The 57,671-nt window shown below is 52.0% G+C and carries 53 protein-coding genes, 2 tRNA genes and 1 other annotated feature (2 of these 56 cut by a window edge); of the genes, 38 read left to right on the forward strand and 17 right to left on the reverse strand.

Annotated features, from left to right (window positions below; all coding sequences use genetic code 11):
• Positions 1-48: the 3' portion of a hypothetical protein gene (locus tag D5398_RS25780; protein WP_279635007.1), read on the forward strand. The gene continues 87 nt to the left of window position 1, outside the view; 48 of the gene's 135 nt are visible here — the last part of the coding sequence; the start codon falls outside the window, past its left edge; the stop codon is at positions 46-48.
• Here D5398_RS25780 and D5398_RS12770 read toward each other — a convergent pair.
• From D5398_RS12770 to D5398_RS12780, 3 genes are all read right to left on the reverse strand, one after another.
• Positions 11-97, reverse strand: a tRNA-Leu gene (locus D5398_RS12770). The genes D5398_RS25780 and D5398_RS12770 overlap by 38 nt on opposite strands.
• A 45-nt stretch (positions 98-142) precedes the next feature.
• Positions 143-228: transfer RNA gene (locus D5398_RS12775), tRNA-Leu, on the reverse strand.
• Between the two features lie 193 nt (positions 229-421).
• Positions 422-1,360, reverse strand: coding sequence for a LysR family transcriptional regulator (locus D5398_RS12780; RefSeq protein ID WP_120507980.1), 939 nt, complete (start codon positions 1,358-1,360; stop codon positions 422-424).
• A gap of 126 nt (positions 1,361-1,486) precedes the next feature.
• Between D5398_RS12780 and D5398_RS12785 the strand changes: the two genes are divergently transcribed.
• A complete protein-coding gene (locus D5398_RS12785; RefSeq protein WP_120507981.1) occupies positions 1,487-2,479 on the forward strand; it encodes an aldo/keto reductase in 993 nt (330 codons plus the stop codon).
• A gap of 4 nt (positions 2,480-2,483) precedes the next feature.
• Here D5398_RS12785 and rsmC read toward each other — a convergent pair whose 3' ends face one another.
• Positions 2,484-3,530, reverse strand: coding sequence for a 16S rRNA (guanine(1207)-N(2))-methyltransferase RsmC (gene rsmC, locus D5398_RS12790; protein ID WP_120507982.1), 1,047 nt, complete (start codon positions 3,528-3,530; stop codon positions 2,484-2,486).
• Positions 3,531-3,644: 114 nt separating this feature from the next.
• On the opposite strand from rsmC, the gene D5398_RS12795 reads away from it, so the two are divergent.
• The 12 genes from D5398_RS12795 (at position 3,645) to D5398_RS12850 (ending at position 15,249) form a co-directional block, all read left to right on the forward strand.
• On the forward strand, positions 3,645-4,058 hold the full coding sequence (locus tag D5398_RS12795; RefSeq protein ID WP_120132559.1) for a DNA polymerase III subunit psi: 414 nt from the start codon (positions 3,645-3,647) through the stop codon (positions 4,056-4,058).
• On the forward strand, positions 4,027-4,470 hold the full coding sequence (gene rimI, locus D5398_RS12800; RefSeq protein ID WP_120507983.1) for a ribosomal protein S18-alanine N-acetyltransferase: 444 nt from the start codon (positions 4,027-4,029) through the stop codon (positions 4,468-4,470). The genes D5398_RS12795 and rimI overlap by 32 nt, the downstream gene beginning before the upstream one ends.
• Before the next feature lie 146 nt (positions 4,471-4,616).
• On the forward strand, positions 4,617-6,206 hold the full coding sequence (prfC, locus tag D5398_RS12805; RefSeq protein WP_120507984.1) for a peptide chain release factor 3: 1,590 nt from the start codon (positions 4,617-4,619) through the stop codon (positions 6,204-6,206).
• A 433-nt stretch (positions 6,207-6,639) separates the two neighbouring features.
• Entirely contained in the window at positions 6,640-7,233 is a 594-nt protein-coding gene (osmY, locus tag D5398_RS12810) for a molecular chaperone OsmY (RefSeq protein ID WP_120507985.1), read from the forward strand.
• 319 nt (positions 7,234-7,552) lie between these two features.
• The gene (locus tag D5398_RS12815; protein ID WP_013577105.1) at positions 7,553-7,714 is read left to right on the forward strand and encodes a DUF1328 domain-containing protein; all 162 of its coding nucleotides are present in this window, start codon (positions 7,553-7,555) and stop codon (positions 7,712-7,714) included.
• Positions 7,715-7,938: 224 nt separating this feature from the next.
• Entirely contained in the window at positions 7,939-9,168 is a 1,230-nt protein-coding gene (locus D5398_RS12820) for a patatin-like phospholipase family protein (protein WP_120507986.1), read from the forward strand.
• A complete protein-coding gene (locus D5398_RS12825; protein WP_120507987.1) occupies positions 9,165-9,950 on the forward strand; it encodes a TatD family hydrolase in 786 nt (261 codons plus the stop codon). The genes D5398_RS12820 and D5398_RS12825 overlap by 4 nt, the downstream gene beginning before the upstream one ends.
• A gap of 549 nt (positions 9,951-10,499) precedes the next feature.
• Complete coding sequence (gene deoC / locus D5398_RS12830) at positions 10,500-11,279, forward strand: deoxyribose-phosphate aldolase (RefSeq protein ID WP_120507988.1); 780 nt, start codon at positions 10,500-10,502, stop codon at positions 11,277-11,279.
• 88 nt (positions 11,280-11,367) lie between these two features.
• Positions 11,368-12,696, forward strand: a complete 1,329-nt coding sequence (gene deoA, locus D5398_RS12835; protein WP_120507989.1) for a thymidine phosphorylase — start codon at positions 11,368-11,370, stop codon at positions 12,694-12,696.
• 88 nt (positions 12,697-12,784) lie between these two features.
• Positions 12,785-14,008 carry a phosphopentomutase gene (deoB, locus tag D5398_RS12840; RefSeq protein WP_120507990.1) on the forward strand — a complete coding sequence of 408 codons (1,224 nt, stop codon included), beginning with the start codon at positions 12,785-12,787 and terminating at the stop codon, positions 14,006-14,008.
• Between the two features lie 83 nt (positions 14,009-14,091).
• On the forward strand, positions 14,092-14,811 hold the full coding sequence (gene deoD / locus D5398_RS12845; protein ID WP_013577098.1) for a purine-nucleoside phosphorylase: 720 nt from the start codon (positions 14,092-14,094) through the stop codon (positions 14,809-14,811).
• A gap of 39 nt (positions 14,812-14,850) precedes the next feature.
• Entirely contained in the window at positions 14,851-15,249 is a 399-nt protein-coding gene (locus D5398_RS12850) for a HipA domain-containing protein (protein WP_244216760.1), read from the forward strand.
• Position 15,250: 1 nt separating this feature from the next.
• On the opposite strand, the gene D5398_RS12855 is transcribed toward D5398_RS12850, so the two are convergent.
• Together D5398_RS12855 and D5398_RS25460 are read right to left on the reverse strand one after the other, a co-directional pair.
• Positions 15,251-16,039, reverse strand: coding sequence for a YtjB family periplasmic protein (locus tag D5398_RS12855; protein ID WP_120507991.1), 789 nt, complete (start codon positions 16,037-16,039; stop codon positions 15,251-15,253).
• Positions 16,021-16,188, reverse strand: a complete 168-nt coding sequence (locus D5398_RS25460; RefSeq protein ID WP_162940759.1) for a hypothetical protein — start codon at positions 16,186-16,188, stop codon at positions 16,021-16,023. The genes D5398_RS12855 and D5398_RS25460 overlap by 19 nt, the downstream gene beginning before the upstream one ends.
• Here D5398_RS25460 and serB point away from each other — a divergent pair.
• The 5 genes from serB (at position 16,187) to D5398_RS12880 (ending at position 22,809) form a co-directional block, all read left to right on the forward strand.
• Positions 16,187-17,152 (forward strand): phosphoserine phosphatase, encoded by a 966-nt coding sequence (serB, locus tag D5398_RS12860; RefSeq protein ID WP_120507992.1) that lies wholly within the window; start codon positions 16,187-16,189, stop codon positions 17,150-17,152. The two genes, D5398_RS25460 and serB, sit on opposite strands and share 2 nt — an antisense overlap.
• A gap of 20 nt (positions 17,153-17,172) precedes the next feature.
• On the forward strand, positions 17,173-18,555 hold the full coding sequence (gene radA, locus D5398_RS12865; protein ID WP_120132546.1) for a DNA repair protein RadA: 1,383 nt from the start codon (positions 17,173-17,175) through the stop codon (positions 18,553-18,555).
• Positions 18,556-18,672: 117 nt separating this feature from the next.
• Complete coding sequence (gene nadR / locus D5398_RS12870) at positions 18,673-19,932, forward strand: multifunctional transcriptional regulator/nicotinamide-nucleotide adenylyltransferase/ribosylnicotinamide kinase NadR (RefSeq protein ID WP_120507993.1); 1,260 nt, start codon at positions 18,673-18,675, stop codon at positions 19,930-19,932.
• 346 nt (positions 19,933-20,278) lie between these two features.
• On the forward strand, positions 20,279-21,934 hold the full coding sequence (locus tag D5398_RS12875; RefSeq protein WP_120507994.1) for a DUF3300 domain-containing protein: 1,656 nt from the start codon (positions 20,279-20,281) through the stop codon (positions 21,932-21,934).
• 17 nt (positions 21,935-21,951) lie between these two features.
• Positions 21,952-22,809 carry a DUF2950 domain-containing protein gene (locus D5398_RS12880; protein ID WP_120507995.1) on the forward strand — a complete coding sequence of 286 codons (858 nt, stop codon included), beginning with the start codon at positions 21,952-21,954 and terminating at the stop codon, positions 22,807-22,809.
• A 103-nt stretch (positions 22,810-22,912) separates the two neighbouring features.
• Here D5398_RS12880 and D5398_RS12885 read toward each other — a convergent pair whose 3' ends face one another.
• Positions 22,913-23,914: a zinc-binding alcohol dehydrogenase family protein gene (locus D5398_RS12885; protein ID WP_120507996.1), complete on the reverse strand. Its 1,002-nt coding sequence runs from the start codon at positions 23,912-23,914 to the stop codon at positions 22,913-22,915.
• A 108-nt stretch (positions 23,915-24,022) separates the two neighbouring features.
• On the opposite strand from D5398_RS12885, the gene D5398_RS12890 reads away from it, so the two are divergent.
• Complete coding sequence (locus D5398_RS12890) at positions 24,023-24,931, forward strand: LysR family transcriptional regulator (RefSeq protein ID WP_120507997.1); 909 nt, start codon at positions 24,023-24,025, stop codon at positions 24,929-24,931.
• Positions 24,932-24,995: 64 nt separating this feature from the next.
• Here D5398_RS12890 and ettA read toward each other — a convergent pair whose 3' ends face one another.
• From ettA to D5398_RS12905, 3 genes are all read right to left on the reverse strand, one after another.
• Positions 24,996-26,663 (reverse strand): energy-dependent translational throttle protein EttA, encoded by a 1,668-nt coding sequence (ettA, locus tag D5398_RS12895; RefSeq protein ID WP_120508084.1) that lies wholly within the window; start codon positions 26,661-26,663, stop codon positions 24,996-24,998.
• A gap of 201 nt (positions 26,664-26,864) precedes the next feature.
• Positions 26,865-27,545 carry a transcriptional regulator RcsA gene (gene rcsA, locus D5398_RS12900; protein ID WP_120507998.1) on the reverse strand — a complete coding sequence of 227 codons (681 nt, stop codon included), beginning with the start codon at positions 27,543-27,545 and terminating at the stop codon, positions 26,865-26,867.
• Positions 27,546-27,863: 318 nt separating this feature from the next.
• On the reverse strand, positions 27,864-30,602 hold the full coding sequence (locus tag D5398_RS12905) for a cation-transporting P-type ATPase (protein WP_120507999.1): 2,739 nt from the start codon (positions 30,600-30,602) through the stop codon (positions 27,864-27,866).
• Between the two features lie 586 nt (positions 30,603-31,188).
• Here D5398_RS12905 and sltY point away from each other — a divergent pair.
• Both sltY and trpR read left to right on the forward strand, forming a co-directional pair.
• Positions 31,189-33,117, forward strand: coding sequence for a murein transglycosylase (sltY, locus tag D5398_RS12910; protein ID WP_120508000.1), 1,929 nt, complete (start codon positions 31,189-31,191; stop codon positions 33,115-33,117).
• 54 nt (positions 33,118-33,171) lie between these two features.
• Positions 33,172-33,507, forward strand: a complete 336-nt coding sequence (gene trpR, locus D5398_RS12915) for a trp operon repressor (RefSeq protein ID WP_120508001.1) — start codon at positions 33,172-33,174, stop codon at positions 33,505-33,507.
• 23 nt (positions 33,508-33,530) lie between these two features.
• Here trpR and yjjX read toward each other — a convergent pair whose 3' ends face one another.
• A complete protein-coding gene (yjjX, locus tag D5398_RS12920) occupies positions 33,531-34,064 on the reverse strand; it encodes an inosine/xanthosine triphosphatase (RefSeq protein ID WP_120508002.1) in 534 nt (177 codons plus the stop codon).
• A 51-nt stretch (positions 34,065-34,115) separates the two neighbouring features.
• Between yjjX and gpmB the strand changes: the two genes are divergently transcribed.
• Positions 34,116-34,763, forward strand: a complete 648-nt coding sequence (gene gpmB / locus D5398_RS12925; RefSeq protein WP_120508003.1) for a 2,3-diphosphoglycerate-dependent phosphoglycerate mutase GpmB — start codon at positions 34,116-34,118, stop codon at positions 34,761-34,763.
• Between the two features lie 12 nt (positions 34,764-34,775).
• Here gpmB and robA read toward each other — a convergent pair whose 3' ends face one another.
• Positions 34,776-35,639 (reverse strand): MDR efflux pump AcrAB transcriptional activator RobA, encoded by an 864-nt coding sequence (gene robA / locus D5398_RS12930; RefSeq protein ID WP_120508004.1) that lies wholly within the window; start codon positions 35,637-35,639, stop codon positions 34,776-34,778.
• A gap of 208 nt (positions 35,640-35,847) precedes the next feature.
• Between robA and creA the strand changes: the two genes are divergently transcribed.
• On the forward strand, positions 35,848-36,330 hold the full coding sequence (gene creA, locus D5398_RS12935; protein WP_120508005.1) for a protein CreA: 483 nt from the start codon (positions 35,848-35,850) through the stop codon (positions 36,328-36,330).
• Between the two features lie 109 nt (positions 36,331-36,439).
• Here the strand turns inward: creA and arcA are convergent, their stop codons facing one another.
• Positions 36,440-37,156 carry a two-component system response regulator ArcA gene (gene arcA / locus D5398_RS12940; protein WP_112168192.1) on the reverse strand — a complete coding sequence of 239 codons (717 nt, stop codon included), beginning with the start codon at positions 37,154-37,156 and terminating at the stop codon, positions 36,440-36,442.
• Positions 37,157-37,822: 666 nt separating this feature from the next.
• Between arcA and D5398_RS12945 the strand changes: the two genes are divergently transcribed.
• The 5 genes from D5398_RS12945 (at position 37,823) to thrC (ending at position 43,587) form a co-directional block, all read left to right on the forward strand.
• Entirely contained in the window at positions 37,823-38,509 is a 687-nt protein-coding gene (locus D5398_RS12945; protein WP_120508006.1) for a tRNA/rRNA methyltransferase, read from the forward strand.
• Positions 38,510-38,724: 215 nt separating this feature from the next.
• Positions 38,725-38,793: a thr operon leader peptide gene (gene thrL, locus D5398_RS12950; protein WP_071823645.1), complete on the forward strand. Its 69-nt coding sequence runs from the start codon at positions 38,725-38,727 to the stop codon at positions 38,791-38,793.
• Positions 38,732-38,848 (forward strand) — a sequence feature (Thr leader region). (Overlaps the previous gene by 62 nt.)
• A 34-nt stretch (positions 38,849-38,882) precedes the next feature.
• Positions 38,883-41,342: a bifunctional aspartate kinase/homoserine dehydrogenase I gene (thrA, locus tag D5398_RS12955; protein ID WP_120508007.1), complete on the forward strand. Its 2,460-nt coding sequence runs from the start codon at positions 38,883-38,885 to the stop codon at positions 41,340-41,342.
• A gap of 1 nt (position 41,343) precedes the next feature.
• A complete protein-coding gene (gene thrB, locus D5398_RS12960) occupies positions 41,344-42,273 on the forward strand; it encodes a homoserine kinase (RefSeq protein ID WP_120508008.1) in 930 nt (309 codons plus the stop codon).
• 24 nt (positions 42,274-42,297) lie between these two features.
• A complete protein-coding gene (gene thrC / locus D5398_RS12965) occupies positions 42,298-43,587 on the forward strand; it encodes a threonine synthase (RefSeq protein ID WP_120508009.1) in 1,290 nt (429 codons plus the stop codon).
• Between the two features lie 66 nt (positions 43,588-43,653).
• Here the strand turns inward: thrC and yaaA are convergent, their stop codons facing one another.
• Both yaaA and D5398_RS12975 read right to left on the reverse strand, forming a co-directional pair.
• Positions 43,654-44,427 carry a peroxide stress protein YaaA gene (gene yaaA, locus D5398_RS12970; RefSeq protein WP_120508010.1) on the reverse strand — a complete coding sequence of 258 codons (774 nt, stop codon included), beginning with the start codon at positions 44,425-44,427 and terminating at the stop codon, positions 43,654-43,656.
• 112 nt (positions 44,428-44,539) lie between these two features.
• Entirely contained in the window at positions 44,540-45,967 is a 1,428-nt protein-coding gene (locus tag D5398_RS12975) for an alanine/glycine:cation symporter family protein (RefSeq protein WP_120508011.1), read from the reverse strand.
• Between the two features lie 275 nt (positions 45,968-46,242).
• On the opposite strand from D5398_RS12975, the gene tal reads away from it, so the two are divergent.
• From tal to D5398_RS12990, 3 genes are all read left to right on the forward strand, one after another.
• Positions 46,243-47,196, forward strand: a complete 954-nt coding sequence (tal, locus tag D5398_RS12980; protein ID WP_056777212.1) for a transaldolase — start codon at positions 46,243-46,245, stop codon at positions 47,194-47,196.
• Positions 47,197-47,319: 123 nt separating this feature from the next.
• Complete coding sequence (mog, locus tag D5398_RS12985; RefSeq protein ID WP_120508012.1) at positions 47,320-47,907, forward strand: molybdopterin adenylyltransferase; 588 nt, start codon at positions 47,320-47,322, stop codon at positions 47,905-47,907.
• Between the two features lie 142 nt (positions 47,908-48,049).
• On the forward strand, positions 48,050-49,372 hold the full coding sequence (locus D5398_RS12990; protein WP_120508013.1) for an MFS transporter: 1,323 nt from the start codon (positions 48,050-48,052) through the stop codon (positions 49,370-49,372).
• A 60-nt stretch (positions 49,373-49,432) separates the two neighbouring features.
• Here D5398_RS12990 and satP read toward each other — a convergent pair whose 3' ends face one another.
• Positions 49,433-50,032: an acetate uptake transporter gene (gene satP, locus D5398_RS12995; RefSeq protein WP_120508014.1), complete on the reverse strand. Its 600-nt coding sequence runs from the start codon at positions 50,030-50,032 to the stop codon at positions 49,433-49,435.
• Positions 50,033-50,352: 320 nt separating this feature from the next.
• Here satP and dnaK point away from each other — a divergent pair, with 320 nt between their 5' ends.
• From dnaK to nhaR, 4 genes are all read left to right on the forward strand, one after another.
• The gene (gene dnaK / locus D5398_RS13000) at positions 50,353-52,254 is read left to right on the forward strand and encodes a molecular chaperone DnaK (protein ID WP_120508015.1); all 1,902 of its coding nucleotides are present in this window, start codon (positions 50,353-50,355) and stop codon (positions 52,252-52,254) included.
• Between the two features lie 99 nt (positions 52,255-52,353).
• Positions 52,354-53,487 (forward strand): molecular chaperone DnaJ, encoded by a 1,134-nt coding sequence (gene dnaJ / locus D5398_RS13005; RefSeq protein WP_120508016.1) that lies wholly within the window; start codon positions 52,354-52,356, stop codon positions 53,485-53,487.
• 241 nt (positions 53,488-53,728) lie between these two features.
• Positions 53,729-54,904, forward strand: a complete 1,176-nt coding sequence (gene nhaA, locus D5398_RS13015) for a Na+/H+ antiporter NhaA (protein ID WP_120508018.1) — start codon at positions 53,729-53,731, stop codon at positions 54,902-54,904.
• A 66-nt stretch (positions 54,905-54,970) separates the two neighbouring features.
• Positions 54,971-55,858, forward strand: coding sequence for a transcriptional activator NhaR (gene nhaR / locus D5398_RS13020; RefSeq protein WP_120508019.1), 888 nt, complete (start codon positions 54,971-54,973; stop codon positions 55,856-55,858).
• 82 nt (positions 55,859-55,940) lie between these two features.
• On the opposite strand, the gene rpsT is transcribed toward nhaR, so the two are convergent.
• Entirely contained in the window at positions 55,941-56,204 is a 264-nt protein-coding gene (gene rpsT, locus D5398_RS13025; protein WP_013577064.1) for a 30S ribosomal protein S20, read from the reverse strand.
• A gap of 439 nt (positions 56,205-56,643) precedes the next feature.
• Between rpsT and ribF the strand changes: the two genes are divergently transcribed.
• Together ribF and ileS are read left to right on the forward strand one after the other, a co-directional pair.
• Positions 56,644-57,582 (forward strand): bifunctional riboflavin kinase/FAD synthetase, encoded by a 939-nt coding sequence (gene ribF / locus D5398_RS13035; protein WP_120508020.1) that lies wholly within the window; start codon positions 56,644-56,646, stop codon positions 57,580-57,582.
• Positions 57,583-57,643: 61 nt separating this feature from the next.
• A protein-coding gene (gene ileS / locus D5398_RS13040; RefSeq protein WP_120508021.1) for an isoleucine--tRNA ligase crosses the window boundary here: on the forward strand, positions 57,644-57,671 show its start. 2,789 nt of this gene lie beyond the right edge of the window; only the first 28 of its 2,817 coding nucleotides appear in the window; the start codon lies at positions 57,644-57,646; its stop codon lies off the right edge, out of view.

The following is a 57,671-nucleotide window of genomic DNA, read 5'->3' on the forward strand; positions in this document are numbered from 1 at the left end:
CAAAATCATGTGGTGCGAAGAGAGGGACTTGAACCCTCACGTCCGTAAGAACACTAACACCTGAAGCTAGCGCGTCTACCAATTCCGCCACCTTCGCACAGATGATTTCTGCTTACTGCTGATTCGATTTATATCACCGGAGTGGTGCGAAGGGAGGGACTCGAACCCTCACATCCAAAGGACACTAACACCTGAAGCTAGCGCGTCTACCAATTCCGCCACCATCGCTTCCAATTGATTACTGTGTTGACGCATTCATCGGAATGTCATCAGCAAGTAACACAACCACGGGGGCGAATTCTAGAGATTTTCCCACAGGCGTCAATAGTTATTTCCCCCATTTCGGACGTTTGATGTAAAAAACAGCATATTCACCGTGAATGGTTCAGTGTGTCAGAGAGTCCTCAGGTTAATCGATGGTTTAATCAACGATTTTTCCAATAATAGCATCCTGTTTCGCCGGATGATCCGAGGGGGTAAACAGCGTGATTAACCAGTCCAGCAGCACACGGATCCTCGGCGCGAGAAAACGGCCGGGCGGATACATAATGTATAGCGGCATCGGCGGCGGAAGGTGCTGATGCAACACCTCTACCAGTTCTCCCTGTGCCAGCTCCTGCGCCATTGCCAGCTCTGAGGCCTGAATCAGTCCGAAACCGGCTTTTGCGGCGGCGACATAGGCATCAGCGCCACTGACGGTCAGTTTGCTCGCCAGCTGTCGCTTTTCGACTTTTCCGTCTGTCACGAATTCCAGATGTGAATCTGCCCGCTGATGAGCAAAAAAGTAGCCTACAGCCTGATGTCCCTCGAGACTTTCCGGCGTTTGCGGTGTACCGAATTTCGCTAAATACTCAGGAGAGGCGCAGGTAATTTGTTTCAAATCCGCCAGATGGCGCGACTGTAAATTGTCATCTTCTGACGGCCAGGCTCGCACCACACAATCCACACTCTGATCGAGCAGATTGATGGCGTTGTCATTGGCGCTGACACTCAGGGTGATTTGCGGATAACGCTGATAAAACGTCTGCAAGGCAGGGATCACCATCACGCGAGCCAAAGAATGCGGCATATCGATGCGGACCACGCCTGCGGGCTGGTTTTTGTGATGAGCAAACAAGGTGTCGGATTCTTCCAGCGCCGAGATCAGTTGCAGACAGCGTTGGTAGTAAATTTTGCCTTCATCGGTGATTTTGACCTGCCGAGTGGTACGCAGAAACAGGCGGACCCCGAGCTTTTGCTCCAGCCGTTTGAGTGTCGTGCTGACCGTCGCCCGTGGCAGATTCAGATCTTCCGCTGCCCGGCTAAAACTTTCGAGTTCGGCAATCCGGATGAAAATTTTCATCGCCTGAATTTGATCCATAACGTTCCTGCTGATTGTTTGCGATTTATGAACAGTGTTGCACGTTTTCACTGATTTATCTTTCCTGGCATAACAACCACACTTCACTTCGTTACTTCCCTCTCTGAGTCAAAAAAGGAAAATCCGATGAAACAACGTCAGCTGGGTAAAAAGGGTCCGATGGTCTCTGCGCTGGGACTGGGCTGCATGGGCATGAGCGATTTCTATACCACCGGCCTTGATGAGAAAGAGTCCCTGGCGACGCTGGATCGTGCGCTGGAGCTTGGCGTTACGATGTTTGATACCGCTGATATCTACGGGCCGCATACCAATGAAGAACTGCTGGGACGCTTTCTGAAAGGACGTCGCAATCAGGTCTTTCTGGCCACGAAGTTCGGTATTGTGCGCGATCCGGCGAATCCGCAGGCGCGCGGTACAAACGGACATCCCGATTATGTACGCAATTCTGTCGAAGGCAGCCTGAAGCGTCTGGGTACTGATGTTATCGATCTCTATTATCAGCATCGCTCGGATCCCACTGTGCCAGTTGAAGACACCATGGGCGCGCTGTCGGATCTGGTGCGTGAGGGAAAGATTCGTTACGTCGGGCTGAGCGAAGTGCCGGTGAGCATTCTGGAGCGGGCGCATAAAATCCATCCGGTGACAGCCTTGCAGACGGAATATTCGCTCTGGTCGCGGGATGTGGAAGCAGAGATTTTACCGGCGTGTGAACGTCTGGGGATAGGTTTTGTGCCTTACAGCCCGCTGGGGCGTGGCTTCCTGACCGGGCAAATCCGATCAGTGGATGATCTGGATGCGGATGATTACCGTCGTGACAGCCCGCGTTTTCAGGGCGAAAATTTTGCTAAGAATCTGCAACTGGCGGAGAAAATCGCAGAGCTGGCGCAGGATAAAGGCGTGAAACCGTCGCAGCTGGCGCTGGCGTGGGTACTTTCGCGGGGCGACAACATGGTGCCGATCCCTGGCACCAAACGTCGTCATTATCTTGAGGAAAACATCGCCGCGCTTGATGTCTCCCTGAGTGAAGCCGAAATCGCGGCGATCGAAGCAGTGTTTCCTTTCCGCGCGGCAGCGGGTGACCGCTACAACGCAGAAATGATGCGCATCCTCAGTGTCTGACTGATTAACGTTTTTTCTTTTTCAAATCGCGCGGCGGACGGCCACGGACGGCTTTATAAACCTTGAAGCGACCGTTTTGTGCCAGCACTTCATGGCTGCCGAAAGCGTCATCGAGCAGGGCGGCATAGGGCAGGAAGGCGTTAGCCACAATGCGCAGTTCGCCGCCAATGTTCAGATGGCCTACCGCGCCACGGATCAGCTGTTCAGCCGCAGTCAGGCTGGTTTGCAGACCTTCGTGGAACGGCGGGTTGGAGATGATGATGTCAAAACGACCGGCAATGTCGGAATAGACGTTGCTGGCGATCACTTCGCCCGGCAGGTCGTTCGCCGCCAGTGTGGCGCGGCTGGCTTCGATAGCGGCTGCGCTCACATCGCTGAGCGTGACTTTCATCTTCGGCGAGTACATGGCCAGCACAGAGGCCAGCACGCCGGAGCCACAAGCTACATCCAGCACTTTGCCTTTCACCGGCTCTTCGAATGTGTTGATCAGCAGCAGGCTTCCGCTGTCCAGACCTTCACGGCTGAATACGCCCGGCAGAGTTTTGATGGTCACTTCTTCCACCATGTACTGATCCCACCAGCCATCCGCATCAAATTCAGGCTGCTTTTCCAGACGACCATGATACAAACCACAGCGACGCGCGCTGTCGATTTTGCTTAGCTCACACAGGCCTTCCAGCGTGGTTTCCGCACTGCGGACGCCGCTGCGGTTTTCACCGATGACAAACACATCAATGCCGACCGGCAATTGTGAAAGTAAGTTGAACAGTTGGAATTTGGCTTCCAGTTTGCTTTTCGGCCAGTAATACACCAGCACATCGCAAGGGGCGATAAGCTCAGCGTCAGCCAGCAAACCAAACTGAACGTTTTCGCCCAGACTTTTACTGAGCATCTGCCAGTGATGGTACATATTGGTGTGGACGCGGACTTCTTCGGCGTCAATTTCAGCAGGCAGATTGTCTTGTAAGTCGCCGGCGAACAATACGCGGCGGCCTTCGAATTCTTCGCTATGGCGCAGTATAACTTCGCTGGCCGGAGTTAATGCAGACATCAGGGTGAGGCTCCTCAGGAATGAACGCGGGATTATAGAGGTTTATTGGCGCATGTTCGATGTGTTTGCTAGCATAGCCGGGCTTTTTCGGTATTTAACGGGCAGGAATCAGGCATGGCATCCAGACGAGACACATTGTTACAGCAACTGGGGATCACCCAGTGGACGCTGCGCCGGCCTGCGGTTTTACAGGGCGAAGTGGCGGTCAGCCTGCCTGCTGACACCAAACTGCTGATTGTGGCAGATGTTCCCCCTGCGGAAGATGATCCGCTGGTCACCGATGTTTTACGCAGTCTGGCACTGAGCTCACAGCAGGTTTATCGCCTGACGCCGGAGCAGGTCGCCATGTTGCCTGAAGATACCCGCTGCAATGTCTGGCGACTGGGGTTAAGCGAACCGCTGACTCTCGCCGGCCCGCAGTTATCCAGTCCGGCCCTGGCCGAACTCTATCAAGACGCCAGCGCAAAACGCGCGCTCTGGCAGCAGATCTGTGAAAATGAACAACATTTCTATCCTGACCACCGCTGATCTACCCCGCGCTTTTGAAATCGAGCAGGCCAGTCACGCCTTTCCGTGGACTGAAAATACGTTAGCCAGCAATCAGGGCGAGCGTTATCTGAATCTCAAAATTATGCAGGGCGAAGTGATGGCCGGTTTTGCGATCACTCAAATCGTGCTCGACGAAGCCACGCTATTTAATATCGCCATCGATCCGGCTTTTCAGCGTCAGGGTTTAGGCCGTACGCTGCTTGAGGAAGTGATCCAACTGCTTGAGCAAAAAGATGTTTTCACGCTGTGGCTGGAAGTCCGCGCCTCAAACGCCAAAGCCATTGCGCTCTATGAAAGCCTCGGTTTCAACGAACTCTCTGTCCGCCGCAATTACTATCCCGCCGCACAAGGCCGTGAAGACGCGATTATGATGGCGCTGCCGCTGGGATAGAGCACAAAAAAACCATTGATTGCCCATCCCGTCTAAATCAGTGAAAATAGCCGGCTATAACTTTTATTACCGCTTTGCCTGACGTCATCTTCTGACGTGATGTTAAATCCTATGCAGGGCGGACCAACCGCAGAAACGTGAAAAACATGTCTCCAAGTGAATACGCCCTTGAAGTGGCCAAGCGCCGCACATTTGCCATCATCTCTCACCCGGATGCCGGTAAAACGACTATTACTGAAAAAGTTCTGTTATTCGGACAGGCTATTCAGACCGCCGGTACGGTAAAAGGCCGTGGCTCCAGCCATCACGCCAAATCCGACTGGATGGAAATGGAAAAACAACGTGGTATCTCTATCACCACGTCTGTGATGCAGTTCCCCTACAAACAGTGTCTGGTTAACCTGCTCGACACTCCGGGACACGAAGACTTCTCCGAAGATACTTACCGTACCCTGACCGCAGTTGACTGCTGTCTGATGGTGATCGACGCCGCAAAAGGTGTCGAAGATCGTACGCGTAAGCTGATGGAAGTTACCCGTCTGCGTGATACGCCGATCCTGACTTTCATGAACAAACTCGACCGTGACATCCGCGACCCGATGGAAGTCATGGACGAAGTGGAGCGCGAGCTGAAAATAGCCTGTTCTCCGATTACCTGGCCGATCGGCTGCGGTAAATTGTTCAAAGGGGTTTACCACCTTTATAAAGACGAAGTGTATCTGTACCAGACCGGTAAAGGTCACACCATTCAGGAAGTTCGCGTGGTGAAGGGGCTGGATAATCCGGAGCTCGACACTGCTGTCGGCGAAGATCTGGCCGCGCAATTGCGTGATGAACTGGAACTGGTGCAAGGTGCATCACACGAATTCGATCATGAAGCTTTCCTGCAGGGCGAACTGACGCCGGTGTTCTTCGGTACCGCTTTGGGCAACTTTGGTGTCGACCACATGCTGGACGGTCTGATGGACTGGGCGCCTGCGCCGATGCCACGTAAAACCGACCTGCGTGAAGTGAAAGCCGACGATGAGAAATTCACCGGCTTCGTGTTTAAAATTCAGGCCAACATGGACCCGAAACACCGTGACCGCGTGGCGTTCATGCGTGTGGTGTCCGGTAAATATGAAAAAGGCATGAAACTGCGCCAGGTACGTACCGGTAAAGATGTGGTGATCTCTGACGCACTGACCTTTATGGCCGGTGACCGTTCCCACGTTGAAGAAGCGTATCCGGGCGATATCATCGGTCTTCACAACCACGGTACGATTCAGATTGGCGACACCTTTACTCAGGGTGAGAACATGAAGTTCACCGGCATTCCTAACTTTGCCCCTGAACTGTTCCGTCGCATTCGCCTGCGTGATCCGCTGAAACAGAAACAGCTGCTGAAAGGTCTGGTACAGCTTTCAGAAGAAGGCGCGGTACAGGTCTTCCGTCCAATCTCAAACAACGATTTGATCGTTGGTGCGGTAGGTGTGCTGCAGTTTGAAGTGGTGGTGGCGCGTCTGAAAAGCGAATATAACGTCGAAGCGATTTACGAATCTGTGAACGTCTCGACCGCCCGTTGGGTGGAATGCAGCGACGTGAAGAAATTCGAAGAATTTAAGCGTAAGAATGAAACCAACCTGGCGCTTGATGGCGGTGATAATCTGGCTTACATCGCTCCGACCATGGTGAACCTGAATCTGGCTTCAGAGCGTTATCCTGAAGTGAAATTCCGCAAAACCCGCGAACATTAATTTTCGTATCATCCGGTTTTGAAACAGAAAGACGGCAAGTATGCCGTCTTTTTTTTCGCCATTTTCCCGCGGAAAGGTATTTACCCCGCATTTCTACCTGCTCGTTTTATCATCGTTTTGCCCGAAAAATGGGCACGAAACCTCTCAAATCCTAAGACTTGTCTGCATTAGGTGTCGTATTCGACGATCTTCCTACACATCTGAACATTCTTGACTATATTAAATGTGTGTTCAGGAAACGGCGGCTTAAAGCACTGCTTTGAAGTCACGTAACAGAGAGTTATATCGTGTGGCGATTAATAGCCAGAATAAAACGATGTACTCTGCTACATGGAAAGTAAAAACAGCAGCAATACAATTTGTTAGAAGGCGTCACCAAGAATGTGACGTGAAGAGTCGTAATCAAGGCTCATAAACCGAAAGGAAGAAATCGATGAAAAATTCTAAATTTGCCTATTCAATGATGGCCGTAGTACTGGGTACCGCACTGATGAGCGGCAGCGCTCTGGCGGCAACGACGACTACAGATAGCGCAGGTGCAAAAATCGATAGTTCCATGAAGAAAGTTGATAACTACATGGGCGACAGCGCCATCACAGCGAAAGTAAAAAGTGCACTGGTGGATGATAAAGCCATCAAAAGCAGCGACATTTCTGTCACCACCAATGCAGGTGTGGTAACGCTGAGCGGCTTCGTCGGCTCACAGGCTGAAGCAGAACAAGCTGTTGCCGCAGCGACCAAAGTTGAAGGTGTGAAATCTGTTAGTGACAAACTGCACACTAAAGACAGCAAAGATCAAAGCGTGAAAGGCTATGCGGGCGACAGTGCCACCACTGCCTCTGTGAAAGCCAAACTGCTGGCTGATGACATCGTCCCTTCACGTAATGTGAAAGTTGAAACCACCGACGGTGTGGTACAGCTCTCCGGTGCAGTGAAAGATCAGGCACAGTCTGACCGTGCTGAAAGCGTTGCGAAAACCGTTGATGGCGTGAAAAGCGTCAAAAATGACCTGAAAGTCGCACCGTAAGGATTTTCTGCCAGACCTGTTGTAAAAGGTGCCCTCCCCAGGGTGGGCGCCTCATCTTTTGAATAACGCATAACTATATTTGTGTTGCCCGCTGAGTATTCGGGATGGATAAGATTTGCCTGATTTCGGAAAAAATATCGTGGCTGAAGCTCTAACACTTTAATTTTTCGACTACCTTTATTATGTACGCAGTTTTTGTTCCCGGCATATGGCCGGTAGATAAAGTGTCAGAAAGGCAGATGTTTCACAGTGAGTCCGGCCCGAAGCGGGGCACCACCTTTTAAACTGGCAAAGTGAAAATAGGGTAAAGGAGAAGCTTATGTTTCGTTGGGGCATTATTTTTCTAATCATCGCGTTAATCGCGGCGGCTCTCGGTTTCGGTGGTTTGGCGGGTACAGCTGCCTGGGCTGCAAAAATCGTCTTCGTAGTCGGTATCATTCTGTTCCTGGTCAGCCTGTTTACAGGTCGTAAACGACTCTGACCGCATCAATGATTTGATGCCATAACGTGTTAATTAATGACATCGCCCCCTTCAGTGAAGGGGGCGATTCTTTTATGTGCACAATCTGGCCGTTTACAGGACGTAACGATTTTATCCCCGAAATTCGGCAAGAATTTCACGCAAATCGGTAAGACGAGGTATGCTCAGAAATGAAGGCCGCTGAGTGAGGCCATTTGTGATGCCGATTTTGTGAGGATAGCCCGTTGGGATACAGAATACCTGTCACGCTGGGGAACATAGAACCCCTGGCGTATAAACCGTATACACCTGGCAAAATAGCACTGGTGTGCGAAGGCGGTGGACAGCGGGGCATTTTTACAGCCGGTGTGCTGGATGAGTTTCAGCGCGCACGCTTCAATCCCTTCGATTTATATCTGGGCACGTCTGCCGGCGCACAAAATCTCTCTGCTTTTGTCTGCGGACAACCCGGTTACGCCAGAAGAGTTATCACCCGCTATACCACCAGCCCTGATTTTTTCAATCCTCTGCGTTTTGTGCGCGGCGGTCATCTTATCGATCTCGACTGGCTGGTCGACGAAACCGCAAAAAATATGCCGCTGTCGATGGAAACCGCTGAAAAGCTTTTGATCGATGGCCGAGAATTCCTGATGTGCGCCTGCCGCAGTGATGATTACACGGCCAGTTACTTCGCCCCGACGCGTGAAAACTGGCTGCCGGTGATCAAAGCTTCCAGCGCCATTCCGGGGTTTTACCGCATGGGCGTCGATCTTGATGGCGTGAGTTATCAGGACGGCGGCATCAGCGATGCGATCCCGGTTGAAGAAGCCTATCGCCGTGGCGCAGATACGATTGTGGTGATCCGCACCGTTCCCTCGGCGATGTTCTATACGCCGCAGTGGATGAAACGCATGGAGCAGTGGCTGAGCGAAAGCAGCCTGCAACAGTTGGTGCGCATGATGCAGCATCACGAAGAAAGCTATCACCGCATCCAGCAGTTCATTGAGAATCCGCCGGATGATGTGCGTATTTTTGAAATTTTCCCGCCGAAACCTTTAGCCAGCCATGCGCTGGGCAGCCGTCTGCCTGCGCTGAATCAGGATTATCATCTTGGTCGTCGCTGCGGGCGCTATTTCCTGTCAGCTGCGGCGCACTGGCTGTTGCCGCGTGAAAATGAGCGACCTTATCCGCAGATTGAACCGCGTGTGACCCGCCGCCCTCAGCGGATTGTGGTACCGCAGGACGAACCTGAGAATGTGACTCCGCTGGCCGCCTCGACCAGCACGGTCGAACAAATCATTTTGGATCCCGCCGTGCTGACGGACATGGTCGCCGACGGTGGCGTGGTGCGTCCGGCGGCGTTTAAAGACAACGTGGTTCATGACCCGCAACCAAAACGCGTGACGTCTGATATGCCACCGGTAGAAAACGGTGCGTCAGAAAGCTATCCCGCCAGCGAGGGCGATAAGTTGTGAGTCACATCTTCGTCGATACGCACTGTCATTTCGATTTTCCGCCTTTTACTGGCACGGAAGCTGAAAGCCTGCGTCTTGCCGCAGATGCAGGTGTCCGGCAGATTATCGTTCCGTCGGTCACGTCAGATCGTTTTCGTGACGTTCTTTCGCTGGCAAAAAAATTCCCGCAGCTGCACGCCGCGCTGGGTTTGCATCCTCTTTATATCGCAGATCATAAAGACAGCTGCATCGAATTACTGGATTCGCTGCTCAGCCACCGGGATCCCCATCTGGTCGCGGTCGGAGAAATCGGGCTGGATTTATACATGGAAGCGCCGCAATTTGAGCAGCAACAACGGCTGCTGAAAGCGCAGTTCGCACTGGCAAAGCGTGAAAATTTGCCGGTCATTTTGCATTCCCGGCGCAGTCACGATCAGCTGGCGGCAATGTTACGTCAGGCAAAATTGCCTGCAACCGGTGTGGTACACGGTTTTGCCGGTAGTCTTTCACAGGCGCAGGCGTTCATTAAACTGGGTTTTGCGATAGGCGTGGGCGGCACTATCAGCTATGAACGTGCGCAGAAAACCCGTCAGGTGATGGCGCAATTACCGCTTTCTTCCTTGCTGCTGGAAACCGATGCGCCGGATATGCCATTGCAGGGTTTTCAGGGGCAGGCTAATCGTCCGGAGCGTGCGGTTAACGTGTTCGACATATTGTGCAGCCTGCGCAGCGAAACCCCAGGGCAGATTGCGGATGCATTGCTCGAAAATACCCGCCGTATCTTCAATTTATCTGCTTTGTGATCTCTCTTTCTTGCCTTTTTGTGATTTAAGTAACATTCAATTTCTCCTTGCATGCTCTTTTCATGAAGGCTTTTTTCAGTAAGTGTAATTTATGTTCTCTTTAAAATGTTATTATTATAACATTGCTCGCAAGATTGCCGGTCGGTGATCGCTGTATATCCGTGCGCACTCCGTTTGTCATGATTCGGGTATACACTCTTATCTGGACCAAATACTGAGCATAACGCCAGTGAAGTGTGATTCGGATCTCATTTCACTAAGCAACGTTGCAAACGGTTTTCATTTTGTGTGAAATACTGCACACAGGAACCTGATGTGACGTGTTCAAATAGTCACAACGAATTGGCGTTAGCCAATCAAAGCGCGGTGAGAAGGATCTCAGTTGCCGCGTAAGCCACGACACGCCGCTTACGCACGCTATCTTCAAGGAACCAAGTCCGCTCGCCAACCGTGCAGAATTCATTACCCGTCGATATCCGTCGGAGCGAATTCATGACTGTATGCTCAGTTCTGGCCGGTCGCTGGAATTGAAAATTGTTGGAGAGTTATATGACCGATTTAACCGCCGCAGCACAACGTGCGCTGAACCTGATGGATTTAACTACCCTGAACGAAGACGACACCGATGCAAAAGTGATCGCGCTTTGTCACCAGGCGAAAAGCCCGGCAGGTAACACCGCTGCTGTCTGTATTTATCCTCGTTTTATTCCTGTTGCCCGCAAAACTCTGCGCGAGCAAGGCACGCCTGATATCCGTATTGCAACGGTGACTAACTTCCCGCACGGCAACGATGATCTTGAGATTGCACTGGCAGAAACCCGTGCAGCGATTGCTTATGGTGCCGATGAAGTTGACGTGGTATTCCCTTACCGCGCGCTGATGGCCGGTAACGAGCAAGTCGGTTTTGAGATGGTTAAACAGTGCAAAGAAGCCTGTGCGGCCGCCAACGTCCTGCTGAAAGTCATCATCGAAACCGGTGAACTCAAGCAAGATGCGCTGATCCGCAAAGCCTCTGAAATCGCCATCAAAGCGGGCGCGGACTTCATCAAAACCTCTACCGGTAAAGTGCCTGAAAACGCCACTTTGCACAGCGCTGAGCTGATGATAAGCGTGATTGCCGAGATGGGCGTAGGAAAAACCGTCGGTTTCAAACCGGCCGGTGGTGTGAAAACCGCTGAAGATGCCGCGCAATATCTGGCACTGGCTGACCGCCTGCTGGGCCGCGAATGGGCTGACGCACGTCACTTCCGTTTCGGTGCTTCCAGCCTGCTGGCAAGCCTGCTGACCACATTGGGTCACGCTGGCCAGAAAGCCACCAGCAGCTACTAATCACTGTTGTTATGCCGATGCCGTGGCGCTTTTACAGCGTCCGGTATTGGCGTTCACATTTAGCGTTCAGCTCAGGCAGGGGGATACCTTGTTTCTCGCACAAGAAATTATTCGTAAAAAACGTGACGGTCAGCCTTTAAGCGACGAAGAAATTCGTTTCTTTATTAACGGTATTCGTGACAGCCAGGTTTCTGAAGGACAAATTGCCGCACTGGCAATGACTATCTATTTCAACGACATGACCATGAAAGAACGTGTTTCGCTGACCATGGCGATGCGTGATTCAGGGACTGTGCTCGACTGGAAAAGCCTCAACCTGAACGGCCCGATCGTCGATAAACATTCGACCGGCGGCGTGGGTGACGTGACTTCCCTGATGCTTGGCCCGATGGTGGCGGCGTGCGGCGGTTATGTGCCGATGATTTCAGGCCGTGGTCTCGGTCATACCGGCGGTACGCTCGATAAACTCGAAGCGATCCCTGGCTTTGATATTTTCCCGGATGACAGCCGTTTTCGCAGCATCATTCAGGATGTCGGCGTGGCGATTATCGGCCAGACCAGTTCACTGGCACCGGCGGATAAACGCTTCTATGCCACACGCGATATCACCGCAACCGTTGATTCTATTCCACTGATCACCGCCTCGATTCTCGCCAAGAAACTTGCCGAAGGTCTGGATGCGCTGGTGATGGACGTTAAAGTTGGTTCCGGCGCATTTATGCCCACTTATCAGCTGTCAGAAGATCTGGCGCAGGCGATTGTCGATGTGGCGAATGGCGCGGGGTGCAAAACCACGGCGCTGCTGACCGACATGAATCAGGTGCTGGCATCGAGTGCCGGTAATGCCGTTGAAGTCCGCGAAGCCGTGCGCTTCCTGACCGGTGAATACCGCAATCCTCGTCTGCTGGAAGTCACGATGGCGCTGTGCGTTGAAATGCTGTTGTCCGGCGGACTGGCTAAAGACGACGCCGAAGCCCGCAGCAAATTGCAGGCAGTGCTGGATAACGGTAAAGCCGCCGAAGTCTTTGGTCGCATGATTGCCGCGCAAAAAGGCCCGACCGATTTCATCGAGAATTACGATAATTACCTACAACAGGCCACGCTGAGCAAACCGGTTTACGCCGAAACTAACGGCATTGTCAGCGCGATGGATACCCGCGCGCTCGGCATGGCGGTGGTTTCACTGGGTGGCGGTCGTCGCCGTGCCAGCGATGCTATCGATTACAGCGTCGGTCTGACCCATATGGCGCAACTTGGCCAGCAGGTGGATACCCGTCAACCACTGGCGATGATCCATGCGAACAGTGAAGCGGCCTGGCAACAGGCAGCGCAGGAAGTGCGGGCGGCCATTGTCCTGAGTGACAAAGCGCCGGAAAGCACGCCGGTGGTATATCGCCGGATCAGCGGCAAAGCTTGATTTCAGGCTAAATCGCCCCCATTTAAGAGTGATCAGGTGCGCGGCAGTTCCGCGTGACCCAATGCGTAACCATTCGCAGGAGAGCAAAATGAAACGTACATTTATCATGGTGTTAGACTCATTCGGTATCGGTGCCAGTGAAGATGCCGAGCGCTTTGGCGATGCCGGTTCTGACACATTGGGCCATATCGCGGCTGCCTGTGCGCGTGGCGATGCAGACAAAGGCCGCAAAGGTCCTCTGAATCTGCCTAACCTGACCCGTCTTGGGCTGGCGAAAGCCGCAGAAGAATCTACCGGTAAAATTCCTGACGGCATGGACGGTAATTCTGAAATTACCGGTGCCTATGCTTATGCCAGCGAACTTTCATCCGGTAAAGACACCCCGTCAGGTCACTGGGAAATTGCCGGTGTGCCTGTGCTTTTCGACTGGGGTTATTTCAGCGATACCACTAACAGCTTCCCGCAGGAACTGCTGGATAAGCTGGTTGAGCGCGCCAATTTACCGGGCTATCTCGGTAACTGCCATTCTTCCGGTACCGTGGTGCTGGACGATTTGGGCGAAGAGCACATGAAAACCGGCAAGCCGATTTTCTACACTTCTGCTGACTCCGTCTTCCAGATTGCCTGTCACGAAGAAACCTTCGGCCTCGATCGCCTGTACGAACTGTGTGAAATCGCACGTGAAGAACTGACCGAGGGCGGCTACAACATTGGCCGCGTGATTGCCCGTCCGTTCATCGGCGACAAAGCTGGCAACTTCGAGCGTACCGGTAACCGTCACGACTTAGCGGTTGAACCACCAGCACCGACCATTCTGAAAAAACTGGTTGATGAGAAAGACGGCCACGTGGTGTCTGTCGGTAAAATCGCCGATATCTACGCGCAGGTTGGCATCACTAAGAAAGTGAAAGCCACCGGTCTGGATGCGTTGTTTGATGCGACCATCAAAGAAATGAAAGATGCGGGTGACAAGACGATTGTCTTCACCAACTTTGTTGATTTCGACTCCTCTTACGGCCACCGCCGTGATGTGCCGGGCTACGCTGCCGCACTGGAGTTGTTCGACCGCCGTATGCCGGAACTGCTGGATCTGGTGAAAGAAGATGACATCATTATCTTCACCGCTGATCACGGTTGCGACCCTACATGGCGCGGCACTGATCATACTCGTGAGCATATCCCGGTATTAATCTATGGCCCGAAAGTGAAACCTGGCTCATTAGGCCACCGTGAGACTTTCGCGGACATCGGCCAGACCGTCGCCAAATACTTCGATTTGTCGCCGATGGACTACGGTAAGTCGATGCTATAACGCTTTGCATACGCGGCCAGTCACTGATACTGGCCGCGTTTTTTATGATGAATATGACACCTCGCTGATTAAGGAATAAGAAGATGGCAACTCCACATATTAATGCTGAAATGGGCGACTTCGCTGACGTAGTGCTGATGCCGGGCGATCCGCTGCGCGCCAAGCACATCGCGGAAACTTTCCTTCAGGACGTAAAGCAGGTGAACGACGTGCGTGGCATGTTGGGCTTCACCGGCACTTACAAAGGCCGCAAAATTTCCGTCATGGGTCACGGCATGGGCATTCCTTCCTGCTCAATTTATGCCAAAGAGCTGATCACTGAATTCGGCGTGAAAAAAATCATTCGCGTGGGTTCTTGCGGCGCTGTTCGTGCAGACATCAAACTGCGTGATATCGTGATCGGCATGGGTGCCTGCACCGATTCCAAAGTTAACCGCATGCGTTTCAAAGACCACGACTACGCCGCTATCGCCGATTACGACATGGTGCGTAATGCTGCTGACGCAGCGAAAGCCAAAGGCATCAATGCCCGCGTGGGTAACATCTTCTCCGCTGATCTGTTCTACACGCCGGACCCGCAAATGTTCGACGTGATGGAAAAATACGGCATTCTGGGTGTGGAAATGGAAGCCGCTGGTATCTACGGCGTAGCAGCAGAATTCGGTGCAAAAGCGCTGACCATCTGTACTGTTTCCGACCATATCCGTACGCACGAACAAACCACTGCTGCTGAACGTCAGACGACCTTCAACGACATGATCGAAATCGCGCTGGAATCCGTTCTGCTGGGCGATAAAGAATAAATCCTGCACATATATAGCAGAAACTAAAACGGGCGCTGAATGGCGCCCGTTTTGCTATGCATTTTCCTATTCATTATTGAGCAGATTTATGCCTTCGGAAAACTGATCGCCAACAGTGATATGCATCAGGGAAATCTGTCGTTTATCGACCCTGCCATTGATCCTTTAAAGCAGGCTCTATCGATATCGCCAGTGTACGACATGCTGCCCATGGCCTTTGCACCGACCAACGCTGGTGCGATGCGCCGTGAAACTGTGCCTTTGACGCTCGATCCTTTGGTGTCGAAAGAAAAGTGGTTGAACGCACAACGATGGGCGAGGGAATTCTGGCAGAAGGTGGAAAGCGATACTGCCATCAGTGTTGAATTCCGCCAGCTGGCCAGCGGAATGCTGGCGCAGGTGGAAGAATTAACATCGCTGATTCAGCGGCTGGCCTAAATCACTTTGGCCGGCTGCGTTTCAGGCTGCGGTAAGCGGCTTGTGCGGCTTCTTTAGTTTGTGCTTCGGTCGCAGGTTTGGCCGGCGTGACCTCGGATTCCGGCTCAGGAATGTTCAGCACCGGTGGCGGGCCGAACTCGTCCGGCTCTTCTTCCTGTTCATCATCTTCTTTCAACGGCTTGCTGGCGGTCAGCAGGAACGGCGATTGCTGCCAGCGCGAACGGCGCCCTTGCAACAATGTCCGCGCCAGAATAATGCCCACACCTAACGCAGCGAGCATCATCAGACGCAACAGATTGGTGGTGTTATCCACCTGTTTGGATTCTGTCGCGAGTACGTGCGTGTCCAGCGTGATACGTAAAAATCCGCTCGGACCATTTTTATCTTCGATAGGCACCACAATCTGATGATTGAAGTAGCTGCCTGCGCGTTTACCATCAAGAGACAATCTGTCACGCACCGGCACCTGTTCGCCGGCATGGGCGACCAGAGATCCATCCGACTCATAAACGCTGGCATCAAGAATGCGGCTTCCGTCAGTAAGCTGGCTCAAGATAGTGGAAATTTGTGCGATATCGGCGCCATCATTATTGCTGTCCATCAGCGGTGCAAGCGAAAACGCCACCTGTCTGGCGAGCGTCTGGGCAAGCTGTTCCACCTGCGTTGAGCGTGCCAGTTGATGTCCCAGACTGAAATAGGATGCGCCTTGCATCAGAATGACTAATAACGCCAGACTTATCAATACGATAGCTGCGCGATGCAGGCGAAATTTTAGTTTGGCCTTGGCCATTCTGTTTCCTTGCGTTTTTCGATGACTTTATGTTGCCAGAAGAGGCTACGATAAGGTAGCTTGATGCCTGTTTTTATCGACGTTGCTTCTGCCTCTTTAGCTGTTTTATTAACTATCGTTTTAACAAAAAAATCTACCGGAGCCATCATGCCAAACAGTCTGACCTATTGCGATCTTCCTGCGGAGATCCACCAATGGCCGGGACTTCCCCTTTCATTGAGCGGTGACGAGGTCATGCCGCTGGATTACCGGGCCGGACATACCGGATGGCTGCTCTACGGTAGAAAACTCGATAAAACGAGCATTACGCAGTTTCAGCGCCGGTTAGGTCGTGCTCTGGTGATTGTCAGCGCCTGGGCCGTGGAAGGTTATCAGGTCGTGCGTCTTGCCGGTTCGCTTACTGCCGACGCACAGCAACTGGCTGAAACTTTTGAATTTGATGTCACTCAGCTCGGCAAAGTGCCTTATCTTCGCACGCCTGGCCTGCTGGTAATGGACATGGATTCTACCGCGATTGAGATTGAATGCATCGACGAAATTGCCAAACTGGCGGGCGTCGGTGAACAGGTGGCGGAAGTCACCGAGCGTGCGATGCGTGGCGAACTGGATTTCTCCGCCAGTCTGCGTCAGCGCGTTGCGACCCTGAAAGACGCCGACGCGGGCATTCTTGAGCAGGTGCGCGAAACCCTGCCGCTGATGCCGGGACTGACCGTCATGGTGCAGCGCCTGCAGGAAGCGGGCTGGCATGTCGCCATCGCTTCCGGCGGCTTTACCTATTACGCCGAATACTTGCGCGATAAGCTGAATCTGATTGATGTTGCGGCGAACGAGCTGGAAATCCGCGACGGCAAACTGACCGGACGTGTGATCGGCCCGATCGTTGACGCGCAATACAAAGCAGACACCTTACTGAAGCTGGCGGAAAAACTGGGGATTTCTCAGGAACAAACCATTGCGATTGGTGACGGCGCGAATGATCTGAAAATGATGGCTGTAGCCGGTCTGGGTATTGCGTATCACGCCAAGCCGAAAGTCTATGAACAGGCTTCGGTCTGTATCAGACATGCGGATCTTTTGGGTGTACTCTGTATTCTCAGTGGCAGTCAATCCTAATAAATACAAAGAGGTAAGTTGTGGCAAAAGCAGCAAAACGTGCATTTGTGTGTAATGAATGTGGCGCAGATTATCCGCGCTGGCAAGGGCAGTGTAGTGCCTGCCAGGCCTGGAACAGCATTACCGAAATCCGTTTGGCGGCTTCCCCAACTGTGGCGCGTAATGAGCGTCTGACCGGATATGCCGGGGATGCAGGCGTCAGTCGCGTGCAGAAACTCTCGGATATCAGCCTCGATGAACTTCCGCGTTTCAGCACCGGTTTCAAGGAATTCGACCGCGTGCTGGGCGGCGGTGTGGTGCCCGGCAGTGCGATCCTGATTGGCGGTAACCCAGGCGCCGGCAAAAGTACGCTGCTGCTGCAAATTCTGTGTCACCTCAGCGAAAACATGAAAACCCTGTACGTCACCGGCGAAGAATCGTTGCAGCAGGTGGCGATGCGTGCGCACCGTCTGGGTTTACCGACGGCTAACATGAATATGTTGTCGGAAACCAGCATTGAGCAGATTTGTGAAATTGCCGATGTTGAGCAGCCAAAACTGATGGTGATCGACTCCATTCAGGTGATGCATATGGCGGATATCCAGTCGTCGCCGGGTACGGTTGCGCAGGTGCGTGAAACGGCGGCGTATCTGACCCGTTTCGCCAAAACGCGCGGCGTGGCGATCGTCATGGTCGGCCATGTGACCAAAGACGGCTCTCTGGCTGGCCCGAAAGTACTCGAACACTGTATCGACTGTTCGGTCTTGCTCGATGGCGATGCCGATTCCCGTTTCCGTACACTGCGCAGCCACAAGAACCGTTTCGGTGCGGTCAATGAACTGGGCGTGTTTGCCATGACAGAGCAAGGACTGCGCGAAGTCAGCAACCCTTCAGCGATATTCCTCAGCCGTGGTGATGAAATAACTTCCGGCAGCTCCGTGATGGTGCTGTGGGAAGGAACGCGCCCGTTGCTGGTCGAGGTGCAGGCGCTGGTCGATCAGTCGATGATGGGCAATCCGCGTCGCGTGGCGGTGGGACTTGAACAGAACCGTCTGGCTATTTTGCTGGCTGTTTTGCATCGTCACGGCGGCTTACAGATGGCGGATCAGGATGTGTTCGTCAACGTGGTCGGCGGCGTGAAAGTCACCGAAACCAGCGCTGACCTGGCGCTGCTGCTTTCTCTGGTTTCCAGCCTGCGCGACCGTCCGTTGCCGCAGGATTTAGTGGTGTTTGGCGAAGTCGGGCTGGCGGGCGAAATTCGTCCCGTGCCGAGTGGTCAGGAACGTATTACTGAGGCGGCGAAACACGGTTTTAAGCGCGCGATTGTGCCGCATGCTAACGTGCCGAAGAAAGTCCCGGCCGGGATGCAGGTGTTTGGCGTCAAAAAACTGGCCGATGCGCTGGCGATCCTCGACGATTTATAATTGTTTGAAGCGGTAACTGTTCTCTTCTGTAGCTTTTCTCCTCTGTAATTAAGGGCTGTCTTTGTGCTATTTTTTGTTTAGCTATTTTGTTTAGTAAAGCAAACCTGGGGACAAGGCATGTCACAGTTCGACTATCTAAAAACCGCGATTAAACAACAGGGACGCACGCTGCAACAGGTGGCTGAGGCCAGCGGGATGACCAAGGGTTATCTCAGTCAGTTGTTGAATGCAAAGATAAAAAGTCCCAGCGCTCAGAAGCTGGAGGCTTTGCATCGCTTCCTTGATCTTGAGTTTCCCCGTCGTGAAAAGAATATCGGCGTGGTGTTCGGCAAGTTTTATCCGCTGCACACCGGCCATATCTATCTGATCCAGCGCGCCTGTAGCCAGGTGGATGAACTGCATATCATTATGGGCTATGACGAGCCACGCGATCGCGAGTTGTTTGAAAACAGTTCCATGTCTCAGCAGCCAACGGTCAGCGACCGACTGCGCTGGTTGTTGCAGACGTTCAAATATCAGAAAAACATTCGTATTCATGCCTTTAACGAAGAAGGGATGGAACCCTATCCACATGGCTGGGATGTCTGGGGACGTGGTATTAAAGAGTTCATGGACCAGAAAGGCATTGAACCCAATACCATTTATTCCAGCGAAGAAGCGGATGCACCGCAGTACCGTGAACATCTCGGTATTGAGACGGTGCTGATCGACCCGAAACGTTCGTTTATGAATATCAGCGGTCGTCAGATACGCCAGGATCCGTTCCGCTACTGGGATTATATTCCGACCGAAGTGAAGCCGTTCTTCGTGCGAACCGTGGCAGTGCTGGGTGGAGAATCCAGCGGGAAATCTACGCTGGTGAATAAACTGGCTAACATTTTTAACACCACCAGCGCCTGGGAATATGGCCGCGATTATGTGTTCTCGCATTTGGGCGGTGACGAAATGGCGCTGCAATATTCGGATTACGATAAGATCGCGCTCGGTCAGGCGCAGTATATTGATTTTGCAGTGAAATACGCCAATAAAGTGGCCTTTATCGATACGGATTTCCTGACCACTCAGGCTTTCTGTAAAAAATATGAGGGGCGTGAGCATCCGTTCGTGCAGGCGCTGATGGATGAATACCGGTTTGATCTGGTGATTTTGCTGGAAAACAACACGCCGTGGGTGGCCGACGGACTGCGCAGTCTGGGCAGCAATGCTGACCGGATGTCTTTCCAGAATTTGCTCATCGAGATGTTAAAAGAAAACAAAGTGGATTATGTTCACGTTGAATCTTCAGATTACGATCAGCGTTTCCTTGAATGCGTGGAACTGGTGCAGAACATGCTGGCCGCAGATACCAGCCGTCTGAATTTGCCGCCGGTCAGCTGATCAAAAGGCAGCAATTAAAAAAGCGTGTGTTCCGTTGAATACGCGCTTTTTATTATTTACCACGCCAATGTTTGATTGATTATGTATTTCATATAATTATTAATGAATTCATATAATTAAAACCCTTCTCAGATTTACTAATTCCGTTTGTAACAGCAGAAAATAAAATATCCTCTTTAATCAAGTGATTGAGTTATTTCCTTTTCTGGTCATTTTTATTGCGCATTTTATGTGTAAATCCCATTCATGAAATAAAAATACAGTGGCGCCCGTTGAGTTTTATTTGTCCGATTATACTCATTCATTGTGCCTCTCAATCCGGCTGAGGCTTTTTAAGGTGATCCGAATGAATTTATCATTCAAGCCCTGGGGTATCGCAGTTCTGTGCGGTGCCGGCGCATTTGCTCTTGCCAGTGTCATGTTTATGCAAGGCTGGCTTCCCGTCAGCAGTCAGGCAGAAACCACAACCCAGACCACGCCTCCGGCGGTCCCTGCCCCCGCAGCGGTACCGGCAACGCCTGAGCCCGCTTCTGCACCTGTCCCGGCAGCGGCCGTTACGCCGCCAGCCTTTACTCAGGCTCAGCTCGATCAGTGGGTCGCGCCTGTCGCCCTCTATCCTGACAGCCTGCTCTCGCAGGTGCTGATGGCCTCGACCTATCCGACTAACGTGATTCAGGCCGTGCAATGGTCGCGTGACCATCCGCAAAGTCAGGGTGACGCCGCAGTGACACAGGTCGCGAACGAACCCTGGGATCCGAGTGTGAAATCACTGGTGGCATTCCCGCAGCTTCTGGCGCTGATGGGAGAAGATCCGGCATGGGTACAAAATCTAGGAAATGCGTTTCTGGCGCAACCTGATGACGTCATGAATACCGTGCAGAAATTCCGTGAAGTGGCGCAAAAGAGCGGGGCGCTGAAAAGCACTCCGCAGCAGACGGTAACCGTTAAACCGAAACCGGCTTCGACAACGGTGGTGAAGGGGGCTCCGGCACAGCAAACCATCGTAATTGAATCCGCCGATCCGCAGGTGGTGTATGTGCCGAGCTACAACCCGAATGTGGTCTACGGTGCGTGGCCGACGCCTGCCTACCCACCGGTTTATCTCCCGCCACCGCCGGGTGAACAGTTTGTGAATGGCATGGCGTCGGGCATTGGCTTTGGCGTAGGTGTTGCGGCGACGTATGCGATTTTCGGTAGCATCGACTGGGATGACGATCATCATCACGACGATTATGACCACCACGATGATTACGATCATCATGACGATCACCATGATGACGGGCATCACGGCGGCGGGTCGCAAAATAATTATGTCCATGTGAACGTAAACAACTACAACCGTATTTCCGGAAACAACAACCGCAATGTGGTGAATCATCCGGGCTCTGGCAATACTGCTGGCTGGCAGCATAATCCTGCCTTTAACGCAGGTCTGCCAAATCATGCGACAAACCTCAGCGGAGCCACGCAAAAGCAGGCGCTGACTAATGCGGCGCAGCGCAATAATTTTCGTGGTTACGACAGCAACTCACACAGTTTTAACGGCAATAATGCGGTCGGGCGTAATAACGGCGGTGTACAGAATCAGACGCTGGATCAACGTCGTCAGCAGGCGGCCTCGGTGATGAGCAATCATCAGGTGAATCCGCAACACAGACCGCAGCAACATTCAGCCACTGCCAGCCGGGCTGCTGCATCACCCGGCAACCATTCTGTTTCCGGACGTCAGCAGAGTCAGCATCATGAATCGCTCTCGCAGAACCGGCAAACTTTACAGCATCAGAACGGCGGGCCGCTGAATCAACACAACGGCGCTCAGCAAAGGCAGAATTTCCATCAGGGAAATAATGCCTCACGCAGCACGGCGTTCAGCGGGAACTCAAGCCGTGCGCCATCGTGGCAACAGCAGCAGGCGCGTGGCAATCAGAGCCGCCAGCATATGCAGAATTTCCAGCATGCACGTCCTGCGAACGCAGAGCCGGTGCATTTGCATCGCCGCTAGATTGACGAGGAAAGGAAATGAAGACATTGCGTAATACGTTGATTTCAGCAGGCTTGTTATTACTGCCTTTGACTGGCTTCGCGCAGCAGATGTTTACCAGTCCGGATCTGGCAGCGCAAGCGCTGGTGAAAGCCATTAATACCCATGACGACGCTGCGTTGGAGAAGATTCTGGGCGATAAATGGCGGGTTTATTTGCTTGAGAAAGATGTCGATCCGGATGAAGTTGCGCGTTTCCTGCGTGACTGGAAAATCAGCCATAAGATTGCCACCGAAGGCGACACTGCGCATCTGAATGTCGGGACGGAGAACTGGCAGTTGCCGATCCCGATGAAGCAGACGGCGCAAGGCTGGTCATTTGATATGGTGGCCGGGGCGGCGGAAATTGAAACCCGCACGATAGGTCGTAATGAGCTTTCCGCCATTCAGGCGGTGGCCGCTTATGCCGATGCCCAGCACCAGTATCAGCAAACGGCAGGGGAATACGCTCAGCGGTTCATCAGCACCGAAGGGCAGCACGATGGCCTGTACTGGCCGGTTAAAGAAGGCGAAGCGCCAAGCCCGCTGGGGCCTGCGTTTGGCGATGCTCAGCCGGGGGCTGATTATCACGGATATTATTACCGCATTCTGACGTCGCAGGGGGCGAATGCCAGCGGCGGTGCCTTCAGCTATATCGAAAACGGCAAGATGACCAAAGGCTTTGCGCTGATTGCCTGGCCAGCAGTGTACGGCCATACCGGTGTCACCAGTTTTATGACCGACCAGCGGGGCGAAATTTATCAGCAGGATCTCGGGCTGCAAACCGATGCCGCAGCGCGTGCGCTCACGACGTTTGACCCGGACGCCAAATGGCAGAAAGTGGATGACGGTGAATAGACGTCACGCCTGACTGACGCAATGCCTGAATGAGAAAAGCCCCGCCATGACAGTGACGGGGCTTTTTTATTTCTATGTGAAAGGATCAGACAGACCGGCAGGATCAGAACGCGACGACAACTTTGCCCTGCATATGGCCGTCGATCACTTTGGCATGTGCCGCTTCAATGCTTTCGACGGTCAGGCCGTGAAGGGTCTCGCTCAGCGTCGTTTGTACTTTCCCTTCGTCGACCAGTGCGGCGACTTGTTTGAGGATCTCGCCCTGTTCGGCAATATCCGGCGTGGTGAACATGCTGCGGGTATACATCAGTTCCCAGTGCAGCGCGGCGCTTTTCAGTTTCAGCTTGTTCATATCCAGCGGATGTTCGTTTTCAACAATGGTACAGATGTGGCCCATCGGCGCGATCAGATCGGTAATGGCTGCCCAGTGACCGTCGGTGTCGTTCAGGCAAAGAATGAAATCCACCTGTTTGATATCGTGTTTTGCCAGTTCGCCTTTCAGATCTTTGTAATTTACGGTCAGATCCGCACCACGATCCAGGCACCATTGTGCGGATTCGGGACGGGAAGCTGTCGCGATCACTTTCACTTTGCTGCGCAGCGACGCAAAAGGGATCGCCAGCGATCCGACGCCACCGGCACCGCCGATGATCAACAGGGTTTTATCTGCAGAAGCCTCCTGAATTTTGAGATGCTCGAACAGCGATTCCCAGGCCGTCAGCGTGGTCAGAGGCATAGCGGCGGCCTGCGCCCAGTCCAGGCTTTTTGGTTTGAGGGAAACAATACGCGAGTCGATCAGTTGTTCAGTCGCATTGCTGCCTGAGCGGGTGATATCTCCTGCGTACCAGACTTCATCACCGGCTTTGAAATTTTTCACCGCGCTGCCGACCGATTTAACGATACCGCTGGCATCCCAGCCCAGCACTTTAGGTGCATCCAGACCGCTTTTTTGCACGCCTTTATGTACTTTAGTATCAACCGGGTTAACTGACACGGCTTTCACTTCCACCAGCAGATCGTAATCTTTCGCGACAGGCTGTGGTAATTCAACAGCCACAAAGTGCGCCGGGTCTTTCGGGTTTACTGCGATTGCTTTTACAGACATCAGAATTTCTCCATATATTGCTTCGGGTATACAGACAGTCTAGCCCTCGTGCGACAAGCTGATAAGATGGACAATAACTAACAAAGTGTTCGTCTCAGGTGAACAATCATGTTTAAACAATTACAGGATATGGCGCTGTTTGCGCTGGTGGCGGAATGCGGCAGTTTCACCCAGGCCGCCAGCCGCGCCGGTTTGCCCAAATCCAGCGTCAGTCAGCGTATCAGTCAGCTGGAAAAATCTGTCGGTATACGGTTACTCAACCGCACCACCCGCCAGCTGAACCTGACGTTCGCCGGCGAACGCTATCTGATCCACTGTCAGGAAATGATGCAGGCCAGCGAACGGGCGGAGCTGGCGATCCGCCGTCTGCGCGATAACCCGAGCGGACGTCTGCGCATCACCAGCCCTGCCGGATTGGGGGCAACGCTGCTGGCGCGGGTGAATGTCGAATTTCAAAAGCGCTATCCCGATGTGTCACTGGAAGTCTCGGTTTCAGATGCGATGGTGGATCTGGTGCAGGAAGGGTTTGATATCGCGCTGCGTACCGGTAAGCCGCAGGATTCTTCGCTGATTGGCCGCGAACTGGGACACAGCCCGCGCTATCTGCTGGCGTCACCGGCGTATCTGGCGCAGCATCCGGCAATTGAAACGCCGCAACAGCTGGCATCTCATCACTGCATTGCACACCGGGCCTGGTCGGAATGGGTGCTGCATCATGGTGAAAGCTATCACCGCTGGCTGCTGCCCTCCGCGCACACCACCGACAACTTGTTGTATGCGCGGGAATGCGCGCTGGCGGGCGCGGGTATCACGCTGTTACCGGCATTTTTATGTCATGACGAAGTGGCACAGGGAACCCTGGTACGGGTATTACCGGAGTGGGAAGCAGAAGGGAATGATCTGTATCTGGTTTATCCGGGGCGGAAACTGAATTCACCGGCGCTGGCCTGTTTCATTGATTTTATGCTGGAGGAATATGGCTTTGCGAAGAGTTACAGCGAGGCGCTGGCGGGATAAGTCTCAGTAAATTGCAGATATAAAAAAGGCCCGTTTCCGGGCCTTAGCTGTTTTATAAAGACGATTACTTGATCATCTTTTTGTACTTGATGCGCTTCGGCTCTAACGCTTCGGCACCTAAAGTACGTTTTTTGTATTCTTCGTATTCGGTGAAGTTACCTTCGAAGAATTCGACTTTACCTTCATCCTGATAGTCGAGGATGTGGGTCGCGATACGGTCGAGGAACCAGCGGTCATGGGAAATGACCATCGCGCAGCCCGGGAACTCCAGCAAGGCGTTTTCCAGTGCGCGCAGGGTTTCGATGTCGAGGTCGTTGGTCGGTTCATCGAGCAGCAACATGTTGCCGCCAACCTGGAGCAGTTTTGCCAGATGCAGACGGCCACGCTCACCACCGGACAATTCGCCCACGCGTTTGCCCTGATCAACACCTTTAAAATTGAAGCGGCCAACGTAAGCACGGCTTGGCATTTCAGTGGTGCCGACACGCATAATGTCCTGACCACCAGACACTTCTTCCCACACGGTTTTGCTGTTGTCCATAGAATCACGGAACTGATCCACAGACGCCAGTTTCACGGTGTCGCCCAGCTCGATGGTGCCGCCGTTAGCTTCTTCCTGGCCTGACATCATGCGGAACAGGGTCGATTTACCGGCACCGTTCGGACCGATAATCCCGACGATTGCGCCTTTCGGTACGGAGAAGGACAGGTCGTCGATCAGAACGCGATCACCATAAGACTTGCTCAGGTTTTTCACTTCGACGACTTTGTCGCCCAGGCGTGGACCTGGTGGAATGAACAGTTCGTTGGTTTCGTTACGTTTCTGATATTCGGTGTTGTTCAGCTCTTCAAAGCGAGCCAGACGGGCCTTGCCTTTAGACTGACGGCCTTTCGCGCCCTGACGAACCCACTCCAGCTCTTTCTCAATAGATTTACGACGGGCCGCTTCAGAAGAAGCTTCCTGCGCCAGACGTTCATCTTTCTGTTCCAGCCATGTGGAATAGTTACCTTCCCACGGAATACCTTCACCGCGGTCAAGCTCGAGGATCCAACCGGCGACGTTATCGAGGAAGTAACGGTCATGGGTGATCGCCACAACGGTACCTTCGAAGTCGTGCAGGAAGCGTTCCAGCCATGCCACGGATTCTGCATCCAGGTGGTTGGTCGGTTCGTCGAGCAGCAGCATGTCTGGTTTTTCCAGCAGCAGGCGGCAAAGAGCCACACGGCGGCGTTCACCACCGGACAACGTGGCGACTTTCGCATCCCAGTCTGGCAGACGCAGCGCATCAGCAGCACGTTCCAGTTGGCTGTTCAGGTTATGCCCATCATGTGCCTGAATGATCTCTTCCAGACGGCCCTGTTCAGCGGCCAGTTTGTCGAAATCGGCTTCCGGCTCAGCGTACAGCGCATAGACTTCATCAAGACGTTTTAACGCGCCAACGACTTCAGAAACGGCTTCTTCCACGGACTCACGCACGGTGTGTTCCATGTTCAGCTGTGGTTCCTGCGGCAGATAACCGATTTTCAGATCAGGCTGCGGACGTGCTTCGCCTTCGATGTCGGTATCGATACCGGCCATGATGCGCAGCAGGGTGGATTTACCTGAACCGTTCAGACCCAGAACACCGATTTTGGCACCAGGGAAGAAACTCAGGGAGATGTTCTTAAGAATATGACGCTTCGGCGGAACAATTTTGCCGAGGCGATGCATGGAATATACGTATTGAGCCACGTTGTTTTGAGCCTCTTTCTGCGGGCCGCGCGCTTTCTGCGAAGGGCAGGCGCTGCGGCAAATTAAAGCCAGCCCCGCCTGACTGCGGCATGACTGATAAGGGTTCCGACTGCGAAGTTTAGCTTGTTTCAGTCGTGTACCCAACCATCAGGTTCACAGTAAGGCAAGAATGTTGCTGGCTGCAGATAAGAGGGCAGGCTTTCAGCCGAAAGGAACAGTGAATTCATCCGGTTCGCTGGCCGGACGTAATGGCTGAATACGCCCCACAAACATGCCGGAAGTCAGGATGTCAGTGAGCTTAACAACATGATATATAGCCTGTTTATTCTGTGTCTTGACCTTGCGCTTGATGTTGCCTTTATGCGAGGCCACAGTTTTCTGTTTGATGTTCAGATGTTGGGAAATAATTTCCGTGTTCAGTCCGGACATCCACATTTTCAGAATGCTTGATTCCGTCCGGCTCAGGCTGACCGGCGTAAGATCCAGCATTTGTTCCGTTTCACCCACCCGCGACAGATGCAGGTTGTGAGCGATAAGCTGATAAATCGTGGTTGTCCGGATGGATTTTGACAAAATGATGATGTTTTTACGGATCGGCACATAGTTCTGATAATTCAGGTTTTCTTTGGAGATAAAGACAAAGAAAAGCGTGCCGGGATGCGCGTCGATCACCCCCCTGAGGGCGTGGCCGGAAGGCGCATCAGATGTAAAACAATCTTCATTCACAAAGATGATTTCAGGCGTCAGGGAATTGCATACGGCTTGCAGTTCGTTGATGTCCTTGAGCGAAAGAATGTCTTTCTGGTGTTGTCCGTTAAGTTGCAAGAGCGAATGCAATGCCAGCTGTGTGTAAAAGCACTTATCTACAATGAGCGATGACATTGTGGGTTACCTGTTTGTTGGCCTCTGTATAACTGCGAAGCAGAGAGGCTCGTTTTTATAAAACTGACCGTATTGCGATGGGGCCATCCCTTTAAAGCTGCCGGAGTGCGGCATAACTCAATTGCTGTGAAAAGGGATACCCTTGGCGAGAGTAATAAAGCGGTGTGAGATTGATGTAAATCAGCTGGAAGGGTATTGGGATGTTTTGCGTGATCTCTGAGACGAACTGAACGCCAAGGCGTCTAAAGTTTCAGAAATGTGACTATTTAAAGGCTAAAAACCGGGCTACCACAGGCAGCCCGGCCAAGAGTTTCAGTTTCAGTCTTTCTTGCGGATAAAGCGGTTAACCAGCCATTTTTCAATTTCGACAATCACGAAGATCATCGCGCCGACCATCAGGGTGATACCCCAGAATTTCAGCGGCATTGGCACAGTGCCGAACAGAGAGTTCATGACCGGCAGATAAATCAGCGCCAGTTGCAGGAGCAATAGCACGCCGGAGACAATCCACAGTCCTTTGTTAACGAACACTTCACGGCTCAGCGGGAAGCGGTCCATCACGCGGCAGTTAAACATGTACACCCACTGTGCGGTAACCAGCGTCTGCAACAGCACGGTGCGGATCAAATCGCTGCTGTAGCCCTGCGGCTGCATCCAGGCTTCGAGAACGAAGGCGCTGCAGGCAATCAGAATACCGACGAAAGCGATACGCCAGACGGCGTGCAGGTCGAGAACGTGCTGACCCGGCGGGCGCGGGCGGCGGCGCATCATGCCTTTTTCTGCCGGCTCAAAGGCCAGACCGAAGGACAGCGTGGTGGAGGTCGCCATGTTCATCCACAGGATCTGGACAGGCGTCAGCGGAATCACCGCACCGGCCAGAATCGCCAGAATAATCAGCAGCCCCTGCGCGAGGTTTGTCGGCAGGATGAACAGAATGGTTTTCTTCAGGTTGTCGTATACGCGACGCCCTTCTTTCACCGCGCTGGCGATGGTCGCAAAGTTGTCATCAGTCAGTACCATGTCAGCGGCTTCTTTAGTGACTTCGGTGCCTTTGATACCCATGGCGATACCGACATCCGCCTGTTTCAGCGCTGGCGCGTCATTCACGCCATCGCCGGTCATGCCGACCACTTCGCCGGTTTCCTGCAGGGCTTTCACCAGACGTAATTTATGCTCAGGGCTGGTGCGGGCGAAAATATCGTACTGGCTGGCGGCGACGGCCAGCTCAGCGTCATCCATATGCTCTAGCTGATAGCCGGTAATGGAGTCACCGCTGTTGCCGATGCCTAACATTTTGCCGATAGCCATCGCAGTTTCCTGATGGTCACCGGTGATCATCTTCACGCGGATCCCGGCCTGCTGACACTGCGCAATAGCATCAATGGCTTCAGGGCGCGGCGGATCCATCATGGCGGCAATACCTGCGAACACCAGCCCTTGTTGCAGGTGGTCGTGGTTCAGGTCGCCCTCAATTTGCGGCTCATCTTTGATGGCGGCGGCCACCATGCGCAGCCCCTGACGGGCATAGCGCGCCATCTCTTCTTCCCAGTACTCGCGGCGGAAAGGCTGAACGCCATTTTCCGTCAGTTCATCAGTCGCTAGGGAGAACAGCACATCCGGGGCGCCGGTCACATACAGCTGAGTTTTGCCGCCAATCCGTTGCAATGTCGCCATGTATTTGTGTTTGGAATCGAACGGAATTTTATCCAGAGATTCAACCTGACCGGTATGCAGATTGGCTTTCGCCGCCAGCACTTTCAATGCGCCGGACGTCGGGCCGCCGGTAATTCCCCAGTGACCTCTGTCGTCCTGATTCAGCTGGCTGTCGTTACAAATATCCACGACAGTGATGAAAGTGTTGAGCACCGGCATACTGATGACATCCACCTGGCGCTGCGAGAGTTCTTCCAGGATGCGCCCTTTCGGCTGGTAGCTTTCGCCTTCCACATCGTAAGCGCGGTCTGCCAGAATCACCGCTTTTACGGTCATTTCATTCATGGTCAGCGTGCCGGTTTTATCCGAGCAAATGACGGTCATGGAGCCCAGCGTTTCGACGGTCGGCAGTTTGCGGATGATGGCGTGATTACGCGCCATCGACTGTACGCCCAGCGACAGAATAATTGAGATAATCGCCGGTAAGCCCTCAGGGACTGACGCCACGGCCAGACTGATCAGCGACAGCAGCAGTTCGCCCAGCGGCATGTCGCGCAGGATGAATGCGAAAACAAACAAGAACGCCATCATCAGAAGGATCAGGGCGAAAATGCCTTTGCCCAGTTTGTCGATTTGCTGCAACAACGGGGTGCGCTGCGCTTTAATCGCCGACATCATCTGGCTGATGTGACCCAGTTCGGTGTCCTGACCGGTGGCATAAACCACACCGGTGGCGGTGCCGCCGCTTACCATGGTGCCGGAGAACAGCAAATTATGGCGATCGCCGATCATGACTTCTTCGTCGATGAGCTGAGCGTTTTTGATGACGACGGTGGATTCGCCGGTCAGGATAGCTTCTTCGACCTGCAGATTGTGTGCGCTGACGATACGCACGTCAGCCGGGATTTTGTCACCGGGACGCAGTTGCACGATATCGCCGGGCACCAGCTGGTCGGCATTGAGGGTTTGAACTTGTCCGTCACGCATCACGACGGCCTGACTGGACAGCATATTCTGAATGCTTTTCAGGGATTTTTCTGCGCTGTTCTCCTGCAGAAAACCAATCAGCGCATTGATAACGGCAACGCCCAGGATCACAAATGTATCAACCCAGTGTCCCATTGCGCCGGTCACCACGGCGGCGGCGAGCAGGATGTAAATCAGAACATCATTGAAGTGCGCCAGAAAACGCATCAGGGCGCTTTTAGATTGTTTTTCCGGTAAGGCGTTCGGGCCATATTTTTTCAGGCGCTCGCTGGCTTCCTGCCGCGTCAGGCCATTTTCACTGGTTTCCAGACGCTGCATCGCATCGTTACTACTAATCTGATACCAGTTTTTGTTTTCTGCTGCTGCAGACGAGGACGGGCTGGCATTCGTTTTTACAGATGAAGCTGAATGAGTCATATACTTTTCCATAAGCAAAGAACTGGGCTGTTATTAATATTTCAATCCTGACGATGAAATAGTGAATATCATTAAAACAATTTTTCAATAGGGTGTGATAATAATTAATCAGGTAGGAATAAATTTGATCTGAGCCAAAAAATACTTTTTTATGCTGTAATTAATAATAAAAATTGTTTAAAAACAATATCATAGAAAAATTATGAATTTGCGTATTATTTACGGGTCATTTAAGGTTTGTTTAGGAATTAGATGTCTGGGTAAAGTGATGTAAATAAAGCTGAGTTTTGTCAGTGTGGTTATTTTATTTTAAATTGTAAGTGTGCTATCTATTTGCTAATTAGCACTAAATAACCGCTAATTATCTGCGGGTATAACGTCCGCCACCATTATTCATACCTCTACGTTCTGTGACAGAAAATAGATCTGCCGCCGTCTGGTAACTGCCGGTCGCTTGCACCACACTGTGTAAAGTTTGTGATGCTGTCCCTGCATCGCTTCAATTTTAAATATGAATCGATTAGCGTAGTGGCTGTCTACACAATGCAGAACAGTTTCGGCACAACCCGTGAGGATAAAGGTAAGTATGGTCAAGGTGGACAAATGGCACTCTCTGGCACTGAGCGTATTGCTGGTGACGGCATCGGGCGTGGCGAACGCTGACTCGCTGGACGCGCAACGCCAGCACTATATGCAGATTAAACAGGCGTGGGATAATAATCAGATGGACGTTGTCAGCCAGCTGATGCCGACGCTGGAAGACTATCCTCTTTATCCTTATCTGGAATACCGCCAGCTGACGCAGGATCTGGGCGATGCGACACCAGCACAGGTCAACGCGTTTGTGAAAGCGAATCCGACATTGCCACCGGCACGTTCCCTGCCAGCCCGCTATGTGAATGAACTGGCGCGCCGTCAGGACTGGAACAGTTTGCTTTCATTCAGCCCGCAACCGCCAAAACCAGCAGCGGCGCGCTGTAACTACTATTACGCAAAATGGGCGACTGGCGATCAGAAAACGGCGTTCGATGGTGCGAAAGATATCTGGCTTACCGGTACATCGCTGCCTAATACCTGCGACAAATTATTCTCCGTCTGGCAGGGTGCAGGAAATCAGACTGCGCTGACGACGCTGCAACGCATCGGGCTGGCAATGAAAGCCGGTAACACTAATCTGGTCAGCTATCTGGCCAAACAGTTGCCGCCGGATTATCAGACCATGCGCGATGCGCTTATCGATCTGCAAAATAATCCGAATACCCTTGAAAGCTTTGCACGCAATGTCGGACCGACTGATTTTACCCGTAATGCGACCAGCATTACGTTCAGCCGGCTTGCCCGTGATGATTCCGAGAATGCCCGTTCGATGATCCCGGTTCTCGCGCGTTTGCAGAAGATGAGTGACAGCGAACGGCTGGATCTGGAAGAGGCCGTTGCCTGGCGTTATATGGGCAGCGATGCCACACCGGAACAGGCCGCATGGCGCGATAGCGTCATTCTGCGCAGTCACTCCACCACGCTTGTCGAACGCCGTATCCGTATGGCACTGGCCTCGGGCGATCGTCAGGGGCTGAACCAGTGGCTGCAACGGCTGCCGTCGGATGCCCTGCAACAGGACGAATGGCAATACTGGCGTGCATCAGTGATGATCGACAACGGTCAGCGCTCGCAGGGCGAAGCGATGCTGCGCACGTTAATGAAAGGGCGGGGATTCTACCCGATGGCGGCGGCGCAAAAGCTGAATGTCACTTATCCGATGCAGATTTCTGTCGCGACGAAACCGGATCCCAGCATTGCGAAATTGCCAGCAGTGGCGCGTGTGCGGGAGCTGATGTACTGGCAGATGGACAATCTGGCCCGTACCGAATGGAGTTATCTGGTCAGCAGCCGCACGGAGTCCCAACAGTCTGCGCTGGCGCGATATGCATTCGAGCAAAAATGGCCGGATCTTAGCGTACAAGCCACTATTACCGGCAAGCTGTGGGATTACCTCGAAGAACGTTTCCCGCTGGCATGGCCGGATGAATTCCGTCGTGCGACCAACGACAAAGGCATAACCCAAAGCTATGCGATGGCGATTGCGCGTCAGGAAAGTGCCTGGAATCCGAAAGCCCGTTCGCCAGTGGGCGCTTCCGGTTTGATGCAGGTGATGCCTGCCACCGCGCAACATACGGTGGACATGTTTGGCTTGCAGGGTTACAGCAATCCGGGACAGCTTTTAGATCCGCAGATGAACATTATAATCGGTACCAACTATCTGGAATATGTCTATCAGATGTTTGGCCGCAACCGTATTTTATCCAGCGCTGCTTATAACGCCGGTCCTTCACGCGTGAATACCTGGCTGGGGAACAGCGCGGGCAGGGTGGATTCGGTCGCGTTTATCGAGAGCATCCCTTTCTCTGAAACTCGGCGATATGTTAAAAATGTGTTGGCATACGATGCGTTTTATCGTTATTTTTTACATCAACCCGCCAAGATTTTGACGGATGCCGAATGGCAGAGGCGTTACTGATCCCACGTCGTTTATGATAAGCTGCTGTACTAGTTTAATAGTATGGCAGCCATTATGACCCAACGACTAATCAATGACCCTGCTCTTTCCCAACAAGGCAATGAGGACTGGCAATGCTTCCTGGCATTGCTGCAGCAATCTTTTGCTGAAAATCTGCATCAGGATTTGCTGCAACTGCTGCTTACGCCCGACGAACGTGCGGCGCTGGGTACGCGGGTGCGGATTATTCAGGAACTGATGCGCGGAGAATTGAGTCAGCGTGAGCTGAAAAGCCAACTGGGTGCGGGTATTGCCACGATTACCCGTGGTTCGAATGGGCTGAAAACGGCACCGGCGGAACTCAAAGAATGGCTGAGTGAGCAACTGCTGACAGACAAAACGGACGACTGAAGCGTCCGTTACCGTCGGATGTTTTAGTGTGTTTGGGTTCTGACCTGATATACCGAATTATGAAAAGGCGCTAAAGCCAGTACCAGCGCCTGATGATAAACGCTGGTGCGGGTCAATTTTCCCGCTGTAAAGACGCCGATAGCTCCGCCTTTACGTTTTACTTCCACGATACCCGTCAGTTTTTCCATCTCATCTCCCAGTTCGCTGCCCTGGTTAATTCCTTGTAAAATAATTTCAGGTAACATCAGACTTGCTGAACGGGATTCACCACGCTGGTGCATATTCTCAATTACCATCCACGCGAAGGTCATATTGTCTTCGATACCCGCTTCCACACCGACCCAGAAGTCTGCTTCGGGGCAAACCTGGCGGGCGCCGATGACGCGATGACGCGCTCCGGTACGGGTTTCATTACTGCCGATGGGTTGATTGGGAACACCACTGTCGACGTCAACGCCTTCAATGCGGAATGCCTCAGCGCCGAAAATATCTTCAAAAGCCATGGCGATAGCTTTGATTTTTGCCGGGTTAGTGGTTGCAGCGACAACATGGTACATAGAGTTTTAGCATCCTTTAGCAAATTTCACGCAGTATAACGGAAAACACTCATGTTACAGGTATATCTCGTCCGTCATGGCGAAACAGAATGGAATGCCGCACGCCGTATTCAGGGGCAATCAGACAGCCCTCTGACGGCTAAAGGTCTTTATCAGGCTCGTCAGGTTGCTGAGCGTGTGCGTAATGAAGGGATCACTCACGTCATCACCAGTGACTTAGGACGTACCCGCCACACGGCGCAGATTATCGCTGATGCCTGCGGGTGTGAAGTGATCAACGAGCCGCGATTACGCGAATTACATATGGGCGTGCTGGAAGAACGTATTCTGGACGGCCTGACGGATCAGGAAGAAGTGTGGCGTAAGCAGATGGTCGATGGTTCACCGCAAGGGCGTATTCCTGACGGTGAAACGATGACGGAGCTGGCTGCGCGTATGCGTGCGGCGCTCGACAGCTGCCTGGCTTTGCCTGAAGGAAGTAAGCCTTTGCTGGTCAGCCATGGCATTGCGCTGGGCTGTCTGATCAGTACGATCCTCGGGCTGCCTGCTTATGCCGAACGTCGTCTGCGCCTGCGCAACTGTTCACTTTCGCGTGTCGATCACCAGCAAAGTGCCTGGCTGGCGAATGGCTGGATTGTGGAAACGGCGGGCGATGTCTCACATCTGGAACTGCCCGCGTTAGACGAGTTGCAACGCTAACGCCAGAAGGCGTTAGCGGCGGATTGGGATCAGGTAATCACACTGTATTTCGGTTGGCGCGGTGCCAGGAGCACGGCCATTCGTATAAAAGCGTTCGATATCCTGTCCCTTTCTGCGGGTCAGTTTCAATGTTGGCAGACACGTGCTGTACAACGTCAGAATGAATTCCTGCAAATGCTCCGGAGTGCCATTGTAGTGGAACATGGCGTACTCGCCGTGCTGCAATACAATCGGCTGACCTTCAACGTTTTCCGGCAAGTGCTGAGCTTCCAGCGCGGTCGTGTACAATACTTCCTGCTCGTCATCTTTTTCCTGGCTTGGACGTGAATGGTGCAGGCCATAAAGAATTGGCGGCAGCGTTTTCGCTTCACCAATATACTGACGCCAGAAATGACGACGCATCTCGTTACGGTACGTGGTGATTTGCTCCAGCGTACAGGCGTAACTTTGTGTCATCCCGACAAGATGCTGTTCCGGCAGTGAGATATATTCAGGCTGGGGAAGAATAAACGCACCCAGACGGATTGGCGGACAAATCCCGAACGAATGCCAGTCTTCAGCACGACGATACAGTGCCGGTGTTTGTGCAAATTGTTTTTTGAATGCCCGGGTAAATGTTTGTTGTGAATCAAAACGATACTGAAGGGCGATATCTAAAATCGGGCGGCTGGTGAGACGCAAAGCGACGGCCGCTTTAGAAAGGCGGCGGGCACGGATATAAGCGCCAATAGCATTATTAGTGACATCTTTAAACATGCGCTGCAGGTGCCATTTGGAATAGCCGGCCTTGGCTGCAACATTGTCGAGTGACAAGGGCTGGTCTAAATGGGTTTCTAACCAGCTAAGAAGGTCACGAATGATTCCTGCTTGATCCATAGATCGTCCTCGTTGAACTAAGATAAATGCACAGAATGATGGGCGGCATAATAACAACTTTTTACCGATAAGACTTCCTAAGAATTTTTTGGCTATCTGTGCTATTTGACTGTGTTACAGAGTATTTCATTCCGAAAGTGTGAATACACGCTTTCCCTGTAGGGTTTCTTTAGAAAACAACGTCATGCTAATGACGTGGAGTAACTTAATGAATAGATGTTGGATTTTTGTTTTTTCGATGTTTGCTTTTTGTTCTACGGCAGCGCATGCAGAGCAGATCGGTTCGGTCGATACCGTCTTCAAACTCTTTGGCCCCGACCATAAGATTGTCGTGGAGGCCTTTGATGATCCTGATATTAAAAATGTAACTTGTTATATCAGTCGTGCGAAAACCGGCGGCATTAAGGGGGGGTTAGGTCTGGCTGAAGATACCGCCGATGCGGCGATTTCGTGTCAGCAGGTGGGGCCGATTGAGCTGAGCGATAAGATTAAGCAAGGCAAAGACAAGGGAATCGTTGTTTTTCAGAAGCGCACATCGCTGGTGTTTAAAAAGCTGCAGGTGGTTCGTTTTTATGATGAGAAACGTAACGCGCTTATCTACCTGAGTTATTCCGATAAAGTGGTGGATGGTTCACCGAAAAATGCGCTCAGCGCTGTGCCGATTATTCCTTGGGCGCATGCCGCTCCCTGAGTTCTCAACAACCTGAGTTCTCAACAATTAACACAAAACAAAAGGCCAGCTTTCGCTGGCCTTTGACGTTTTATCTTACCGGATACAGTTCGGTTGGCAACCTGCTGTATCAGTCTTCCAGATCACCGCAGAAACGATAGCCTTCGCCGTGAATGGTGGCGATGATTTCAGGGGTGTCAGGCGTCGCTTCGAAATGTTTACGGATGCGACGGATGGTGACGTCAACGGTACGGTCATGAGGCTTCAGCTCACGGCCGGTCATTTTCTTCAGCAGGTCGCCACGGGTTTGGATCTTGCCCGGGTTTTCGCAGAAGTGCAGCATGGCGCGGAATTCGCTGCGCGGTAACTTGTATTGCTCACCCTGCGGGCTCACCAGCGAACGGCTGTTGATATCGAGTTCCCAGCCATTGAATTTGTAGCTTTCAACCAGACGACGTTCTTCGCCGGTCGTGCCCAGATTCATGGTGCGGGAAAGCAGGTTGCGTGCGCGGATAGTCAGTTCGCGCGGGTTGAACGGCTTAGTGATGTAATCATCAGCGCCGATTTCAAGACCCAGAATCTTATCAACTTCGTTGTCGCGGCCGGTCAGGAACATCAGAGCAACACTGGCTTGTTCGCGTAATTCGCGTGCCAGCAGCAGGCCGTTTTTGCCTGGCAGGTTGATGTCCATGATAACCAGATTGATGTCATTTTCAGACAGAATGTGGTGCATTTCTGCGCCATCATTAGCTTCATGTACCATGTAGCCTTCTGCTTCAAAAATGCTCTTTAACGTATTACGTGTCACTAACTCGTCTTCGACGATCAGAATGTGAGGGGTCTGCATGATTGCTACCTAAGATTGCCAACAAATAGAAAATAGGAGTACAGAAGTCCTTGTTATCCCAAAGAATTTTGATGCCTTTTTGGACATCTCACTCGTTACATGACTAAAGTACGTAAACGCGTTCTCGATGCAATTTCCATCAACGACAACAACATCGCAAGCTCGGTCAGGGATTCCACTTTCTGCAGTTCCACGGGGTCCTAAAGCGGCGCATATCCTAACCCTATTAACAGCAATATAACAGCGAGTGCCGAAATTACCACTCAACAAAATTACGGTTTGTTGACATATATCAAGTTCAATTGTAGCACGGTAACAGAACAGTGAAAAACACTTACAAGAATGCACGCTTGAGTCACATTTCGGCATTTATTGTACACGATTCAGCAAATGATTAAGAATCGAAAGATAAATGCAAAATCGTGATGATTCTTTATTATGTATCCATATGAAAAATAATGATAAATTTTTCATTCATGCTGGCTTAATCAGGCCAGCACCTTTTTTACCTGCAGGGTAACGTTTTCCGATAAAATAAAGGAATATATTGAGCCGACTGTTAAGTTCTTGTGAAGAATATAAGCTATGAATAGATTTGGAACAGGGTGAAATTTCATCGCTTAAATACGGACGGCAATTTCTTTCCCCCCTTTGCAAAGGCACGACATGCAACTTCATATTATTTTAGTTTCCCCGGCTCGCCCGGAAAATGTCGGTGCGGCAGCCCGTGCAATGAAAACCATGGGTTTCGCATCGTTGCGTATTGTGGACAGCGAGGCACATCTCAAGCCAGAAGCCGGCTGGGTTGCGCATGGTTCGCAGGAGATCCTGCAAAATGCGCTCCATTTCAATACTCTGGCGCAAGCACTGGCTGACATAGATTTTACCGTTGCCACGACCGCCCGCAGTCGGGCTAAATTTCACTATTACTACACGCCACAGGAATTACAGGTGCAGCTCGAAGAAAAGAGCCAGTGGGTGAATCATGCTGCGCTGGTGTTTGGTCGTGAGGATTCGGGTCTGACGAATGAAGAACTCGGGCTGGCGGATGTACTGACCGGCGTACCGATGGTGGCAGATTACCCGTCGCTCAATCTGGGGCAGGCAGTGATGGTTTTCTGTTATCAGCTCTCTTCTCTGAACCAGGTCACGTCGGTAAAACCTGAGACTGCCGAGGCGGGGCAGCTTTCAGCATTACGTGCCAGAGTCGGACGTTTGCTGGAAAATGTCGGGGCAGAAGATGACCAGAAATTGGCCGACTGGCTGCATCAGCGCCTCGGTCTTTTGCAGCAGCGAGACGCCGCGATGCTGCATACTTTGCTGCATGACATCGAAAAAAAGCTGACCTCATGATGTGAGGGGATTTTCTGCGTGAACAGTTCGATATCCGGCATGATAAGCACAGAGCTGGTGATCGTACTGGAAAGGGTTTTAATGGCAGAGAATTCTACAGTTGATTTTGTCCGTGACTAACCGGTCAAAAACAGAAAAAAATTGACTTGTGGTGCCTTATGCTTTAGCTAATAGAGGCAGACAGAGTAAAACCATAAGACAGACAGAAAATAAAAATGCGAATCATCAGCCTGAATACAACAATTATTACCACCACCGATACCACAGGTAACGGGGCGGGCTGACGCGTACAGGAAAAAGAAAAAAAGCCCGCACCTAACCAGTGCGGGCTTTTTTTTTACATTTAAACGAGAGCTTGAGGAGAGAACCAGAAATGCGAGTGTTGAAATTTGGCGGGACCTCGGTAGCAAACGCAGAACGCTTCTTGCGGGTTGCGGACATTATGGAAAGCAATGCGCGTCAGGGACAGGTCGCAACGGTATTATCCGCGCCTGCCAAAATTACCAACTATCTGGTTGCCATGATTGATCGAACTGTCGCCGGACAGGACATTCAGACCATCATGAGCGATGCAGAAAACATTTTTGGTCAGTTGATTACCGGTCTGGCAGTCGCGCAGCCAGGCTTCGATTTGCCGAAAGTGAAAGCGTTTGTCGATCAGGAATTCGCCCAGCTTAAACAGCTGATGCATGGTATTACCCTGCTCGGCCAATGCCCTGACAGCGTGAACGCATCCATTATCTGTCGTGGCGAGAAGCTTTCTATCGCCATCATGGAAGCGGTATTTCTGGCAAAAGGGTTTGGCGTTACCGTCATCAATCCGGTTGAAAAACTGCTTGCTCAGGGGCATTACCTCGAATCCACCGTGGATATCAACGAATCCACCCGTCGTATTGCTGCCAGCGCCATTCCCGCTGATCACATTGTGCTGATGGCCGGTTTCACTGCCGGTAATGAAAAGGGCGAACTGGTCGTGCTGGGCCGTAATGGTTCCGACTATTCTGCCGCCGTGCTGGCCGCCTGTTTGCGCGCAGACTGCTGTGAAATCTGGACTGACGTTGACGGCGTTTATACCTGTGATCCGCGCACTGTGCCGGATGCCCGTTTGCTGAAATCCATGTCGTATCAGGAAGCGATGGAACTTTCGTATTTTGGCGCGAAAGTCCTTCACCCGCGTACCATCCTGCCGATTGCTCAGTTCCAGATCCCTTGCCTGATTAAAAACACCACTAACCCGCAGGCGCCGGGGACTCTGATTGGCAGCGAAAGTCTTGATGACAGCACGCCGGTAAAAGGCATCACTAATCTGAATAACATGGCGATGATCAACGTTTCCGGTCCGGGAATGAAAGGGATGATCGGCATGGCCGCGCGCGTATTTGCCGTGATGTCCCGTTCAGGGATTTCTGTTGTGTTGATCACCCAGTCTTCTTCCGAATACAGCATCAGTTTCTGTGTGCCGCAAAGCGAGCTGCAACGTGCGCGTAAAGCGCTGGAAGATGAGTTCTATCTTGAGCTGAAAGATGGCCTGCTTGAGCCGCTGGACGTCATGGAAAAGCTGGCGGTGATCTCCGTCGTCGGCGACGGTATGCGTACCCTGCGCGGTATCTCGGCGAAATTCTTCTCGGCTCTGGCCCGCGCCAACATCAATATTGTCGCGATTGCTCAGGGCTCTTCGGAACGATCTATCTCCGTTGTCGTTAATAATGACGATGCCACCACAGGCGTGCGCGTGAGCCATCAGATGCTGTTCAACACCGATCAGGTGATCGAGGTGTTCCTGATCGGCGTGGGCGGCGTGGGCGGGGCGTTGATCGAACAGATCCGCCGCCAGCAGCAGTGGCTGAAAACCAAACATATCGATCTGCGCGTTTGCGGTATCGCTAACTCCCGTGCATTGCTGACCAATGTTCACGGCATTGCGCTCGATACCTGGCGCGATGAACTGGGGGCTGCGAAAGAGCCGCTGAATCTGGGGCGTCTGATCCGTCTGGTGAAAGAATATCATTTGCTGAATCCGGTGATCGTTGACTGTACCTCGAGTCAGGAAGTTGCCGATCAGTACGCTGATTTCCTCGCCGACGGTTTCCATGTGGTTACGCCAAACAAAAAGGCCAACACCTCGTCGATGAATTACTACCATCAGCTGCGCAAAGCGGCGGATGGTTCACGCCGTAAGTTCCTTTACGACACCAACGTCGGCGCGGGTTTACCAGTTATCGAGAACCTGCAAAACCTGCTGAATGCCGGTGATGAGTTGCTGCGTTTCTCCGGTATCCTTTCCGGCTCGCTGTCCTTCATCTTTGGTAAGCTGGATGAAGGCATGTCATTGTCAGCCGCGACCTTGCAGGCGAAGGAGATGGGCTATACCGAACCGGACCCGCGTGATGACCTTTCCGGTATGGACGTGGCGCGTAAATTGCTGATTCTGGCCCGTGAAGCGGGTTACAAACTCGAGTTGTCAGATATCGATGTGGAGTCTGTTTTACCGGCTTCTTTCAACAGCGAAGGAAACGTGAATGAATTTGTCGCGCATTTGCCAGAACTGGATGCGGAGTTTGCTCAGCGCGTCGCCGAAGCCACTGCCGCAGGCAAAGTATTGCGTTATGTCGGAGCTATCGAAGACGGTCAGTGCAAGGTAAAAATCGACGCCGTCGATGGTAATGACCCGCTATATAAAGTAAAAAATGGTGAGAATGCGCTGGCGTTTTACAGCCGCTATTATCAGCCGTTGCCGTTGGTTCTGCGTGGCTACGGTGCCGGGAATGATGTGACGGCGGCAGGTGTGTTTGCCGATCTTTTGAGAACGCTGTCATGGAAGTTAGGAGTTTAATATGGTTAAGGTGTATGCCCCGGCTTCAATCGGGAACGTCAGCGTAGGCTTCGATGTTCTGGGCGCGGCCGTGTCTCCGGTAGATGGCACGCTGCTGGGCGACTGCGTTTCTGTTGAAGCGGCCACAGAATTCAGTCTGAAAAACGAAGGCAAGTTTGTCTCCAAACTGCCTGACCGCATGGAAGACAATATCGTTTATCAGTGCTGGCAGCGTTTCTGTCAGGAAATCGGCAAGGAAGTTCCGGTGGCGATGACGCTGGAAAAAAACATGCCAATCGGTTCCGGATTAGGTTCGAGTGCCTGTTCGGTGGTCGCAGGCCTGATGGCGATGAATGAATTTTGCGGTAAACCACTGAATGAAAACCAGATGCTGATGCTGATGGGCGAGCTGGAAGGGCGTATTTCCGGCAGTGTGCATTTCGATAATGTCGCGCCATGCTATCTGGGCGGCATACAGCTGATGCTCGAAGAGCTCGATATCATCAGCCAGAACGTGCCAAGCTTTGACGACTGGCTGTGGGTGATGGCGTATCCTGGCATCAAAGTTTCGACGGCAGAGGCGCGTGCTATTTTACCCGCGCAGTACCGCCGTCAGGATTGCATCAGCCACGGTCGCTATCTGGCGGGCTTTATTCATGCCTGCCACACACAGCAACCTGCGCTGGCTGCAAAACTGATGAAAGATGTGATTGCTGAACCTTACCGCACCCGTCTGCTGCCGGGCTTTGCCGAAGCGCGCAGCGCCGCAGAAGAAATCGGTGCACTGGCTTGCGGGATTTCCGGTTCCGGTCCGACGCTGTTTGCAGTTTGTAATGACAGCGCAACAGCGAAACGTATGGCTGACTGGTTGCAGACGCATTATCTGCAAAATGACGAAGGCTTTGTTCATATTTGTCGTCTTGATACCGCGGGCGCGCGGGTATTGGGATAACTCGTTAATTTATTGGGATAACTAATGAAACTGTACAACCTGAAGGATCACAACGAGCAGGTCAGCTTTGCTCAGGCCGTCAAACAAGGCCTTGGAAAACAGCAGGGTTTATTCTTCCCGCTGGAACTGCCTGAATTTGAACTGACTGAAATCGACCGTTTGCTGGAACTGGATTTCGTCACCCGCAGCAGCCGCATTCTTTCTGCTTTCATCGGCGATGAAATTCCGGAAGAAGAATTACATCAGCGCGTGAAAAACGCGTTTGCTTTCCCGGCGCCTGTTGCCAAAGTGGAAGATGATATTGCCTGTCTGGAGCTGTTCCACGGCCCGACCCTGGCGTTTAAAGATTTCGGTGGCCGCTTCATGGCGCAGATCCTGACGCAGGTTTCAGGTGACCAGCCGGTGACCATTCTGACGGCAACGTCCGGCGATACCGGCGCAGCAGTGGCTCACGCCTTCCATGGTCTGAAAAATGTGCGCGTCGTGATCCTTTATCCGCGCGGCAAAATCAGTCCGCTGCAGGAAAAACTGTTCTGTACGTTGGGCGGCAACATTCATACTGTCGCTATCGACGGTGACTTTGATGCCTGCCAGGCGCTGGTCAAACAGGCGTTTGATGATGAAGAACTGAAACACGCTCTGAAGCTGAACTCGGCCAACTCCATCAATATCAGCCGTCTGCTGGCGCAGATCTGCTACTACTTTGAAGCGGTCGCTCAGCTGCCACAGGAAGCGCGTAATCAGCTGGTGATTTCCGTGCCAAGCGGCAACTTCGGTGACCTGACGGCCGGTCTGCTGGCGAGATCTCTCGGCCTGCCGGTCAAACGTTTCATTGCTGCGACCAATGCCAACGACACGGTGCCGCGTTTCCTGAGTAACGGGGAATGGGAACCGAAGAAAACAGTTGCGACGCTTTCAAACGCCATGGATGTCAGCCAGCCAAATAACTGGCCACGTGTGGAAGAGCTGTATCGTCGTAAGACCTGGCAGCTGAAAGATCTGGGCTTTGGCGCGGTCAGCGATGACACCACCGAAGACGCGATGCGTGAGCTGGCGAATATCGGTTATATCTCTGAACCTCATGCGGCGATTGCTTACCGTGTACTGCGTGATCAGCTGCAACCGGGTGAATTCGGCCTGTTCATCGGTACTGCGCATCCGGCGAAATTTAAGGAAAGCGTGGAAGCGATTTTGGATCAGGACATCGGTTTGCCAAAAGAACTGGCTGACCGCGCGGATCTGCCTTTGCTGTCGCACAATCTTCCGGCCGATTTCAGCGAAATGCGTGCATTCCTGATGGCGCTGCCTGAATAAAAACGCTGATTCAGAAATGCAAAAGCCCTCTTCGTGAGGGCTTTTTTATGTTACAGCTCAGTACAATCAGCGTTCAGGGCGGGTAAATACCAGCTCATTGCCCTGCGAACGTGATTCATCAAATTCGTAACCTTCCAGATTGAAATCCTGAAGCTGTTTCGGCTTATCCAGACGCTCTTTGATAATGAAGCGGCTCATCAGACCACGCGCTTTTTTGGCGTAGAAGCTGATGACTTTGTATTTACCGTTCTTCTCGTCGAGGAATACCGGCTTGATGATTTCGCCATCCAGCAGTTTCGGTTTCACTGCTTTGAAGTATTCGTCAGACGCCAGATTCACCAGCACTTTGCTTTTTTGCTCGCTGAGTAACTGGTTAAGTTTTTCAGTCAGTAACTCGCCCCAGAATGCATACAGATTTGCGCCCTGAGGGTTTTCCAGACGGATCCCCATTTCCAGACGATAAGGCATCATCAAATCCAGCGGGCGCAGCAGGCCGTATAAACCGGACAACATGCGCAGATGTTTTTGGGCAAAATCGAAATCTTTTTCGCTGAAATCTTCCGCCTGCAGGCCGGTATACACATCACCTTTAAAGGCGAGAAGCGCCTGACGGGCATTTTTCGGGTTGAAATCCGGATGCCAGTCATTGAAACGTTCGGCGTTGAGATGAGCCAGTTTATCGCTGATCCCCATCAGTGAAGATATCTGCGCAGGGGACATTTTGCGCGCCACGGTAATCAGCTGACTGGATTTATCCAGCAGCTCCGGTTGTGTATAGCGCGTTGTCGCAAGCGGGCTTTCGTAATCGAGCGTTTTAGCAGGTGAAATAATGGTCAGCATAATCTCGTCCGTTGGTCAGTGACGGTTCAAATTCAGAAATTTTCGTTGCCATACTGTAGCAAAAAAGTCACTGCGATGGGGGCATGATAATAATAGGCAAAAGCGTAGAAAATCAGCGTGGCGAAGACATTTTATCCCACACGCCCGGTTCAAGCTGACCGCGCAATTCAGGGTAATGATCAGGATTAAAGACCGGTATTTTCCCCATCCGCCGCTGACGTTCGTAATCCTTAACCACTTTTATCGCGATACCGGAAAGCAGCAGCAAAGCGGTGAGATTCAGTATGGCCATCAGCGCCATGAAGATATCAGCCAGTTTCCAAAGCATCTGAAGTTCCATCAGGCAGCCGCCAAAAACCATCGCAATCACCAGAAGCCTGAAAATCAGCAATTTAACCGGCGCGGCACTATGAACAAAACTGAGATTGTTTTCGGCATAGACATAGTTACCGGCTATGGAGGTAAACGCAAAAGAGAACACCAGTATCGCCAGGACAAACGAGCTCCAGCCGGGCATTGTCGGGTCTATGGCCAGGCGGAGCAGGCTAATCCCTGTGGATTCTCCGGGAATATCCAGTGCGCCGGAGGTTAAAATAATCAGCGCAGTGGCCGTGCAAATCACCACTGTATCTATCAATACCGCCAGCATCTGGTTAAATCCCGATGCCGCCGGATGGCTGACTGCCGCCATTGCCGCCACATTTGGCGATGAACCAACACCGGCTTCACTGGCGAACGCTCCACGCTGCATACCCTGAGTAATTGCCTGGGTTACGCCATACGCCAGTGCGCCGGACGCAGCTTCCTGCAACCCGAAAGCGCTTTTGAAAATCAGTGCGAACACCTGTGGAAGTTTTTCGACATGGTGGCCAATGATCCAAACGGCCAGCAGCAAATAGGCGAAAGTCATCAGAGGGATCATCCATTTGGACAGCCAGGTGACGGCGCGAATTCCACCGAAAATCAGCGTGGCTACCAGTGCCGACAAAATACAGGCAGTGGTCAGCACCGGAACATGCAGAAGATGAAACGAGGCCTGCGCAATCGAATTTGCCTGTAACGCACTGAAAATAAAGCCGCAGGAAATCACCATCAGGAAGGAAAACAGGATCCCCATCCAGCGCATTCCCAGACCTTTCTCCATGTAATCTGCCGGACCACCGCGAAATTTGTTACGCGCACTGGTGCCTTTATATATCTGGGCCAGCGTGTTTTCTATCAGCGCGGTAGCCATGCTGAAGACGGTAATAATCCACATCCAGAAAATGGCACCCGGCCCGCCGAGCACAATCGCAATCGTCACGCCGGTCAGATTACCGGTACCGATCCGCGAGGCCAGACTCAGGCAAAGTACACGCCAGGGTGACGTTCCGCGGGGATCGGCACTGCGTTTGAAAAGGGACGGAGAGAAGAGGTGGCCAAGGCGGCGAAACTGAATGAAACCAAGACGGAAAGTGAGATAAATACCGCTGCCAAACAGCAGGTAAATCAGGATCGTACTCCAGAGAATTGTGTCGAAAAAATCCAGCAAGTCATTCATGAATTGTCCTTGGTTGATTTACCCTTCATCGTTTTTATTAATTGGCTTAAGGGCAATGACCATTTTGGAGGGCTAACATACCTTTTTTATCTAACCGGTGACATATGCAATTTGGCTGAATTTGTGTGTTTTGGAAGGTGAGAAATCCATAGATGTTCGTAGCCGAGCATGCCGTTAGAAGCGCCTTGCGCGTGGCTTTTTGCATGTTATCATCAGCCAAAGGCAAGGCATGAAAATGCCTATACGAAAACGTCCAAACGATGAGATATGCCAAAATGACCGATAAACTGACTTCCCTACGCCAAATGACTCAGGTTGTTGCTGACACCGGAGATATCGCGGCAATGAAGTTGTACCAGCCGCAGGATGCGACCACCAACCCGTCACTGATCCTCAGCGCTGCGCAAATTCCTGAATACCGTAAACTGATCGACGAAGCAATCGCCTGGGCACGTGACCAGAGCAGCGATCACGATCAGCAGATTACTGATGCAGCTGACAAACTGGCAGTAAACATCGGTCTGGAAATTCTGAAACTGGTACCGGGCCGCATCTCTACTGAAGTTGATGCCCGTCTGTCTTACGACACTGACGCGAGCGTGGCTAAAGCTAAACGTCTGATCAAACTTTACAACGATGCGGGTATCACCAACGACCGTATCCTGATCAAACTGGCTTCCACCTGGCAGGGTATCCGCGCTGCGGAAAAACTGGAAAAAGAAGGTATCAACTGTAACCTGACCCTTCTGTTCTCCTTCGCTCAGGCTCGTGCTTGTGCAGAAGCGGGCGTGTTCCTGATTTCTCCATTCGTTGGCCGTATCCTCGACTGGTACAAAGCCAATGGCGACAAGAAAGAGTTCGCACCGAATGAAGATCCGGGCGTTGTGTCTGTGACCGAGATTTACGAATACTACAAACAACACGGCTATGAAACTGTCGTGATGGGCGCAAGCTTCCGTAACATCGGCGAAATCATCGAACTGGCTGGCTGTGACCGTCTGACAATCGCCCCTGCGCTGCTCAAAGAGCTGGCAGAAAGCGAAGGCCCGCTGGAGCGCAAACTGTCCTTCTCCGGCGAAACCAAACCACGTCCTGCGCCACTGACTGAAGCTCAGTTCTACTGGGACCACAACCAGGATCCAATGGCTATCGACAAACTGGCTGACGGCATCCGTAAGTTTGCTATCGACCAGGGCAAACTGGAAAAAATGATTTCTGATCTGCTGTAATCAGCGCTCAGTTTTCGACTAAAGCGGCTAATCAGCCGCTTTTTTTGTGACTGTGATAATACCCAGGCCCTGTTCCCGATATACTGAGACAAATTACGAAGAAAAATGCTGTGGAGAAATAGCATGAATACATTGCGAATTGGTCTGGTGTCAGTGTCGGATCGCGCGTCAAACGGTGTCTATCAGGATAAAGGCATTCCGGCGCTGGAAGAGTGGCTGGAAAAAGCGCTTATTACGCCCTACAAACTGGAAACAAAACTGATCCCTGATGAGCAGCCGCTGATTGAACAGGCGATCAGCGAACTGGTCGATGAAAGTGGCTGTCATCTGGTTCTGACTACCGGCGGAACCGGCCCTGCGCGGCGCGATGTCACTCCGGATGCCACGCTGGCTGTTGCCGATCGCGAAATGCCGGGTTTCGGGGAGCAGATGCGCCAGATTAGCCTGCACTTTGTGCCGACGGCGATTTTATCGCGTCAGGTGGGAGTGATACGTAAACAGGCGTTGATCCTCAATTTACCCGGTCAGCCGAAATCTATTCAGGAAACCCTGGAGGGTTTGAAAGATGCCGACGGTAAGGTGATTGTTTCCGGTATTTTTGCCAGCGTGCCTTATTGTATCCAGTTACTCGATGGACCTTACGTTGAAACGCATGATCACGTGGTAGCAGCTTTTCGTCCAAAAAGTGCCCGCCGCGATACAAAAAACTGAATCCCCCTCGATTTCAAAATTTAGAGAAGTTACGCGTCAGACACTCTGGTGTGAAAATTATTTGCCGTTATAGTAATGATTACTTTACAAGAGGTGGCAAAACCTTTTTCCATTTTTCACTCTGGTGTCTGACGGTATCCCTATGCAACACGCACAATCGCGCCGGTTGAACCGGCAGGACTACAAAACGCTGTCCCTGGCTGCATTGGGCGGCGCCCTGGAATTCTACGACTTTATCATTTTCGTCTTTTTCGCTGCGGTAATTGGCGATCTCTTCTTCCCAGCCAATATGCCCGACTGGCTGCGTCAGGTTCAGACCTTTGGTATTTTCGCCGCCGGTTATCTGGCACGCCCGCTGGGCGGCATCATCATGGCGCATTTCGGCGATTTAGTCGGACGTAAGCGCATGTTCAGTCTGAGTATTCTGCTGATGGCCTTGCCGACGCTGGCGATGGGTTTGTTACCCACATACGCGTCAATTGGCATTGCAGCACCGTTGCTGTTGTTGCTAATGCGTGTGTTGCAGGGGGCGGCGATTGGCGGTGAAGTGCCGGGTGCGTGGGTATTTGTAGCGGAACATGTACCGCGCAGTCGCATTGGTTTTGCCTGCGGAACTCTGACTGCTGGTTTAACGCTTGGGATCCTGCTCGGTTCTCTGGTGGCAACTTTACTTAACACCAGCATGACGCCAGCAACAATCAGCCAGTATGGCTGGCGTATTCCTTTCTTTATTGGCGGGATTTTTGGTCTTATCGCTATGTACCTGCGCCGCTGGTTACAGGAAACCCCGGTCTTTATCGAGATGAAAGCGCAAAAGGCGCTGGCAGAAGAGTTGCCTCTGAAAGCCGTTGTCGCTAATCATAAAAAAGAAATTGTGGTCTCGATGCTGATGACCTGGCTGCTTTCCGCCGGCATCGTGGTGGTTATTCTGATGACGCCAACCTGGTTGCAGAAACAGTTTGGCATTCCGGCGGCAGTAGCATTACAGGCAAACTGTCTGGCCACGGTGGCACTGATGCTCGGTTGTATTATCTCGGGCAGCATTGTGGATCGTCTGGGTGCCAGCAAAACCTTTATCTTCGGCAGTTTGTTTCTCGGCATTTGCACCTGGTCGTTCTATCACATGGTGGCCGCTGATACGTCGGTGCTGATGGGTATGTACGCGCTGGCAGGACTGAGTGTGGGCGTGGTCGGTGCGGTACCGTATGTGATGGTAAGGGCTTTCCCTGCGGAAGTGCGTTTTACCGGCATTTCATTTTCATACAATGTGGCTTACGCGATTTTTGGCGGCCTGACACCGGTATTTGTGACGCTGATTATGCGCCTGACGCCGATGGCTCCCGCTTATTATGTGCTGGCGCTTTCTGTAATTGGATTGCTGACCGGAATTTATCTGAGCCATGACCTGAACAGTGAAGCGGCGAAAGAAGCGAAGTTTGCCGAACGTGCCGCTTCCGGCCAGTAAGTTTATTTCTCACATAAAAAAACCCTGCAATGCAGGGTTTTTTTGTCACAGGCATGAGCGTTATGCAACGACCGCATCAATCTGGGTGGCATGATTTTTCGGCTCGCCGATAGGCAGAACAGTACGGCCATACTGTTCGTTTATCACTTCCGCCATCGCCAGATAAATGGCGCTGGCGCCACAGAAGATACCTTCAAAGCCAGCAAAATGAAGAACAGCTGTATTCCCGGTCATATTTCCGTAGCACAGCAGGGCGAACAAAATCGTCAGGCTGCCGAAAACAACCTGAAGACCGCGGTTTGCTTTCAGGGTGCCAATGAACATGAATAAAGTGAAAACACCCCACAGACCGAGGTATGCGCCCAGGAAACTTTCGCTGCTGGCGTCGGCCATGCCCATACGTGGCAGCATCAGGATGCCAACCAGGCTCAGCCAGAAGGCGCCGTATGAAGTGAACGCGGTTGTGCCGAATGTGTTCCCTTTTTTGAATTCCATCATCCCGGCGAGGATCTGAATCAGCCCACCATAAAAAATGCCCATACTCACGATCACAGCGGTGAGAGGGAAAAAGCCTGCATTGTGTAAATTCAATAAGATAGTGGTCATACCAAATCCCATCAGCCCGAGGGGGCCTGGGTTTGCCAAGGGTTTGCTTTGCATAGATCCTCTGTATCGGAATTATTATTAATTGATAATCGGGGGAAGAAACGCTTGGAAATGGGTAAAAAGGCCACATATCTTTTTGGAAGCGCGCGGCATCATAAGGAGGGTTGCGTCAGCAAACATTGATCTGGCGTAACAGCAATTAAAGATTTTTTTTCACTTTGCCCCTTGATGATGAGCAGCATGGCCCCATCTTATTCCCAACCGCAGTTGTTACCGTCGGGAAATCCGTTAAATGGGGCTGTTGAAATCGAAAAGATCGGCCACATATACAGTAGCAACCTGAACGAATATGAATTTAAGTGGAGACGTTTTAGATGGGTAAAATTATTGGGATCGACCTGGGCACCACCAACTCTTGTGTAGCTATCATGGATGGCACGACTGCTCGTGTACTGGAGAATGCTGAAGGCGACCGCACCACTCCTTCCATCATCGCTTATGCGGCAGATGGCGAGACTCTGGTAGGTTCTCCGGCTAAGCGTCAGGCTGTGACTAACCCGCAGAACACCTTGTTTGCGATCAAGCGCCTGATTGGCCGTCGCTTCCAGGATGAAGAAGTTCAACGCGATAAAGGCATCATGCCTTACCAGATCGTAGGCGCTGACAATGGCGACGCCTGGATCGACGTTAAAGGTCAAAAAATTGCACCTCCGCAGATCTCTGCAGAAGTGTTGAAGAAAATGAAGAAAACGGCTGAAGATTATCTGGGCGAACCAGTCACTGAAGCTGTTATCACCGTACCTGCATACTTCAACGATGCTCAGCGTCAGGCAACCAAAGACGCCGGCCGTATCGCAGGTCTGGAAGTCAAACGTATCATCAACGAACCAACCGCAGCGGCACTGGCTTACGGCCTGGATCGCGAAATCGGTAACCGTACTATCGCGGTTTACGACCTCGGTGGTGGTACTTTCGATATCTCTATTATCGAAATCGACGAAGTTGACGGCGAAAAAACCTTCGAAGTTCTGGCAACCAACGGTGACACGCACCTCGGTGGTGAAGACTTCGACAGCCGCATGATCAACTATCTGGTTGAAGAGTTTAAGAAAGAACAAGGTATGGATCTGCGTAACGATCCACTGGCGATGCAACGTCTGAAAGAAGCCGCTGAAAAAGCGAAGATCGAATTGTCTTCTGCTCAGCAAACTGACGTGAACCTGCCGTACATCACTGCTGATGCGTCAGGTCCTAAACACATGAACATCAAAGTGACCCGTGCAAAACTGGAATCTTTGGTAGAAGACCTGGTTAACCGTTGTATCGAACCACTGAAAGTGGCTCTGAAAGACGCCGGTCTGTCAGTTTCTGATATTCAGGACGTTATCCTGGTGGGTGGTCAGACCCGTATGCCAATGGTTCAGAAGAAAGTGGCTGAATTCTTTGGTAAAGAACCACGTAAAGACGTGAACCCGGACGAAGCTGTGGCAATCGGTGCAGCAGTTCAGGGTGGTGTGTTGGCAGGCGACGTGAAAGACGTTCTGCTGCTGGATGTAACTCCGTTGTCTCTGGGTATCGAGACTATGGGCAGCGTGATGACTCCGCTTATCACCAAAAACACCACCATCCCGACTAAACACAGCCAGGTGTTCTCTACTGCGGAAGACAACCAGTCTGCAGTAACCATCCATGTGTTGCAGGGTGAGCGTAAGCGTTCAAGTGATAACAAATCTCTGGGTCAATTCAACCTGGATGGTATTCAGGCAGCGCCACGCGGTCAGGCACAGATCGAAGTCACCTTCGACCTTGACGCCGATGGTATCTTGCATGTGTCTGCAAAAGACAAGGTTACCAACCGTGAGCAGAAGATCACCATTAAGGCATCTTCTGGTCTGAGCGAAGAAGAAATCCAGAAAATGGTCAACGATGCTGAAGCCAATGCTGAATCTGACCGTAAGTTTGAAGAGCTGGTTCAGACCCGCAACCAGGCGGACCACCTGATCCACGGTACCCGTAAGCAACTGGAAGAAGCTGGCGACAAACTGCCAGCTGAAGACAAAACCGCAGTAGAAGAAGCCCTGAAAGCACTGGAAGTTTCCGCTAAAGGTGAAGACAAGGCTGACATCGAAGCGAAAATCCAGGCGCTGGTACAGGTTTCCGGCAAACTGATGGAAATGGCTCAGCAGCAAGGCCAGGCTGAAGGCGGCGATAACAGCGCGCAGAAAGATGACGACGTTGTTGACGCTGAATTCGAAGAAGTGAAAGACAAAAAATAATCGCCCTTAAGCGGGCACAGTAAGAAGTTTTACTGATAACCAGCACGGGCGTCGAGGAAACTCTACGCCCGTGCACGCATGTTGAGGGTAGGTTAAAGCATGGCGAAGCAAGATTTTTACGAGATTTTAGGCGTATCCAAAACAGCGGATGAGCGTGAAATCAAAAAGGCTTATAAGCGCCTGGCAATGAAACATCACCCTGACCGCAATCAGGGCGATAAAGATTCCGAAGCAAAATTTAAAGAAATTAAAGAAGCTTATGAAATTCTGACAGATGCGCAAAAACGCGCGGCCTACGACCAGTATGGCCATGCAGCCTTTGAACAAGGTGGCATGGGCGGCGGCGGTGGCTACGGCGGCGGTGGTGCAGATTTCAGCGACATCTTTGGTGACGTCTTTGGCGACATCTTTGGCGGCGGTCGCCGTCAGCGTGCCAGCCGGGGTTCTGATCTGCGTTACAACATGGATCTGACTCTGGAAGAGGCCGTTCGTGGTGTCACCAAAGAAATCCGCATCCCCACACTGGATGAATGTGACGTCTGCCACGGCAGCGGCGCGAAAGCGGGTAGCTCTCCGACCACCTGTCCGACCTGTCATGGCGCAGGCCAGGTTCAGATGCGTCAGGGCTTCTTCACCGTTCAGCAGGCATGTCCGACTTGTCAGGGGCGCGGTAAAGTCATCAAAGATCCGTGCAACAAATGTCACGGTCATGGTCGCGTAGAACGTTCCAAAACCCTGTCAGTGAAAATTCCTGCGGGTGTGGATACCGGCGACCGTATTCGTCTGGAAGGTGAAGGCGAAGCGGGTGAGCACGGTGCTCCGTCAGGCGATCTGTACGTTCAGGTTCAGGTTAAAGCGCACAAAATCTTTGAGCGTGAAGGCAACAACCTGTACTGCGAAGTGCCAATCAACTTTGCCATGGCAGCACTGGGTGGCGAAATTGAAGTGCCAACGCTGGATGGACGCGTGAGCCTGAAGATCCCTGCCGAAACGCAAACGGGCAAGATGTTCCGTATGCGTGGACGCGGTGTGAAATCTGTCCGCGGTGGTGCTCAGGGCGACCTGATGTGCCGCGTGGTAGTGGAAACGCCGGTCAGCCTGAGCGAAAAGCAGAAGCAATTGCTGCGTGATCTGGAAGAAAGCTTTGGTGGCGTATCAGGCGAGAAAAATAGCCCGCGTTCTAAAAGCTTCCTGGATGGCGTGAAAAAGTTCTTTGATGATCTGACCCGCTAATCTGTCGCTGATTTCAGCGGCTGAAAGCCAGATAAAATCCCCGGCAGCGGTTCGCGCTCCGGGGATTTTTTTATGGGTTTTGATGACAATTTATGGAACAACAGTGAAATAGAATGATTCGTAAAAACCGAGCTATACTCCAGAAATAATCGACTTTTTACGAGGTGATTCTTTGCGTACAATTCGCGCATTCATTGTGGCATTCCCTTTCGGGCCACGGTTTTTCTACAGGAGAGTCAGAATGTCGAACATCATTCGTCAGTTTTTACGCTTAGAGGCCGCAGGCGGTATCGTACTGATCCTTGCCGCTATCGTGGCGCTTATTATGGCGAATACCCCATTGCAGGGGGCGTATCAGGCTTTTTTGGATATTCCGGTTACGCTACGTTTTTCTGAATTGCTGATCGACAAACCACTTTTGCTGTGGATTAACGATGGCCTGATGGCGGTGTTTTTCCTGATGATTGGCCTGGAAGTGAAGCGTGAGCTATGCGAAGGCGCGCTGGCGAACCGCGAACAGGCTTTGTTCCCGGCGATTGCCGCACTCGGTGGCATGATTGTTCCGGCACTGATCTATTTGCTGTTTAACGGCGGTGACGAAATCGCCCGTCAGGGGTGGGCCATTCCGGCGGCCACGGATATTGCTTTTGCGCTGGGCGTGATGGCACTGCTGGGTTCCCGCGTACCGACCGGCCTGAAAGTGTTCCTGCTGGCGCTGGCCATCATTGATGATTTGGGTGCGATCATTATCATCGCGTTGTTCTACAGCCACGATGTTTCAATGGTTGCACTGGGATTATCTGCGGCGTGTATCGCGGTACTGGCCTGGCTGAACTGGCGCGGTGTAACCAAACTGACACCTTATGTGCTGATTGGCGCCGTATTCTGGGTGTGTGTACTGAAATCAGGGATTCACGCGACGCTGGCGGGGGTTATTCTCGGGTTCCTTATTCCGCTGAGAACCAAAGAGAATAAAACGTCACCGGCACGTCGTCTGGAACACGGCATCCATCCGTACGTTGCCTGGTTCATTTTGCCTGTTTTTGCTTTTGCCAATGCCGGTATCTCGTTGCATGGCGTGACGGCTGCCGGCGCGTTCTCAATGTTACCGATGGGTATCATGGCGGGGCTGCTGCTGGGTAAACCGTTAGGCATCATTCTTTTTGGCGGTCTGGCACTGAAACTGGGTCTCACCCGCATGCCATCCGGCATTACGTTTAGCCAGATTGCAGCGGTGTCAGTGCTTTGCGGAATTGGTTTCACCATGTCCATTTTCATCGGTTCACTGGCATTTGCCTCATTGGATCCGGCGCTGCTGACTTACGCAAAAATGGGCATTCTGATGGGTTCCGTGGCTTCAGCTGTTGTAGGTTTCCTGATGCTGAGCCGTGCTTTGCCGAAAAAAACGCATCATTAATACACATGCTGTGCGGGAAACCGCGCAGCATGATGCTGACTTCATACTCCAGGAAATGTTGATACCATGCCTCATATTAACTACAACCATTTGTATTATTTCTGGCACGTGTGTAAATCAGGTTCTGTCGTGGGAGCAGCAGAGGCTTTGTATCTGACACCGCAGACCATCACCGGCCAGATTAAGTCGCTCGAAGAAAGGCTGGGCGGCAAACTTTTTAAACGCCAGGGGCGCGGTCTGGTGCCTTCTGAGCTGGGTCAGCTGGTTTATCGTTATGCCGATAAGATGTTTACGCTTAGCCAGGAAATGCTGGATATCGTGAATTACCGCAAAGAGTCGAGCCTGCTTTTTGATGTGGGCGTAGCGGATGCGTTATCGAAACGACTGGTCAGCCGGGTGCTGGAAGCGGCCGTTCCGGACAATGCGCAAATTCACCTGCGCTGTTTTGAATCGACCCACGAAATGTTGCTTGAGCAACTGAGTCTGCACAAGCTGGATATGATTTTGTCTGACTGCCCGGTGGACTCCACGCAGCAGGAGGGACTGTTCTCCGTCAAACTGGGCGAAAGCCCGATCAGCTTCTTTTGCTGCCAGCCAATGGCAGGTATGAGTTTTCCTGCCTGTCTCGAGCAACGGCCTTTGCTGATCCCTGGTCGTCGGTCGATGCTGGGACGCAAGCTGCTTAACTGGTTTAACACGCAGGGGCTGAACGTCAATATTCTCGGTGAGTTTGATGATGCGGCGCTGATGAAAGCTTTTGGAATGAACAATAATGCGATTTTTGTCGCACCTGCTATCTATTCATCGACAGAATTTCAGGATGAAAAAATTGAAGAAGTCGGGCGGCTGGAGGGGATTATGGAAGAGTACTACGTTATTTTTGCGGAGCGTATGATCCAACACCCTTCGGTTCAGCGGATTTGTCACACCGATTTCACGGCGCTTTTTGTGTAGCTTTTAGCGTTGAGACTCAAATTTCAGATATAAAAAACCGGCGTAAGCCGGTTTTTTTATCAAGCATTTCAGCGTAATGCGATTATTGCATTGCGTTGATTTGCGCAGTCAGATTTGACTTATGACGCGCTGCTTTGTTTTTGTGGATCAGGCCTTTGCAAGACTGACGGTCCACGATTGGTTGCATTTCGTTAAATGCGTTTTGTGCAGCAGCTTTGTCGCCTGCTGCAATAGCCGCGTATACCTTCTTGATAAAGGTACGCATCATAGAACGACGGCTCGCGTTGTGCTTACGGCGTTTTTCTGACTGTACGGCGCGTTTCTTAGCTGATTTGATATTAGCCAAGGCCAACTCCCAAATATTTTTCTATTGATGAACAATTCAAAGGCCGAGGAATATGCCTTTTCGGTCTTCTTTTGTCAACGGATTTGTGCAAATAAGCGGCGTTTTGAAGAGTAAACTTCGATCGTCGCTTGTTACGTTGTGATGGCGCAGGATTTTAACAGCTTCCGGCATCGGAATACAGTCTTTCGCGAGAAAAATCGACAGGAGAGTGTACAAACTGCCCACTACGGCCATTAACGCTTTGTTTATGCGAAAAGTCACGCATTCCCTGTATGCAACGAAAGATTTTCATCGCCACGTCGCCATTTGAACCGCAATATCTGCCGTATGCAAGAGAGAATGGTGAGATCCTGCTAATCGCTGGTTAACCTTGGAGGCTGTACAAGGTATAATCCGCCGATTTCCATCGTTATGAGTCAGCATTGGATTTGAGCCAGCTATGGAGCTAATTCGCGGAATACACAATATTCGAGCACGTCATCATGGATGTGTGCTGACTATTGGCAATTTTGATGGTGTACACCGTGGCCATCAGGCCCTGATTGAACAGCTTAAGCTGGAAGGTCAACGCCTGGGGTTACCGGTGATGGTAATGATTTTTGAGCCACAGCCACTGGAGCTGTTTGCTGGTGATAAAGCACCTGCACGACTGACCAGCTTGCGCGACAAAGCCAAGTATCTGGCAGAGTGCGGCGTTGATTATCTGTTATGTGTGCGTTTCGAACCCCGGTTCGCCGCCCAGATGGCGCAGGCCTTTATCTCTCAGTTGCTGGTTGAGAAACTAGGCGTTAAATTCCTGACCGTCGGGGATGACTTCCGGTTTGGTGCCAGCCGCCTGGGTGATTTTGATCTATTGCAGAAAGCCGGAGAAGAATACGGCTTTGAAGTGATCAGCACGCAAACTTTCCGTGAAGGCGGGAACCGCATCAGCAGCACGGCTATCCGTAACGCATTGCGGGACGATGATCTGGCGCTGGCCGAGAATTTACTGGGCCACCCGTTCAGTATCTCAGGGCGAGTGGTGCACGGCGATAAGCTGGGACGCACCATTGGTTTCCCGACGGCGAACGTCCCGCTCAAGCGAGTCGTTTCTCCGGTACGCGGTGTTTACGCTGTGGAAGTCTTAGGCCTCGGGCCTGAACCTTTACCGGGCGTAGCGAATATCGGAATACGTCCGACCGTCGGTGGCGTGCGCAAGCAGTTGGAAGTGCACCTTCTCGACACCACATTAGATTTATACGGGCACCATATTGATGTGGTGCTCCGCGCTAAATTGCGCAACGAACAGCGTTTCTCCTCGCTTGATGCTTTAAAGCAACAGATTGCGAACGATGAAGTGACGGCCCGGGAATTTTTCGGGTTAAAGACACTGCGCTAAACATGTACTGACAGGCGTGTAACAAAGCCTGGAATCCAGCCGAAAACGGAACCGAGAATCTATGAGTGACTACAAGAACACCCTGAATT

The sequence above is a fragment of the Rahnella bruchi genome (genome assembly GCF_003614975.1).
Classification (GTDB): Bacteria; Pseudomonadota; Gammaproteobacteria; order Enterobacterales; family Enterobacteriaceae; genus Rahnella; species Rahnella bruchi.

Coding starts and splice junctions, on each gene's coding strand:
- D5398_RS12780 (WP_120507980.1), bottom strand. CDS start 1,360: ATGGATCAAATTCAGGCGATGAAAATTTTCATCCGGATTGCCGAACTC.
- D5398_RS12785 (WP_120507981.1), top strand. CDS start 1,487: ATGAAACAACGTCAGCTGGGTAAAAAGGGTCCGATGGTCTCTGCGCTG.
- rsmC (WP_120507982.1), bottom strand. CDS start 3,530: ATGTCTGCATTAACTCCGGCCAGCGAAGTTATACTGCGCCATAGCGAA.
- D5398_RS12795 (WP_120132559.1), top strand. CDS start 3,645: ATGGCATCCAGACGAGACACATTGTTACAGCAACTGGGGATCACCCAG.
- rimI (WP_120507983.1), top strand. CDS start 4,027: ATGAACAACATTTCTATCCTGACCACCGCTGATCTACCCCGCGCTTTT.
- prfC (WP_120507984.1), top strand. CDS start 4,617: ATGTCTCCAAGTGAATACGCCCTTGAAGTGGCCAAGCGCCGCACATTT.
- osmY (WP_120507985.1), top strand. CDS start 6,640: ATGAAAAATTCTAAATTTGCCTATTCAATGATGGCCGTAGTACTGGGT.
- D5398_RS12815 (WP_013577105.1), top strand. CDS start 7,553: ATGTTTCGTTGGGGCATTATTTTTCTAATCATCGCGTTAATCGCGGCG.
- deoC (WP_120507988.1), top strand. CDS start 10,500: ATGACCGATTTAACCGCCGCAGCACAACGTGCGCTGAACCTGATGGAT.
- deoB (WP_120507990.1), top strand. CDS start 12,785: ATGAAACGTACATTTATCATGGTGTTAGACTCATTCGGTATCGGTGCC.
- deoD (WP_013577098.1), top strand. CDS start 14,092: ATGGCAACTCCACATATTAATGCTGAAATGGGCGACTTCGCTGACGTA.
- D5398_RS12850 (WP_244216760.1), top strand. CDS start 14,851: ATGGCGCCCGTTTTGCTATGCATTTTCCTATTCATTATTGAGCAGATT.
- D5398_RS12855 (WP_120507991.1), bottom strand. CDS start 16,039: ATGGCCAAGGCCAAACTAAAATTTCGCCTGCATCGCGCAGCTATCGTA.
- serB (WP_120507992.1), top strand. CDS start 16,187: ATGCCAAACAGTCTGACCTATTGCGATCTTCCTGCGGAGATCCACCAA.
- D5398_RS25460 (WP_162940759.1), bottom strand. CDS start 16,188: ATGATGGCTCCGGTAGATTTTTTTGTTAAAACGATAGTTAATAAAACA.
- nadR (WP_120507993.1), top strand. CDS start 18,673: ATGTCACAGTTCGACTATCTAAAAACCGCGATTAAACAACAGGGACGC.
- D5398_RS12875 (WP_120507994.1), top strand. CDS start 20,279: ATGAATTTATCATTCAAGCCCTGGGGTATCGCAGTTCTGTGCGGTGCC.
- D5398_RS12880 (WP_120507995.1), top strand. CDS start 21,952: ATGAAGACATTGCGTAATACGTTGATTTCAGCAGGCTTGTTATTACTG.
- D5398_RS12885 (WP_120507996.1), bottom strand. CDS start 23,914: ATGTCTGTAAAAGCAATCGCAGTAAACCCGAAAGACCCGGCGCACTTT.
- D5398_RS12890 (WP_120507997.1), top strand. CDS start 24,023: ATGTTTAAACAATTACAGGATATGGCGCTGTTTGCGCTGGTGGCGGAA.
- rcsA (WP_120507998.1), bottom strand. CDS start 27,545: ATGTCATCGCTCATTGTAGATAAGTGCTTTTACACACAGCTGGCATTG.
- D5398_RS12905 (WP_120507999.1), bottom strand. CDS start 30,602: ATGACTCATTCAGCTTCATCTGTAAAAACGAATGCCAGCCCGTCCTCG.
- sltY (WP_120508000.1), top strand. CDS start 31,189: ATGGTCAAGGTGGACAAATGGCACTCTCTGGCACTGAGCGTATTGCTG.
- trpR (WP_120508001.1), top strand. CDS start 33,172: ATGACCCAACGACTAATCAATGACCCTGCTCTTTCCCAACAAGGCAAT.
- yjjX (WP_120508002.1), bottom strand. CDS start 34,064: ATGTACCATGTTGTCGCTGCAACCACTAACCCGGCAAAAATCAAAGCT.
- gpmB (WP_120508003.1), top strand. CDS start 34,116: ATGTTACAGGTATATCTCGTCCGTCATGGCGAAACAGAATGGAATGCC.
- robA (WP_120508004.1), bottom strand. CDS start 35,639: ATGGATCAAGCAGGAATCATTCGTGACCTTCTTAGCTGGTTAGAAACC.
- creA (WP_120508005.1), top strand. CDS start 35,848: ATGAATAGATGTTGGATTTTTGTTTTTTCGATGTTTGCTTTTTGTTCT.
- arcA (WP_112168192.1), bottom strand. CDS start 37,156: ATGCAGACCCCTCACATTCTGATCGTCGAAGACGAGTTAGTGACACGT.
- D5398_RS12945 (WP_120508006.1), top strand. CDS start 37,823: ATGCAACTTCATATTATTTTAGTTTCCCCGGCTCGCCCGGAAAATGTC.
- thrA (WP_120508007.1), top strand. CDS start 38,883: ATGCGAGTGTTGAAATTTGGCGGGACCTCGGTAGCAAACGCAGAACGC.
- thrB (WP_120508008.1), top strand. CDS start 41,344: ATGGTTAAGGTGTATGCCCCGGCTTCAATCGGGAACGTCAGCGTAGGC.
- thrC (WP_120508009.1), top strand. CDS start 42,298: ATGAAACTGTACAACCTGAAGGATCACAACGAGCAGGTCAGCTTTGCT.
- yaaA (WP_120508010.1), bottom strand. CDS start 44,427: ATGCTGACCATTATTTCACCTGCTAAAACGCTCGATTACGAAAGCCCG.
- D5398_RS12975 (WP_120508011.1), bottom strand. CDS start 45,967: ATGAATGACTTGCTGGATTTTTTCGACACAATTCTCTGGAGTACGATC.
- tal (WP_056777212.1), top strand. CDS start 46,243: ATGACCGATAAACTGACTTCCCTACGCCAAATGACTCAGGTTGTTGCT.
- mog (WP_120508012.1), top strand. CDS start 47,320: ATGAATACATTGCGAATTGGTCTGGTGTCAGTGTCGGATCGCGCGTCA.
- D5398_RS12990 (WP_120508013.1), top strand. CDS start 48,050: ATGCAACACGCACAATCGCGCCGGTTGAACCGGCAGGACTACAAAACG.
- satP (WP_120508014.1), bottom strand. CDS start 50,032: ATGCAAAGCAAACCCTTGGCAAACCCAGGCCCCCTCGGGCTGATGGGA.
- dnaK (WP_120508015.1), top strand. CDS start 50,353: ATGGGTAAAATTATTGGGATCGACCTGGGCACCACCAACTCTTGTGTA.
- dnaJ (WP_120508016.1), top strand. CDS start 52,354: ATGGCGAAGCAAGATTTTTACGAGATTTTAGGCGTATCCAAAACAGCG.
- nhaA (WP_120508018.1), top strand. CDS start 53,729: ATGTCGAACATCATTCGTCAGTTTTTACGCTTAGAGGCCGCAGGCGGT.
- nhaR (WP_120508019.1), top strand. CDS start 54,971: ATGCCTCATATTAACTACAACCATTTGTATTATTTCTGGCACGTGTGT.
- ribF (WP_120508020.1), top strand. CDS start 56,644: ATGGAGCTAATTCGCGGAATACACAATATTCGAGCACGTCATCATGGA.